This is a genomic window from Nostoc sp. ChiQUE02, assembly GCF_034531305.2.
Taxonomy (GTDB): domain Bacteria; phylum Cyanobacteriota; class Cyanobacteriia; order Cyanobacteriales; family Nostocaceae; genus Nostoc.
The window spans coordinates 115,344-173,014 of record NZ_JAVRBN020000005.1; the positions used below are offsets into that span (position 1 = coordinate 115,344).

General features: G+C 42.6%; 42 protein-coding genes and 1 tRNA gene (1 of these 43 only partly in view). 22 read left to right on the top strand and 21 right to left on the bottom strand.

What is annotated here, in order from left to right; genetic code table 11:
- Positions 1 to 2,810 carry the 5' portion of a response regulator gene (locus RM347_RS07145; RefSeq protein ID WP_322721134.1) on the bottom strand. 733 nt of this gene lie to the left of the window's left edge, so only the first 2,810 of its 3,543 coding nucleotides appear in the window; the start codon lies at positions 2,808 to 2,810; its stop codon lies off the left edge, out of view.
- Between the two features lie 1,032 nt (positions 2,811 to 3,842).
- On the opposite strand from RM347_RS07145, the gene RM347_RS07150 reads away from it, so the two are divergent.
- Both RM347_RS07150 and RM347_RS07155 read left to right on the top strand, forming a co-directional pair.
- Positions 3,843 to 4,475, top strand: coding sequence for a GNAT family N-acetyltransferase (locus tag RM347_RS07150; protein ID WP_322721132.1), 633 nt, complete (start codon positions 3,843 to 3,845; stop codon positions 4,473 to 4,475).
- Positions 4,476 to 5,096: 621 nt separating this feature from the next.
- A complete protein-coding gene (locus tag RM347_RS07155) occupies positions 5,097 to 5,651 on the top strand; it encodes a hypothetical protein (RefSeq protein WP_322721131.1) in 555 nt (184 codons plus the stop codon).
- Between the two features lie 8 nt (positions 5,652 to 5,659).
- On the opposite strand, the gene RM347_RS07160 is transcribed toward RM347_RS07155, so the two are convergent.
- From RM347_RS07160 to RM347_RS07175, 4 genes are all read right to left on the bottom strand, one after another.
- The gene (locus tag RM347_RS07160; protein WP_322721224.1) at positions 5,660 to 6,805 is read right to left on the bottom strand and encodes a histidinol-phosphate transaminase; all 1,146 of its coding nucleotides are present in this window, start codon (positions 6,803 to 6,805) and stop codon (positions 5,660 to 5,662) included.
- A gap of 98 nt (positions 6,806 to 6,903) precedes the next feature.
- Complete coding sequence (locus RM347_RS07165) at positions 6,904 to 7,539, bottom strand: YqiA/YcfP family alpha/beta fold hydrolase (protein ID WP_322721130.1); 636 nt, start codon at positions 7,537 to 7,539, stop codon at positions 6,904 to 6,906.
- 108 nt (positions 7,540 to 7,647) lie between these two features.
- Complete coding sequence (gor, locus tag RM347_RS07170) at positions 7,648 to 9,024, bottom strand: glutathione-disulfide reductase (protein ID WP_322721129.1); 1,377 nt, start codon at positions 9,022 to 9,024, stop codon at positions 7,648 to 7,650.
- 337 nt (positions 9,025 to 9,361) lie between these two features.
- Positions 9,362 to 10,420 (bottom strand): FecR domain-containing protein, encoded by a 1,059-nt coding sequence (locus tag RM347_RS07175; protein WP_428850523.1) that lies wholly within the window; start codon positions 10,418 to 10,420, stop codon positions 9,362 to 9,364.
- A 683-nt stretch (positions 10,421 to 11,103) separates the two neighbouring features.
- On the opposite strand from RM347_RS07175, the gene RM347_RS07180 reads away from it, so the two are divergent.
- Positions 11,104 to 12,405 (top strand): hypothetical protein, encoded by a 1,302-nt coding sequence (locus tag RM347_RS07180; RefSeq protein WP_322721127.1) that lies wholly within the window; start codon positions 11,104 to 11,106, stop codon positions 12,403 to 12,405.
- A 34-nt stretch (positions 12,406 to 12,439) separates the two neighbouring features.
- Here the strand turns inward: RM347_RS07180 and RM347_RS07185 are convergent, their stop codons facing one another.
- Positions 12,440 to 13,261 carry a sulfurtransferase gene (locus RM347_RS07185; protein ID WP_322721126.1) on the bottom strand — a complete coding sequence of 274 codons (822 nt, stop codon included), beginning with the start codon at positions 13,259 to 13,261 and terminating at the stop codon, positions 12,440 to 12,442.
- Positions 13,262 to 13,288: 27 nt separating this feature from the next.
- On the opposite strand from RM347_RS07185, the gene RM347_RS07190 reads away from it, so the two are divergent.
- The 4 genes from RM347_RS07190 to RM347_RS07205 all read left to right on the top strand — a co-directional run bounded on the left by RM347_RS07190 (position 13,289) and on the right by RM347_RS07205 (position 18,224).
- Entirely contained in the window at positions 13,289 to 14,341 is a 1,053-nt protein-coding gene (locus RM347_RS07190) for a tRNA (5-methylaminomethyl-2-thiouridine)(34)-methyltransferase MnmD (RefSeq protein WP_322721125.1), read from the top strand.
- Between the two features lie 571 nt (positions 14,342 to 14,912).
- Positions 14,913 to 16,133, top strand: coding sequence for a two-component system response regulator (locus RM347_RS07195; RefSeq protein ID WP_322721124.1), 1,221 nt, complete (start codon positions 14,913 to 14,915; stop codon positions 16,131 to 16,133).
- A 177-nt stretch (positions 16,134 to 16,310) separates the two neighbouring features.
- The gene (gene glmU / locus RM347_RS07200; RefSeq protein WP_322721123.1) at positions 16,311 to 17,690 is read left to right on the top strand and encodes a bifunctional UDP-N-acetylglucosamine diphosphorylase/glucosamine-1-phosphate N-acetyltransferase GlmU; all 1,380 of its coding nucleotides are present in this window, start codon (positions 16,311 to 16,313) and stop codon (positions 17,688 to 17,690) included.
- Between the two features lie 111 nt (positions 17,691 to 17,801).
- Positions 17,802 to 18,224: a DUF29 family protein gene (locus RM347_RS07205; protein ID WP_322721122.1), complete on the top strand. Its 423-nt coding sequence runs from the start codon at positions 17,802 to 17,804 to the stop codon at positions 18,222 to 18,224.
- Here the strand turns inward: RM347_RS07205 and RM347_RS07210 are convergent.
- Positions 18,215 to 19,168 carry an isoaspartyl peptidase/L-asparaginase gene (locus tag RM347_RS07210; protein WP_322721121.1) on the bottom strand — a complete coding sequence of 318 codons (954 nt, stop codon included), beginning with the start codon at positions 19,166 to 19,168 and terminating at the stop codon, positions 18,215 to 18,217. The two genes, RM347_RS07205 and RM347_RS07210, sit on opposite strands and share 10 nt — an antisense overlap.
- The gene (locus RM347_RS07215; RefSeq protein WP_322721120.1) at positions 19,168 to 19,362 is read right to left on the bottom strand and encodes a DUF2256 domain-containing protein; all 195 of its coding nucleotides are present in this window, start codon (positions 19,360 to 19,362) and stop codon (positions 19,168 to 19,170) included. The genes RM347_RS07210 and RM347_RS07215 overlap by 1 nt, the downstream gene beginning before the upstream one ends.
- 588 nt (positions 19,363 to 19,950) lie before the next feature.
- On the opposite strand from RM347_RS07215, the gene RM347_RS07220 reads away from it, so the two are divergent.
- The gene (locus RM347_RS07220) at positions 19,951 to 20,457 is read left to right on the top strand and encodes a GNAT family N-acetyltransferase (protein WP_322721119.1); all 507 of its coding nucleotides are present in this window, start codon (positions 19,951 to 19,953) and stop codon (positions 20,455 to 20,457) included.
- 63 nt (positions 20,458 to 20,520) lie between these two features.
- On the opposite strand, the gene RM347_RS07225 is transcribed toward RM347_RS07220, so the two are convergent.
- Positions 20,521 to 21,828, bottom strand: a complete 1,308-nt coding sequence (locus RM347_RS07225; protein ID WP_322721118.1) for a glutamate-5-semialdehyde dehydrogenase — start codon at positions 21,826 to 21,828, stop codon at positions 20,521 to 20,523.
- Between the two features lie 411 nt (positions 21,829 to 22,239).
- Here RM347_RS07225 and RM347_RS07230 point away from each other — a divergent pair, with 411 nt between their 5' ends.
- On the top strand, positions 22,240 to 24,234 hold the full coding sequence (locus RM347_RS07230) for a zinc metalloprotease HtpX (protein WP_322721117.1): 1,995 nt from the start codon (positions 22,240 to 22,242) through the stop codon (positions 24,232 to 24,234).
- Between the two features lie 47 nt (positions 24,235 to 24,281).
- Here the strand turns inward: RM347_RS07230 and RM347_RS07235 are convergent, their stop codons facing one another.
- Both RM347_RS07235 and RM347_RS07240 read right to left on the bottom strand, forming a co-directional pair.
- Positions 24,282 to 24,674, bottom strand: coding sequence for a hypothetical protein (locus tag RM347_RS07235; protein WP_322721116.1), 393 nt, complete (start codon positions 24,672 to 24,674; stop codon positions 24,282 to 24,284).
- 171 nt (positions 24,675 to 24,845) lie between these two features.
- Entirely contained in the window at positions 24,846 to 27,131 is a 2,286-nt protein-coding gene (locus tag RM347_RS07240) for a PAS domain-containing hybrid sensor histidine kinase/response regulator (RefSeq protein WP_322721115.1), read from the bottom strand.
- 289 nt (positions 27,132 to 27,420) lie between these two features.
- Between RM347_RS07240 and RM347_RS07245 the strand changes: the two genes are divergently transcribed.
- Together RM347_RS07245 and RM347_RS07250 are read left to right on the top strand one after the other, a co-directional pair.
- Entirely contained in the window at positions 27,421 to 28,890 is a 1,470-nt protein-coding gene (locus RM347_RS07245; protein WP_322721114.1) for an aldehyde dehydrogenase family protein, read from the top strand.
- A 170-nt stretch (positions 28,891 to 29,060) separates the two neighbouring features.
- The gene (locus tag RM347_RS07250) at positions 29,061 to 30,269 is read left to right on the top strand and encodes a transporter substrate-binding domain-containing protein (protein WP_322721113.1); all 1,209 of its coding nucleotides are present in this window, start codon (positions 29,061 to 29,063) and stop codon (positions 30,267 to 30,269) included.
- Positions 30,270 to 30,365: 96 nt separating this feature from the next.
- Here RM347_RS07250 and mazG read toward each other — a convergent pair whose 3' ends face one another.
- The gene (mazG, locus tag RM347_RS07255) at positions 30,366 to 31,193 is read right to left on the bottom strand and encodes a nucleoside triphosphate pyrophosphohydrolase (protein WP_322721112.1); all 828 of its coding nucleotides are present in this window, start codon (positions 31,191 to 31,193) and stop codon (positions 30,366 to 30,368) included.
- A gap of 3 nt (positions 31,194 to 31,196) precedes the next feature.
- Positions 31,197 to 31,817, bottom strand: coding sequence for a metal-binding protein (locus tag RM347_RS07260; RefSeq protein ID WP_322721111.1), 621 nt, complete (start codon positions 31,815 to 31,817; stop codon positions 31,197 to 31,199).
- Between the two features lie 112 nt (positions 31,818 to 31,929).
- Between RM347_RS07260 and RM347_RS07265 the strand changes: the two genes are divergently transcribed.
- Together RM347_RS07265 and RM347_RS07270 are read left to right on the top strand one after the other, a co-directional pair.
- Positions 31,930 to 32,002 (top strand) — tRNA-Val (locus RM347_RS07265).
- Positions 32,003 to 32,438: 436 nt separating this feature from the next.
- Positions 32,439 to 33,122, top strand: coding sequence for an SGNH/GDSL hydrolase family protein (locus tag RM347_RS07270; protein WP_322721110.1), 684 nt, complete (start codon positions 32,439 to 32,441; stop codon positions 33,120 to 33,122).
- Positions 33,123 to 33,366: 244 nt separating this feature from the next.
- Here the strand turns inward: RM347_RS07270 and RM347_RS07275 are convergent, their stop codons facing one another.
- The 6 genes from RM347_RS07275 to RM347_RS07300 all read right to left on the bottom strand — a co-directional run bounded on the left by RM347_RS07275 (position 33,367) and on the right by RM347_RS07300 (position 42,190).
- Complete coding sequence (locus RM347_RS07275; protein WP_322721109.1) at positions 33,367 to 34,110, bottom strand: alpha/beta fold hydrolase; 744 nt, start codon at positions 34,108 to 34,110, stop codon at positions 33,367 to 33,369.
- Positions 34,111 to 34,214: 104 nt separating this feature from the next.
- Positions 34,215 to 34,829, bottom strand: a complete 615-nt coding sequence (locus tag RM347_RS07280; RefSeq protein ID WP_322721108.1) for a hypothetical protein — start codon at positions 34,827 to 34,829, stop codon at positions 34,215 to 34,217.
- 36 nt (positions 34,830 to 34,865) lie between these two features.
- Positions 34,866 to 40,274 carry a beta-propeller domain-containing protein gene (locus RM347_RS07285; RefSeq protein ID WP_322721107.1) on the bottom strand — a complete coding sequence of 1,803 codons (5,409 nt, stop codon included), beginning with the start codon at positions 40,272 to 40,274 and terminating at the stop codon, positions 34,866 to 34,868.
- Between the two features lie 150 nt (positions 40,275 to 40,424).
- Positions 40,425 to 40,613 carry a hypothetical protein gene (locus RM347_RS07290; protein ID WP_251958101.1) on the bottom strand — a complete coding sequence of 63 codons (189 nt, stop codon included), beginning with the start codon at positions 40,611 to 40,613 and terminating at the stop codon, positions 40,425 to 40,427.
- Complete coding sequence (locus tag RM347_RS07295) at positions 40,610 to 40,810, bottom strand: hypothetical protein (RefSeq protein ID WP_094348693.1); 201 nt, start codon at positions 40,808 to 40,810, stop codon at positions 40,610 to 40,612. Before RM347_RS07295 ends, RM347_RS07290 begins: the two co-directional genes overlap by 4 nt.
- Before the next feature lie 30 nt (positions 40,811 to 40,840).
- The gene (locus RM347_RS07300) at positions 40,841 to 42,190 is read right to left on the bottom strand and encodes an AAA family ATPase (RefSeq protein ID WP_322721106.1); all 1,350 of its coding nucleotides are present in this window, start codon (positions 42,188 to 42,190) and stop codon (positions 40,841 to 40,843) included.
- Positions 42,191 to 42,487: 297 nt separating this feature from the next.
- On the opposite strand from RM347_RS07300, the gene leuC reads away from it, so the two are divergent.
- From leuC to RM347_RS07330, 6 genes are all read left to right on the top strand, one after another.
- Entirely contained in the window at positions 42,488 to 43,891 is a 1,404-nt protein-coding gene (leuC, locus tag RM347_RS07305) for a 3-isopropylmalate dehydratase large subunit (protein WP_322721105.1), read from the top strand.
- A 73-nt stretch (positions 43,892 to 43,964) separates the two neighbouring features.
- Positions 43,965 to 44,573, top strand: a complete 609-nt coding sequence (leuD, locus tag RM347_RS07310) for a 3-isopropylmalate dehydratase small subunit (RefSeq protein ID WP_322721104.1) — start codon at positions 43,965 to 43,967, stop codon at positions 44,571 to 44,573.
- A gap of 134 nt (positions 44,574 to 44,707) precedes the next feature.
- Positions 44,708 to 46,654, top strand: coding sequence for a DUF4209 domain-containing protein (locus RM347_RS07315; protein ID WP_428850524.1), 1,947 nt, complete (start codon positions 44,708 to 44,710; stop codon positions 46,652 to 46,654).
- Entirely contained in the window at positions 46,651 to 47,085 is a 435-nt protein-coding gene (locus tag RM347_RS07320) for a type II toxin-antitoxin system VapC family toxin (protein ID WP_322721102.1), read from the top strand. Before RM347_RS07315 ends, RM347_RS07320 begins: the two co-directional genes overlap by 4 nt.
- Positions 47,086 to 47,642: 557 nt before the next feature.
- Positions 47,643 to 48,707, top strand: a complete 1,065-nt coding sequence (locus RM347_RS07325; RefSeq protein WP_428850525.1) for a calcium-binding protein — start codon at positions 47,643 to 47,645, stop codon at positions 48,705 to 48,707.
- 673 nt (positions 48,708 to 49,380) lie between these two features.
- Positions 49,381 to 49,875: a DUF6174 domain-containing protein gene (locus tag RM347_RS07330; protein WP_322719140.1), complete on the top strand. Its 495-nt coding sequence runs from the start codon at positions 49,381 to 49,383 to the stop codon at positions 49,873 to 49,875.
- A gap of 135 nt (positions 49,876 to 50,010) precedes the next feature.
- Here the strand turns inward: RM347_RS07330 and RM347_RS07335 are convergent, their stop codons facing one another.
- On the bottom strand, positions 50,011 to 51,201 hold the full coding sequence (locus RM347_RS07335) for an FAD-dependent oxidoreductase (protein WP_322719141.1): 1,191 nt from the start codon (positions 51,199 to 51,201) through the stop codon (positions 50,011 to 50,013).
- 232 nt (positions 51,202 to 51,433) lie between these two features.
- Here RM347_RS07335 and RM347_RS07340 point away from each other — a divergent pair, with 232 nt between their 5' ends.
- Genes RM347_RS07340 through RM347_RS07350 form a run of 3 tightly spaced genes read left to right on the top strand, consistent with a single transcriptional unit; the run spans position 51,434 to position 55,132 of the window.
- Positions 51,434 to 51,982 carry a (2Fe-2S)-binding protein gene (locus RM347_RS07340; protein ID WP_322719142.1) on the top strand — a complete coding sequence of 183 codons (549 nt, stop codon included), beginning with the start codon at positions 51,434 to 51,436 and terminating at the stop codon, positions 51,980 to 51,982.
- Positions 51,969 to 52,946 carry an FAD binding domain-containing protein gene (locus RM347_RS07345; RefSeq protein WP_322719143.1) on the top strand — a complete coding sequence of 326 codons (978 nt, stop codon included), beginning with the start codon at positions 51,969 to 51,971 and terminating at the stop codon, positions 52,944 to 52,946. Before RM347_RS07340 ends, RM347_RS07345 begins: the two co-directional genes overlap by 14 nt.
- Positions 52,943 to 55,132 (top strand): xanthine dehydrogenase family protein molybdopterin-binding subunit, encoded by a 2,190-nt coding sequence (locus tag RM347_RS07350; RefSeq protein ID WP_322719144.1) that lies wholly within the window; start codon positions 52,943 to 52,945, stop codon positions 55,130 to 55,132. Before RM347_RS07345 ends, RM347_RS07350 begins: the two co-directional genes overlap by 4 nt.
- 329 nt (positions 55,133 to 55,461) lie before the next feature.
- On the opposite strand, the gene RM347_RS07355 is transcribed toward RM347_RS07350, so the two are convergent.
- The gene (locus RM347_RS07355; RefSeq protein ID WP_322719145.1) at positions 55,462 to 57,591 is read right to left on the bottom strand and encodes a CHAT domain-containing protein; all 2,130 of its coding nucleotides are present in this window, start codon (positions 57,589 to 57,591) and stop codon (positions 55,462 to 55,464) included.
- Positions 57,592 to 57,671: the final 80 nt, after the last annotated feature.

Here is a 57,671-nt window from a genome sequence, read left to right on the forward strand (position 1 = left end):
TTCCGAACTTCCGCCAAAAGTTCCCGATCATTGAATGGTTTTGCTAAATAAGCATCTGCGCCATGTTCTGTACCTTCGATACGGGTTTCTTCGTCAACTTTCGCTGTCAGCAGAATAATTGGTGTTCCTTTCAACTTCTCCTCATTGCGAATCATCTGAATCATCTCAAGTCCGCTCACCAAGGGCATCATTAAGTCAGTCACAATCAAGCTGGGTATAATTTCCTTAGCTATACTGTGCCCTTCATAACCGTTACGAGCTGTCTGTACATGATAGCCGTTGCGGCGGAAAATCTCAGATACATAGGTTCGCAAATCCGGGTTATCATCTACAACTAAAATTGAGTGCTGAGTCTTAAGTGCTGAGTCTTGAGTATCAATAATGGGGGGGAAATTTCTTGTAATATCTTCAATATTGTCTGTTGTTGGCTCTACAAGTTCTAAATCAGCCAATTCAACGCTAGCGCGGCTAGTGTTCAGTTCGGTAGGCGTTTCTAGTACTTGCTGTACAGGTAAATGAGCATTTCCAGTAACAAGCCATAAACTAAAGGTAGTGCCTTGTCCGTAAACAGATTCCACAGTTACTTGACCACCATGTAATTCTACCAATTCTTTAACTAAAGCTAAACCCAAACCACTGCCCTCATAGGAGCGGTTTGCTGAACCTTCAGCTTGGCGGAAGCGCTCAAATAAATGGGGAATTTGTTCTTTAACAATGCCAATTCCAGTATCTTGTACTTGCAATATGCAACGATCGCGCTCAGATTTTAGTCTGACACTGATCGTGCCACCTTCAGGAGTAAACTTCATGGCATTTGACAGAAGGTTGTAAACCACCTTGTCAAATTTCTCTATATCCAAGTACACCGTAGAACATTCATCTAACTGAGTGGCGAGATTTAATCTCTTTTTCTCGCAGTAGGGACGAAAAGATTCAACAATTTGGCTGACAAATTCGACTAAATCGCAGGGATGGAAACTAGGCTGCATTCTCCCCGCATCCAGGCGTTGTAAATCCAGGAGTTGATTTACCAGTCGTAGCAGGCGACGGGAGTTACGCAGGGCGATCGCACTTTGGGAGTAAGATAATCCCTCACCAGCAGCCACCGCCGACTCTAAAGGCCCTTGAATCAAGGTGATGGGAGTGCGAAACTCATGGGAGATATTTTGGAAAAATTCGGTTTTTTGTTTATCTAACTCCAGTAAGCGTTCAGCTTGTTGACGAGTTTTTTGATATAAGTGTGACTGCTGTACAGCGATCGCTGCTTGAGCTGCTACTGCTTTTGCCAAATCTATATCAGATGACAGCCATTGGCGTACTTTTTTACCCTCATGCAATGTAATACTACCGATACATTTACCATCAGCTAATAATGGTACAAACATTAGCGATCGCGCTGGCATTTTTAAAGGCAAATCAAAACCCTGCACATCTGAGGGAGAATGGCTCACATTACCAATTACCACAGGTTCATGTGTCTGTAGCATTTGTTGGAGGATTGGATTTTCCTGTATAGATGCTTGAGAATAGGGTAATCTCTGGGTTGATAGGTGATTCTTGCTTGAATTATTGTCTGGGGCTGGCAATCGCAAATTTTCTGGATGTTGAAAACTGTCATACAAGCCCACACACTCGACAAACTCATCTTCCTCTGTCCACAAAGACAGGACACAGCCATCGACTTGTAAAGCTTGTCCTAGTTGCTGGGTGATCGCCGCAAAGATATCTTGGGGATCTAGGCTAGAGCGAATCGCGCTAGTAATCGTATTAATCAAGCTCTCTCGTTTGGCAAGGGCACGTACTTGTTCGTAAGCATAAGCTTGAGACAAAGCTAAGGCTGCCTGATCTGCTACCATCAACACTAACTGCACCTCTTCATCCCCCCAGAAGCGAGGCAGCGAACACTGGTGCAGTGCTAGCACTGCCATTAGTTCTTGTTGGCAGATTAATGGCACAACCAAACTAGAACAAATATTAGCAGCAGCAAAAGCTGCCCCACGTTCGCGCAGTTCGGGAGTATCACCGTGAATGCGCTCATCATCGATCGCGTCGTGAATCACTTGGACTTCGCGGGTTTCCCAAATCGTCTGAGCCAAAAGAGACAAAGCTCCGGAAATGGTGGAACTCAGATCCCCTTTTGGGGAGATAGGGGAAAGACCTATTGCAACCTCTCCTCTGCTCCCTTGCTCCCCTGCTTCTTCAGAAAGAGCCTTCTGATAAATAAATCCTTTATCCGCCAACTGCTCATCTTGGAAGGGACGCAACAGACAGACATCCACCTCCAACATATGACCCACTGTATCTACAATTGCCTGCAAAATTTGTCTGTAGTCTAAAGCACTACGGATTGTATTTGTAACGCTATTCAGCAGCGATTCTTGACGAAGTGTGCGGGTAAGTTCGCGGGTTCTGGCTCTGAGAACATTGTGGGTATCCAAAGCTTGGCGTACCACTGCTTTGAGCTCCTCAGCTTCCCAGGGTTTGGTGACATATTTGAATACCTTACCAGCGTTAATTGCTTCCACCAAGTCTTCGACATCGGTGTAGCCAGTTAAAATAATCCGGATAATATCTGGATATTGAGTTGCTGTCAGGCTCAAAAATTCTGTACCGCTCATCATCGGCATCCGCTGATCGGAGATGATCACTGCGACCTCTCCCTCTTGAGCCAGCAGATCGAGGGCCGCAGGACCAGAGGTTGCCCTTAGCACCTTATAGTCGCGATAGAAAGTGCGGTAAAGCAAGTCAAGGTTGTCTGGTTCATCATCGACAACCAAAATTTTAGGCTTACTGTTTGCTTGGGATTTCATGCACCGCTTTCCTGCTGCAACGGCAGTCGGATAAAGAATAATCTGATTGGGTAAGGATTTTTCTGAGCCAAGTGAGAGCAGAGCATTTTGACCAATAAGGCTGTTTGGCTACATGACTGCTGAGTGTAGGAGCGTTTACTCACAGTAATTCGTCTCAATGGCTTGTGCCGATTACCGTTTGCTTTGGTGCAGTGTAATTGCTTTCATAGTCTGTTTTAGTGTTACAGAGCCGATGCTTGCTTGCCAAATCTTCCTTCACCTCCTGTGAGCAATGTCTGATACTACATACAGCGCTCATAGTTAGCTGGAAAATCCAGATGAAGCTGCATATTAAGTTTTCCCTCCGCAGCAGTTGTACTAACATTTGCAGGTAAATTTTATTTATGGTAGTCATGGTACAGTCAGCAAAATTAAAACAATAAGATTTAAAGCCAAAGTATACTATTAGACAAATACCTCTTTCTAATTTAGCAATCAGAACTATCATTAAGACAAGTGGTAGTGGTTGAAGAGTTAAAGATTAGGGATTAGGGAACCTTGCAGATTCTTGCCCCAGTACCTGTACAGCCTATTCCTATGACCTAGTAGCAAAGTAGTATCAGTGTAGCGGCAACTGCAAAAACAAATTCAGTACTGCAACCAAGGGTGTTTTGAAATCAGAGTTTGCCGATGGTGTACTTACTTAACAATTTTGTAGGTGCTGTCTACGGACAAGTTATGCTATTTCTCTGCCCACTCACTTAAAGCTGTACCACTTTACAGATGTTTTTATGGTAATCAGTCTAATATCCTGCCTACCTAAAACAAGGGATGCACCTGAAGCTACTGAATTTAAGGTTATAGATTTATGAAGCTGTAACTCCTAAGACTCTTTCAAAAATGCAGGTTATAAAACCCCAGACTAAAGTGTAAAACTTGGTTTGATCCACAAGCCAAAGCGAATTAGCAATATCGAGTCGGTTTAATCTCCTGGGCAGCTATTAAGTTTTCATTTAGTTGAAATGGTGTTTTAGAATATTTGAGAAATTTTCTTTGAATAAAATCAATACTAAACTAGCCTTGAAATATCGGTTTTTTCACCCATACAACCAACAGCCAATCGATCCAGCTTCTTGCCAATTCCAAATTCGTACGGCTACACCTGCTGATTTGATTGGTGTTGCCCAAATTATTACTGAAAGCTTTCACTCCCACAAGGGTATATGGGGATGGGCTTTCCCATTGCTACGTCTGGGTATTTACGAAGACTTAAGGCATCGGATGGCATCACCTGCGCCCCGTCATGTTTGTTTAGTAGCCTTTGAAGCTACTACTGGCGAGGCTAATAACTTAGTGGGAAGTGTGGAACTAGGTGTACGTTACAGTGATTCATGGAGCCAAGTTGGTGTAGGTTTTCCTTATTTATCTAATTTAGCGGTTCACCCAAAATACCGTAGACATGGTGTGGCCTCAGGATTACTTACTAGCTGTGAAAAAGTTTCTAGCGAGTGGGGATTTCAAGACTTATATCTCCATGTTTTAGAAAATAACCATCAAGCAAGACAGCTTTATTTCAAGCTGGGATATCGGGTACATAAAGTCGAGTCGAATTGGAATACATTTTTCCTAAGACGCTCAAGCCAGATGTTATTGCACAAGCACCTGAGTGCTGACTCCATTATCTGAATTCTGTATTGTAAAATTTTATGTTGGAATTAATTGGGATAAAATCTGTTAATCATAGCGATAATCAAACACAAACTAACTTAATTAAAAAAACTAGCCAATCTTAGTTAAACATCTAGATAAAACCGAGTAAATAACTTTTGGTTAATTATTTTGATAAATATTTTATTTATACTTACCATGAAAAATTTCATTCACTATTTTAAAAAAGTACCTTTTTAGTAAATATTTTTAATATTTTATAATATTAAATTTTGCCTTTTTGGATTTTTAAAAAATATTTTAAAGTATTCGATATAGATAAAGAAATGGATTATAATGGCAATATATGCAGAAATTCTGCTTACAAAAATCATCATTCCCTCATAATAACTTTGTAATTAAGATATTCATCTTTATAAAAACTTTAAGAAAACATTCCTATAGTTTACAGACAAATCTAGTTATATCCCATAAAATATAATCACTCAATTACTGAAACAACGCGTGTCTATTGCGATTTTAGTTAAATTGACCAGAAAAGTCTTGATAATAAAAAAATTGAAAAACCTGATTTGATATAACAACTAGTTCCATTTTGAAGTGCATACTACTACCACATTCATTGAAACTTTAAAAAACATGGATAGCGAACAGCATCAACGCTATCAGACCTCTATGGTATCAACTTATTACCCTGAAACTAGTTTCCTTGACTCTCTTGTCATGTCAGACGGAACTGAGCAATCGCAAGGCTCTGATATCCTTACACGTTTGCACAGTGGAGAAGTTTTCATCGTCAATAGTCGTAGACGAAATGGATTAATACTTTTTAAACGCTACCATGCAGAGTTTGCTGGGCCTGGGGCTGCTGTGGGTGGGGATTACGATTGTGATTGCCAAAGGGCACTGCCCATAGGTAATCTGTCTTTATTAACTCCAGAATCTAATGAAGAGCGCCAGAAGGCTTACTTGATTAGGCGACAGTGGATTCGATTGATCAAACAAATTACAGAAAACCCACTACCTGGGCAGCGAGTCCAGAAGATTCTCGATCAATTTGAACAATACTTTCCACCAGAAATAGTGGCTCTTCTGCCAGATGTTGCCTTTGCTCTTTTAGTGGGTGTGCTGCCACAAACAGTGGGAATAGTACGCCGTTTGGGCAGTGAGGTAAACAGCAGATTTAATTACTGAGTGAATTGCTAAGATTCCAAATTTGCTAAAGCAGCTTGTACTCGATTTACGGTGCGGGTGTTTTCCTCTATTGTCCCGACAGTAATTCGTAATCCTCCGCTAATGTGTCGCACAAGAGTGCCGAGTGTCCGAAGTTTCTGGTGGAAAGTTTTTAAAGCAGCATCTTGTGAATTAAAGCCATTTGGTTTAAGACGCAGGTAAATAAAATTAGCAGCACTTGGGGTAATTTGCAGTTCTGGTTGCTGAGATAAAATTTCGATGAGTTTGGCTCGTTCACTCAGGGTTTGGGGAATTGACTCCAGCAAGAGTGTGCAGTTTTGTAAAGCAACTAATGCTGCTGCTATGGAAAAGCTGGGGAGATTGTAGGGTAAGCGAACTTTTTCTAAGATGGCGATCGCTTCAGGATGAGCGACGCAATAGCCAATACGGAGAGATGCTAATCGGAAGGCTTTAGAAAAAGTACGTAATATTACCCAATTCGGATGTTGTGCTAATTCATCTACTAGGGTAGTCTGGCTGAATTCAAAGTAAGCTTCATCAATTACTACCAAAATCTGCTCGCTCAAACTTCTTAACCATGCCAACTCTGCCGCAGTTAAGCTATTGGCAGTCGGCGAATTGGGATGGACTACAAAAACTACGCGAATGGGAGGATTTTGAGTTTTTTCAATGGCAGACTGTGCGGCTTTTAAGTCAATTTCAAAATTTGTTTCATTTCTACCCACCGCCACTACAGGAATGCCCAAAGTTTGTGCCAGAATTCCGTACATAGAGAAAGTGGGATTGGCAACTAAAATTGAACCTTCTCCTCCTAGACAGGTGGCGATTAATAAGGAGCGGATCAACTCATCTGAACCATTGCCCACAGAAATATTGGCAGCAGTAATAGATAAAGAGAGACCAGCTGACTCATTGACGTACTCGGCGATCGCATCCTTAAGTGTTTCATGTCCGCCATCTGGATAACGATTTGTTTCAATTACTTGCTGATACGTCCAGGACAGTTTTTCTTTTAACTCCGATGGTAAATCATAGGGGCTTTCATTTGTATCCAGCCGATCAAACTGTGTGGGGACAGAATCGGCTGTATTGCTGCTGGGGTGAGGTTTGTATGCGGTAAATTGGGCTAAATCTGACCGGATGAAGGGAAGCATAATTTTAGTCATTAGTCATTGGTCATTAGTCATTAGTAACTAAACAAAAGACTAATGACTAAGGAATTAGTTATGTGAGAGTCTAATATTTTACAGCTTCAAGGTAATTGGCAAAAGAGGCGAATTGCCTGCCAAATTTCTTCCATAACATTACCCAAGGCGTGGTCACTGTCGAGTTCGACTAACTCCACCCAAGGACGCCAACGCGCAAAGTCACGACTGGCTTCAATAGGAATGACTTCATCCTTTTTTCCATGCAAAATTAGGGTGGGGATAGGACGTTGCAAAAGCTTTTCTGGGTATTGGGCAGCATTTGTAATGAAATCGTAACTTAAAGGAATTAATCGCTCCTCCCCATAGTGGTAGACCATGATATATTTTTCTTGCTGCCAACGCTGTACTTCCTCATCGCCTAGCTTGGGCAACCAATGGGATAAAAACCCAAAAGCTGGTGCTAACAGCACAAGACGTTGTACTTGTAAATATTGCTGACTCAAGTGGGCAGCGGTTAAACCGCCCAAACTTGAGCCAATCAGCGTTACTGGCGTAGAATCATTGCTGAATTCTCCAGCAACTTGAGTAATCTGACGAGTGATTGTCAACTTGGAAAAATCGCCAGCATTGAGATCGGGAATTTTTAGCTTTGTTTGAATTTGGGTAAAGCGATCGCCTATATCCCGCGTTTTAGCAGATTTAGGACTCGAAGCAAAGCCGTGAAGATATATGTATTGCAAGGCTGTAGATAGTTAGGAGTTAGAGAGACGCGATTAATCGCGTCTGTACAGTAGTTAGAAGTTAGGAATTTTAAGTTATGAGTTTCTTTCTTTAACTCATAACTCTTATTACCGCATTGTGACAAATTCTTCGGCTGTGGAGGGATGGATACCAACAGTGGCGTCAAAGTCTTTTTTAGTTGCGCCCATCTTCACAGCGATCGCTATACCTTGAATGATCTCAGCTGCATTTTCACCTACCATGTGAGCGCCTAGCACTTTATCAGTGTTGCTATCAACCACCAACTTCATCATTATCTTCTCTTGCTTACCAGTTAAACTATGATACATGGGGCGGAAACGAGTGCGATAAATTGTTACAGCATCACCAAGTTGTTCTTGTGCTTCGGCTTCTGTCCAGCCGACTGTAGCGGCTTCTGGGGTAGAAAATATGGCTGTGGGTACAGTTTGGTGACTGAATTCGCGACGGTTATTTCCGAATTCACTATCGGCAAAGGCGCGACCTTCGCCAATGGCTACAGGAGTTAAATTAATTCGGTCAGTGACATCACCAACAGCAAATATATTCGGTTGACTAGTTTGACTATATTTATTGACTGCGATCGCACTTGTGGTAGGGTATCCAGGCCCTTCGATAGAACTAGCGACAACATCAACCCCAGCATTTTCTAAACCTAGTCCATCTACATTCGGAGTTCGACCAGTCGCCACTAAAAATATGTCGGCAATTACTGGTTCTTGGTCGTCCCCTGATAAAGTCAGTTTCAACCCTTCTGGCACACGTTCAATTTCTTTCACCACATTATTCTTAATCAGCCGAATTCCGTGGTTCGTCATGCCTTCTTCAATTTCTGTGCGGACATCCTCATCAAACCCATTCAAAATCTTTTCACCTCTGGTAATTTGTGTTACCTCAGAACCCAAACCGCGCATAATACTAGCAAATTCCGTGCCGATATAACCAGCGCCAATAATAACGATGTGTTTTGGTTGTTCTTTTAGGTGAAACATTTCGTTGGAGGTAATGCCATATTCCATCCCTGGTAAATCTGGTTTGACGGGACGCCCACCAACAGCAATTAAAATTTTGTTTGCTGTAAATTTTCGTCCATCAACTTCTACTGTGTGGGAGTCTACCAATGTGGCGCGACCAGAAATTAGTTCCACTCCCGCTTTTTCTAAAAAGCTGATATGTAGTTGCGACAGTCGTCGAACTTCCTTATCTATAGAGGTAATGAAATATTCCCAGTCCAATTCCGCATTACCCACTTTCCAGCCATAGCCTGAAGCGTCACTGAATAGTGTGGGAAAGTGAGAGCCATAGACCATGAGTTTTTTAGGAACGCAACCGCGAATTACGCAAGTGCCACCAACTAAATCATATTCAGCGATCGCCACTTTTGCTCCATAGCTAGCCGCCCGTTTAGAAGCCGCCAAACCTCCTGAACCCGCACCAATTACAAACAGGTCGTAATCAAAAGTCATAAATTTATGTTCTCTTTAGCAACAAGTTAGTTCCTGGGAACTTACACACAGAATCTGATTGAACTATATAAGAAGAATATCTGGTAAACCCTGTGTAAGTCCTGTCCTTGATTTAATCTAGCGTTAGCAGATGCTCTCTGGTCGTAGGGAATATCACTTTTTGCTGTAGTTGTAGAGGCAGTAACTATAATTATTTGTCATGGTTCTGCCTTTGGTGTCGGGCATAAGTCTGTGCTAATGCATTGGAACAGCTAAGTTCCACAGGACTTACGCAAAATTATGACAAAACGAACCGCGTTCGGCATTTGCAGAGCATCTTGTACCGCCATTAGCAGTTTTATGTGCTTGGAGAGCCAGTTGGGGTTACGGGTGTTGTCTCAGTTGGGGTTACGGGTGTTGTCTCAGTTGGGGTTACGGGTGTTGTCTCAGTTGAGGTTACGGGTGTTGTCTCAGTTGGGGTTACGGGTGTTGTCTCAGTTGAGGTTACGGGTGTTGTCTTAGTTGAGGTTACGGGTGTTGTCTCAGTTGGGGTTACGGGTTTTGTCTCAGTTGGGGTTACGGGTGTTGTCTTAGTTGAGGTTACGGGTGTTGTCTTAGTTGAGGTTACGGGTTTTGTCTCAGTTGGGGTGTCGGGTGTAGGACTTAGCCGCACAAAAGAGGGGTTTTCAATTACTCCCTCGCCTTTTATCGGTGGCTGTGCTTGCAAGGCCGCAGCAGTTTCGGCTTGAACACTGGTGATTGCTGGATCAGCTGTAGGCACAGGACTTTGCCTGTTCAAATCAAGTTCCCGAACCAGTTGGCTTGTTTCATAAAAATTTCTCAGATCAAAATCATATAACCTCTGAAATTTCCCTTTAACTATAATCGCCATTTGCCCTGCTTCCAGCACCTGAGTTTCAGAAGCTTCCTTGTTAGAAACTTCAATGCCGCTATTTGTCAGCGCACCCACAATCGTGGTATCTGTTTGTTGGTTGTAGCGTACAAATAATGCTGAACCACGAATTGCTGCTGCTGCATTTGGTGTTTGTATACGTGTTTGCCCCTTTCCTGGTGGGATGAGCAGCAACACAGTCCCATTTGACAGTTTAAAGTCACGAGTCTTCGGCAAAAATTGAAATAACGCCTGTTCTCCAACTCGTGCCAAAGAGCCATCATTGAATCGCAAATCCGCTAGGGAAGCTCGACCAGTTGACAGCCCGTCCCCAGGAGACATTGCATCTAATTTGCGTGCAGGACGTTTCTTCAATTTATCTTTGGGTATCAGTTGTACGACGTTGCGGAGGTTCTGAATCTCTGCTCGCGTTAGAGGAGTTATGGCACTTACCCGATTTGGCAAAGGCAGTACTATAACTCCCCATAAACCAATCACCAATAGTGGAAACGATTTATAAAACATAGTTTGATAATTTTTAAGCTTCAACTAATATCAAAAAAAATTAAATTTTTAAGTTAATGGTAATTGTTAGAGGAATTTTTTTAGATAAATTAGTTTAAATTTTACTTTAGATTTAATACATAAAATTAATAACCAAGAAAATATATAACTCATATTTGATTTTTTAAGGAACTTAGTACAGATATATTTCCTTCTTTTTTGTTCCCTATTCCTTCTCTACGCAAGTAAATTCAGGAATCAAATCGGATTACTATATGACTATATGTATTTAGTTTATTTAAGTTTTCCTTCTGAAAGTGACATTGTGTGCAATAAAGTCTGTAGCAGATTTAAAAGTTAGTATTTAACATAAACAATTAAATGAGGAGTACCTTACAAATAATCCTTTCTAATCAGTTCAGCCACAGGGTCATCATTTATGCATAACAAGAAGTTGCTAGGGATTTGTTGTGAAATTACTTACTGGCTGTATTTCACTAAATTTCAGCAAAAATTTTATCGGGGCATCTCAGTTTTACAATACAATCTGGGAAAAAATCCGAAAAGTAACAATTTTAGTTTGTAGTTTCAGTATATACCTACAACGCTAAAATAGATGCAATCAATTGTATATTCTGAATCGGAACTTCCGATATAGCTTGTGGGTCTACATTTGCCAAACGAGATCAACGCGATCTAACCAGATGCGACTCAAAAACTGGAAAAATTTGTTTTTTTGTATTTTGTTAGCATCCAGTGGTGGAAGCTGGTGTTGCATTAGAGTAGATGCGGCAGAATCTGCAAATACAGATATTTGGCGTCCTGAAAATTTAGCAAGTATACAGGTGACTTATCGGCAGCTATGTCAGAATTTGGAGCAAGAGACAATTAACTCTTTGTGCAAGCAGTCCAGTGAGTTGCATCCTTTAGACTCTCAGATGCCGTTGAATCTGACACAGCAAACACCAGAAACTACTCAAACCCCAGTCCAAACTGAAGAACCTGAAGATAGTCAAAAGCAAAATGACTCGCCACAGCTAGAATCGCAGCCAAGTAATTTGCCTACATCTCCTTCAGACTCAAAAGAGGAACTATTAAATGCACCTGAGATAAATTACTCCCAAAGGCTAGAGAGGCTAATACAGCTGCTGCGATCGCCAAAACAGCCACCTGAGTCTGATAGCGATCGCGAATTGGGATTGCGGGTGCGGTTACGACCCCTAGAACAGCAGCTACCACCCATAGAACAACCCATAGTACCTAAGTTTCAACCCATAGGCTATCTACAGGGCCGTATAGGCTACTTCCAGACGAATAATATTTTTTCCTCAAATGATAGTCCCATAGAAGATGGTTTAATTATTTCTGGACTGACACTAGCCTCTGCATATTTCCCTTTGACATCTAAGACTTATTTAAACGCCTCAATTGATGGCAATCTCATTCGTTATATCAATCAGTCACAATATCATTACAACCAGGTGAGATTTAATCTCAGTCTTTATCAGCAGCTATCTCAGCGAATGTTCGGAGAAATCAGTTGGAGCAATCAACAGTTATTTTATGCCAACAACAGCGATCGCCCCAATAGCTTCAAAGCAGGCGATCGCTTTTTAAATGAGAACTCCCTACAACTGGCTTTGGGACGGCGAGATCCCTTAACTTCAAGATTAACGCTAGATAGCTTGTACGAATTTAGTGTAGATTTTGCTGATCCCCTAAGTCGTAATCGGATAATCAATTCCTTTTGGGTGTCTCTGAACTACTACTTGCAAAAGCCTCTTCAGGTTGGTATTGACTATCAGGGTAACTTCTCGGACTTTACACAACGCGATCGAGAAGACGAATTTCATCGGCTATTCGGACACTTAAATTACCAAATATCCGATACCACTAATCTAAATGTACAGGCTGGAGTAAGTTTAGGTAGTTCAACCGTCGAAAACATTGATTTTGATGGCTGGTTCTTCAGTGTTAATTACAGTTTGCAATTAGGTCGGTTTTGAAATTTGTCCTTTGTGAAAAACCAATGATTAATGACTACATATAACTAATCCAATCACTCCAGCTACCAGCATAAAGTTTACCCTTGCTAATGCCAGCTAATTCTAAAGACAGTAAATTCACACAAGCAGTAACACCAGAACCGCAATATACCAAGATTTCTTCGGCTGTTTCTAGGTTTTCCCACCGACGGCGTTGTTCCCCTTGAGGAATTAGGTAGCCAGAAGAGTCTGTAACTTCTTGCCAGGGATAGTTGACTGCACCGGGAATATGTCCGGCAATTTTATCAATTGGCTCTCGTTCACCTCGGTAGCGATAGCTTTCTCTTGAATCTACCAATACTACCTTGTGGCTCTCTTTCCGGCTTTTCACCTCCGTCATATCTACCACCTTTTCTGTTTGTACTTGAGCTACAAACATACCCATCCGGGGGGGAGAAATAATATCTGTAACAGGATACCCAGCTTTTTGCCATCCAGCAAAACCTCCATCCAGTACTGCTACTTGCTCATGTCCTAGATAGCGCAACAGCCACCATAGACGAGCCGCAAAGGCAAAACGCGAATCATCATAAGCTACAACTAAACTTTTTTGGTAATTTACCCCAATCGCTGCAAATTCCTTAGCTATATCATTGGGGTTAGGTAAAGGATGTCTCCCGCCATGTTGACCCACTGGACTGGAAAGATCCTGATTCAAATCTAAGTAACATGACCCTTCTATATGACTTGTTTGATACTGTTTTTGTCCTAGTTGTGGATCGGCTAAAGAAAAGCGACAATCCACAATAACGACTTGCGGATCTTCTAGATGTTCAAACAGCCAAGCTGACGAAACAACAAATTGGGAATTGGGCATTGGTCATTATTTAGTTTTTTTTGTAAGATGTCAGACTTAGAGAATTTTACACCTAAGCTAACAGCAGATGGTTCTTTCACCTTTGTCTCTCAAGAGTTTGGTGAATCCTTTCACAGTCATTATGGAGCGCAGCAGGAGAGTTTTTTCAAGTTTGTGGAACCTACTCAACTGGCTACAGCCGCGCAAAAACCAGTCTTGCGACTATTGGATGTTTGTTATGGTCTAGGATATAACACAGCTGCTGCCTTGCAGACAATTTGGGCAGTGAATCCCAGTTGTTGTGTTGAAGTAATCGGTTTAGAAGTGAATCCAGCGGTACCGCAAGCTGCGATCGCTCATCACTTTTACGATAATTGGAACTGTAACTATATTGAAATTTTGAAAGAGCTAGCTTTTGAGCATCAAGTGCAAACACCTTGCCTGAAAGCGAAGCTCCTAATTGGCGATGCCAGAACTACGATAAAGCTAGTACTTCAGTCGGGTTTCTGGGCAGATGCAATTTTCCTTGATCCCTTTTCACCACCACAGTGTCCTCAATTATGGACTGTTGAATTTATTAAACAGCTGTCATTGTGTTTACATCCAGATGGTTTATTAGCCACTTATTCTTGTGCTGCTGCTGTACGCACAGCACTTTTGTCTGCTGGCTTGGTGATATATTCTACCCCACCCGTGGGAAGGCGATCGCCTGGTACTGTGGCAGCACACGCAAGAGGTGGGGGAGTAGGGGAGCATACTTCGACTCCTTTCGACTTCGCTACCTCGGCTCCAGTTCCATCGAGCGAAGTCGAGATGCTCGGCACAAGTCAAGGCAAGTCGCTCAGTAACCGGGAGAGTAGGGGAGAAGAGGTGAGTCTAGGTAAAGAGTCTCCTCTGCCCCTTTCACAAGTTGAAAAAGAACACTTGCTAACTCGTGCTGCTATTCCCTATCGCGATCCTCAATTGAGCGATCCAACCGAAGTCATAGTGAAGCGGCGACAACAAGAGCAACAAACCTCTTGCCTGGAACCTACCTCCCATTGGCGAAAAAGATGGCTGTTGGGAACACAAGGTAGGGATTTTATCGGAACTAGTTTGTAGTTCAGTTGCGATGTCTACTACGGGCGTAGCTGCGGCAACTACAAGCCTGATCCTCAGTCCTTTATTCCGAAAAATTAGACATTTTTTGCCAAAAATTCTGATTTCTTTTCCAAAAACTCAGGCAACGAGTTTTTACGAGCCAAAGAGCTTACTTCTGATGTTAGTATTTATTATCACATACCAATTAGCAATACTTGTGTATTGCTATAACTGAGTAAGTAAAAAAATATATATATTTAATGATTACCATAAAGATTTGAAACTCAAAACCCGATATTCGATATAAAGTGGTCAATTATAACGGTTTCTGACGCCCTTAGGTTAAAGAATCTCCGTAAAAAACCTGATTTAACATTTGTGAAAATTCATCATACTGGAATTAGAAGCAAAAAATTTGACAACAAGATACACCTTGTTCGTAACATAAAAGATACAGGCTGCGAAAAATTCAGATAGGCAGCTTGACATCATGCATAATCCCTATGAAAACTCCGGCTCAGATACAGTTGAATATTAAATTTGTTTTTGAAATCTGACACTGTTAACTTGTGCAAAAACTTGGAGTGCCTTTGTGATTCAATGGAAATCCAACCATACAGGCTTTACAGAAGAAGTTGTTAGTGGGTCAAAGCCCATTAGCACAGTGAAGAGTATAGGTTCAAATCATGCCGTAGGATCGCAAAATGCGGAGAGTTATTCTTTAGGCTTATCTCAAGGAGACCTTATGCTTGAAGATAGCCAAGCAGTGTCTTCTTGGATAAAAGCTGATGTTAATTGTGGTGAAGATTCATTGGTCTCTAGAACACTACAAGCCAAAGGTTCTAAAGTGAATGGGTTTGATTTAGATCCGCCGAAGGTTTTAGTAGTTGACGATCATGCCGCCAGTCGGATGACTGCTGTTGCCCTCTTGGGCATGGAAGGATACGAAGTGATTGAGGCGGACAGTGGTTCTATTGTTGTCGGATTGGTAACTCAAAAACAACCAGATTTGATTTTGCTGGATGTGATGATGCCAGGAATGGATGGATTTGAAGTGTGCCAATTGCTCAAACAGGACGAGCAGACTAGGCTAATCCCAGTAATTTTTATTACAGCGTTAAATGACAGGCGATCGCGCATTCGGGGAATTGAAGTTGGGGCAGATGATTTTCTCACCAAACCCTTTGATCGTGTAGAACTGGCGGCGCGTGTAAAGTCCTTGGTGCGGCAGAAGCGTTTGAACGAAGATTTAGACCATGCCGAACAAGTACTGTTTTCCATTGCCATGTCTATTGAAAGTCGCGATCCCAATACAGGCAACCATTGTGAACGCCTGGTAAAACTGGGACAAGTTTTTGGTGAATACCTTAACCTCTCACGCTACCAAATTCGAGATTTGAGGTGGGGTAGTTATCTCCACGATATCGGTAAGGTGGGTATTCCCGATGCAGTGCTGCTCAAAAAAGGCAAACTCACCCCCGAAGATTGGCAGATCATGCAGCAACACGTTTTGATTGGAGAAAAAATCTGCCAGCCACTACGCAGTATGCGGGGTGTGATTCCCATTATTCGCCATCACCACGAACGCTGGGATGGCTCAGGCTACCCTGATGGACTCAAGGGGGATAATATTCCCTACCTAGCGCAAGTATTTCAGTTAATTGACATTTACGATGCCCTAACCAGCGAACGACCTTACAAAAGAGCTTTTCCTTCAGCAGAAGCACTTTCAGTGATGCAAGAAGAAGCTGATTTCGGTTGGCGTAATCCCAAACTAATGCAGCAGTTTGCAGAGTTTATTCGCTCCTGTTAGTCAAAACGTTAGGGAGTGGAAGTAGGGGATTTTGTCGCTACCATAATTAGCACGAATTTCTATTATCCTGACTCATTGTATATTTCAGTCTTCTATGATTAGCTAGTATGATTTGAGCCTATATCTTAAAGTACCAACAGCATTAATCACAATTTCACTGATAGCTGATAGCTAATTATGGTAGTTGTAGCAATTTTAGCGGCAGGACGCGGCACACGGATGAAATCACGCTTACCTAAGGTTTTACATTCTTTGGGTGGGCGATCGCTAGTAGAGAGAGTTCTCGAAAGTGTAGAACCACTTTCGCCCTCACGGCGAATCGTGATTGTAGGATATCAGTCCGAGGAAGTTCAAGCCGCCATGCATTCAATTCCCAGCTTGGAGTTTGTCGAACAGACTGTGCAATTGGGAACAGGTCATGCTATCCAGCAATTACTGCCCCACTTGGAAGATTACACTGGGGATTTGCTGGTACTTAACGGTGATTTACCGTTGATACGCACCCAAACTCTCAAGCAGATGTTACAAACTCACGTTCAAAATCAAAACGCCGCCACTATTCTCACCTCGCACCTACCCGACCCCACAGGCTACGGGCGGGTTTTTTGTAACGATGAAAATATTGTGCAGCAAATGGTCGAACATAAGGATTGTACTGCTGCTCAAAGACAAAATCACCGGATTAACGCTGGGGTTTACTGTTTCCGCTGGCCAGATTTGGCAAAAGTGCTGCCTCACCTAGAGGCGAACAATGCCCAAAAAGAATACTATCTCACTGATGCCGTCACTCAAGTTGGACAAGTGATGGCAGTGGATGTGGAAGATTCCCAAGAAATTCTCGGCATCAACGATCGCCTGCAACTGGCAACAGCATCTGAAATTTTGCAAAAACGAGTCAAGGAAAAATGGATGCTGGCGGGTGTCACTCTCATCGACCCGACAAGCATCACCATTGATGAAACTGTGGAATTACAACCGGATGTAATTATTGAACCCCAAACTCATCTACGGGGAAATACTGTTATTCAATCAGGAAGTCATATTGGACCGGGGAGTTTAATTGAAAATAGTCAGTTGGCTGAAAATGTCACAGTGCAATATTCAGTGGTAGCAAATAGCACTGTACAGTCAGGAAGCCGAATTGGCCCCTACGCTCATTTGCGCGGTCAGGTACAGGTGGGTGCTGGTTGCCGTGTAGGGAATTTTGTGGAATTGAAAAATACTCAATTAGGCGATCGCACGAATGCAGCACATTTGTCATATATAGGTGATACCGTTGTCGGCAATCAGGTAAATATTGGTGCTGGTACAATTACTGCCAATTATGATGGCGTGAAGAAACACCGTACCAAAATAGGCGATCGCACAAAAACTGGTGCCAATAGCGTTTTAGTGGCTCCACTCACCTTGGGAGATGATGTCTACATTGCCGCTGGTTCTACAGTTACAGAAGATGTACCTGATGATTCTTTGGTGATTGCCCGTAGTCGTCAGGTAGTAAAACCCGCTTGGCGCAGGAAAGGTGTTGAAAATAAAACCACAGATCAACATAAATAATTCATTAGTGTTAATCGCGGTTGATCTGTGCTTTGAGAGCAGAAGCCAGGAGTTTTGCAAGATGTCTAATCTAGCTAGATTAGTAGTAAAGCCAAAATCTCAACACATAAGATGGAAGAACTGCTAGAACTTAGGCAATTTCTAGAACAAGGCAAAATCCATGAGGCACTGCTGTTGGTGGATGAGTTAGAAGAAATGAGCCTCAGTGACAAAATCAATAAAATTGATAGTTATGGTGTAATTCTGCTCATCCATTTAATTAAACAAAAGGCTGAAAAACGTTCGACTCGTTCTTGGGATGTTTCGATAGAAAATACAGTGCGTGAAATCAACAAAATAAACAAGCGCCGCAAATCCGGTGGCTTTTACTTGAATCAAGCAGAATTAATGGATATTCTGCAACAAGGATATCAAGTGGCACTGAAAAGAGCGGCGCTAGAAGCTTTTGAAGGGCGTTATGAAGCCCAAGAATTAGCTGCAATGGTTGATCAGCAAGAAACTTTAGCCGAAGCGCTGAAACTGATTCAACAATAGCCAATCAGTTCGTTACCAGTCCATTCCAAAGTGTCACCAATTTTTTCGCCGTCGTGGTAGGCGGCGAGTAAGATTTCGCTAGTTTTGCCCCAAGCGATCGCTCCATTGATATCTAAAGCGATCGCTCCCAAATCCCGTTTGTTCTGGTGCGCTTCCCCAAAGGATCGGTGCATGGCTTCCTTCAGAGACATACCATCAGTCACACGTACTACAATCCGGGGAGCTAGACACTCATCGATGATATCTTCCCCTATGCCAGTACAACTTACACCAGCATGACTAGTAGCATAATTGCCTGCTGGCATTGCAGAATCACTTACCCTTCCTATCCGCTCAAAGCCTTTACCACCTGTAGAAGTGCCAGCAGCTAGCCTACCGTAGGCATCTAGAGCTACCACGCCGATGGTACCGCGTCCGGCATTGCTGGTTTCTACCAGTTCAGGTTCTGCTACCACGCCAGCCATTGTACTTTTAAAATTATCCTGGCGTTCTTGTATCCACTCTTGTAATCGCAAATCAGTTAAAGCGTTATAGCTGGGAATTTGCATTTCCCGCGCCAACTCAGCCGATCCAAAATCTGATAGCACTCGGTCTGGTGAGTTTTGTAAAAATTGCGCTAACTCAATGGGATTTTTCACCCGCGAGATATTAATCACACCGCTAAACCGCCCTAATGCGCCATCCATCAGAGAAGCACTCATCCGGATTTGCCCATCAGATTGCAGTACTGAACCAGTACCAGCATTAAAGCGGGGATTATCTTCGAGCATTTGGCAACCCTGTACCACCGCCTCAGAGGCAGTTGCTCCGCATAATAGCAGAGAATAAACTTCTTCTATTACTGTATGGAGCGATCGGCGCACCGCTTCCAATCCGCCTTTACCGTGGAGAGAACTACCAGCCCCGCCATGAATAATTAATTTAGGTTGCACCTGTAACTCCATTAATCTCTTGCGCTATTTGCGTCTGTGTTGCGGTCAGTTTCATTTTGAGCTTCAGAACGGCGACGACGACAACGTTCTGAGCAGTATTTCACATCGTCCCAACAATCTTGCCACTTTTTACGCCATGTGAAAGGACGTTGACATACCGGACAGATTTTTGTCGGTAAGTCAGATTTAGAACGAACACGTCCCATATAAATGCTGTCTAGACGAGAATTTAATTTCTGAGAGAGATGGAAAATAATTATAACCAGTTTGCTACGAAGGAAGGATACTTTCGGTGAACAAATCTGATGTCAATCTATCTATAGATTTATTTTTTAACCATCTCCTTTTAGAGTACGGTGTATACACAAGTCATAAAATCCTTGCCTGGTAAGATACAAGCCTTAGTAGACAAGCTTTTGAGTTGAGTAAGCATCTTATTAAGAGTCTCAGCTTATTGATAAAGGTCTAAAGTCAAATCGGCAATTTAATTCAATACGCTTGGGTTAAGAAGAATAGTAGGTTGGGTTGAGTGTAAGCGTTACCCAACAAAGCCTTGATAATGTTGGGTTACCATGCGGGAAGTAAGCTACGTTCCTCAACGCAACTTACGCCGATTTAGTTTTTAGCCTTAACCCAAGCGTATTGCAATTTAATTTTTGGAGTTTACTTAAGGGCAAGCCACACAAGCCACAATTTAAAAAGTTGCCAATGCCATCTGAAAATGTGTTGCAGTTTCCAGTTGGAATTTTTCAATTCCAGAGCCACTGTTTTAGTTCCAGTATTGTAGATGCTTTATGAAAATAGAAGTGGTAAAAGCTACTCAACAACAGAAGTCAGTGCTGTGTAATTTAATGGAACTATACCAGTATGACCTGAGTAAGATAGAAGCTAAAGATGTAGATGCCTATGGCTTGTTTGGCTATCGATATCTTGATTACTATTGGACAGAACCTCAGCGACACCCATTTCTGATTAAAGTTGATGAGAAACTGGCAGGGTTTGTACTTGTTAATCAGCACACTTGCCTTCATCGAGATAACAATGCTAGGTCTATTGCTGAGTTCTTTATCCTCAGGAGATATCGAAGTCAGGGCATTGGTGAACAAGTAGCTACTCAAATTTTCGACCAGTTTCCTGGGAGTTGGGAGGTACGGCAAACTGCTTTTAACTTAGACGCACAAGTCTTTTGGAGCAAGGTAATAAATCAATACACTAATGGAGCTTTTGACGAGGTTTTCTTAAATGATGATCGATGGCATGGCCCAATTAAAACTTTTAACAACTCAGAAAAACTAACATAAAAAATACACCGATTTATCCGATGTATTTCTAGCGTTACTAAAGCATATAATTTGGAGAATATTTTACACTAAATCCTGGTGAGTAAAGGATTTAGCATCCGCCCCAGTGTAGGTAGCTACAATATGACCATCGCCAGTCATTTGATATTTGTATGTGACTAATCCTTCTAAACCAACAGGGCCACGAGGAGGCATTTGTTGCGTACTAATCCCTACTTCTGCACCGAAACCATAGCGGAAACCATCAGCAAATCGGGTAGAACAATTGTGGAATATATTAGCGGAATTGACAAGTCCAAAGAAAGTTTCAACAGATGCTGAATCTTCAGTAATAATGGCATCGGTATGACGAGAACCATATTTGTTAATATGGGCGATCGCATCTTCTATAGAATCTACAATCTTAATCGACAAAATAAAATCGCTGTATTCTGTTTCCCAATCTATTTCTGTTGCAGTTTTGATGTTAGGCAAAATTCTTAAGGTGTTTTTATCACCTCTTAATTCCACATGACGTTCTGCCAAAGCCTCAGCCACTTTTGGTAAAAATTCTGTAGCAATAGAGGAGTGAACGAGCAAAGTTTCAATTGCATTACAAACAGCGGGATATTGCGCTTTGGCATCGACGGTAATCGGAACTGCTTTAGAAATATCAGCGGCTTTATCTATATAAAGATGACAAATCCCGTCGGCGTGACCTAGTACTGGAATACGCGTATTTTCCTGCACAAACCGCACAAAGGAATTAGAACCTCTAGGGATAATTAAATCCACATATTTATCTAATTTCAAAAGTTCTAGAGTTTCTTCTCTAGTTGTCAGCAACTGTACCGCATCAGGGTTAACAGCAGTTTGAGATAATCCTTGCTTAATTGCCTTAACTATCGCTTCGCAAGAACGCACCGCTTCTTTTCCACCTTTGAGGATTACACCATTTCCGGATTTGATTGCTAAGGAAACAATTTGAATCGCCGCCTCTGGACGGGCTTCAAAAATAATCCCCAAAACGCCTAAAGGACAAGTAATCCGCTTGAGAATTAAACCAGTGTCTAGTTCGCGGTGAATCTGCACTTTTCCAACTGGATCGGCTAGCTTACCAACATCTCGTACCCCTGCGATCGCATCTCTTAATTCATGTTCATCCAACTGCAAGCGCTTATAGAGCGGTTTGGGAATTCCTTCGGCACTAGCAGCTTCACAATCAGCAACATTTGCTTGTAAAATTTCATCTTTAGCTGATTCTAAAGCTTGAGCGATCGCATCAAGTGCTTGATTTTTTGCCTCAGTGGAGAGAATCGCTAGCTTACTTGCAGCTTGGCGGGTTTGCCCGGCGATCGCAATTAGGGGAGAAGCAATGTTAAGAATAGTCATAGTACAAATCATTACTTTTTCTTCATCTTATCAATCTGAGTCCACCGTTGCTTATCGTCTTCCCCCAATCGGGTGAACCATCTGGGTAATCAATAATTACTCTGATCGGGTGAAGCAAGATTAGGTTCAAAACATTTATTCTGTGATTATGGAACACCAAGAAATTATAAATAATAAATTTACAGCCTCAATAATATTCTAAGTATTATTGCAGAGCTTATTTGAAAGTCTTAAATATGATTTATGCGTACCGGAGACTAGAGAGACATCGTAATTTATGTTTCTCTAGTCTTTTACTTAAGTAAATAATTTATACTGTCATTATTTAAATTTTTACGAAATTGCAGTGACGCTCGCTGGATCTATTGAGTATTGATGGATTAAATACCACTCCTTTGCTAGGGAGATCCTATGTCATTGCAATCTGGATTAGATGCCTTAAAACAAAAACGTTATCAAGAAGCGGTTGAATTACTCGAACAATTCTGCCGCGATTGTGTTGAGCATGATTCCTCAGATTATCTTTCAGCACAGATGTGGCTGATGAAAGCCTATCAAGCCACAGGCGAAATCGAAAAAGCCAAGAGCCTGTGTCAAAAGTTAATGATGAGTGAAAACCCACAGGCTCGTAGTTGGGCAGAACAAGCTAGTCAATCCTTCCGCCAAACCCCAGCAACTCAGTCTAAAGCCAGCCAAAAAGCTGGTCGCGCCGCCACTACTGGGATGAAATTAACGATGGGGGGTGTAGGTGGTAGTTTAGCGTTAGCTTCTGGTGTCACCATGACCTTGCTGTTTGGCATGGTGTTGGCTTTAGGTTTGAGCTTAGTATTTATTGTGGGTAGCGACGATCCACTCCAAGGGCTAGCGATCGCTATTGGTATTACATTAATTTTTAATCTCGCCGCCTTTTTCTTGTCTCCATTCATCATGGATTTAACTCAAGGCTGGCTTTACCAAACTCGCTGGGTAGAGTTAGCAGAAGTTGAAACCCTCAGTCCAGAGACAGCTAAAGTTATTCGCCAAATCTGTCAGCAGAAAAAGCTGAAAACGCCACGACTGGGAATCATTAACGACCAAAATCCCACGGCTTTTACTTATGGATCGTTGCCGAACAGCGCCCGTTTAGTCGTCAGTCAGGGACTTTTTACATACCTGGATGACGATGAAATTGCTACTGTCTACGCCCACGAATTGGGGCACATTGTCCACTGGGACTTTGCAGTGATGACTGTAGCTTCTACCTTGGTGCAAATTTGTTACCTAATTTACAGCACAGCTAGAAGATTGGGGCGTGGCGGTGGCGATAGCAAAATCAAAGATGCCATGCAAAGTGCTGCCCTAGTTGCATACGTGTTTTATGTCGTCGGTACTTATCTCGTGCTGTACCTCTCCCGCACACGGGAATACTTTGCCGATCACTTTGCAGCCGAAAGTACAGGTAATCCCAATGGATTATCCCGCGCTTTGGTGAAGATTGCCTATGGGATATTAGAAGAAGGTTCGCGATCGCCAGAACCTAGCCGTTTAGTTGAAGGGACTCGCGCCTTGGGTATTTATGACCATAAAGCCGCCGCTTCCACAGGAACCGCTTACCGCATTGCATCCGATCCCCAAAAAATTGGTCGCGTCTTTCTGTGGGATATGTTTAACCCTTGGGGCCGGTGGATGGAGTTAAATTCAACTCATCCCTTGACAGGTAAACGAGTTCGTGCATTAAGCAACTATGCTGAACAATTGGGTTTACCGACTGAGTTTGATATGGGGCGAGTTATTGGAGAAGGCAAAACTCTTAATAAGAGTAGGCTTTACGGCAACTTCTTTTTAGACGTTGTCCTGTATGGCGCTGAAACAATTGGTTTCTTAGTTGGCTTGGTAATGAGTGTGATTCTGTGGTCAAATTCCCAAAACACAGGTTTAGTATTTGGTGTCCCACTAATTGGTTTAGGGATAGGGATTATTGTTAAAGCCTTGGTGATGTTCCCCGACTACAAGCAAGCACCAGAAACTGATATTCTCACCCTCATGTCAGACCCCTACGCCAGTCCGTTGCGTGGACAACCTGCAAAACTGGAAGGTCAACTAATTGGTCGTGGCGATGCTGGTTATAAGTTTGGTTCCGATTTAAAAATTCAGGATCGCAGCGGAATGCTTTATCTGCATTACGCCTCACGCTTTGGCCCCATCGGCAATTTCCTGTTTGGGATGAAGCGAGTGAAAAGCTTGATTGGTGAACAAGTTGGGGCTGTGGGTTGGTTCCGTCGGGGTGTTGCACCTTGGATGGATCTGATTCAACTCCAAAGTGAAAATGGCACTATTGTCAACAGTTATCATCGCTTCTGGTCATTTATCCTTGGCAGTGGATCGATTATCCTGGGAGTGGTCTTGATTATGTTCTTGAGCAGCTAGCTGAGTTTCTAGCCTGCTGTCAAAGCATTTCTCAGTCCATCCAAGCTTTAATTTGTCAGGAGGTAGTTAGTAACTGCCTCCTTTTTTTCGTTTGTAATATACCACAATACAGTTGGGTTATATGATGTCCGCATAATTAATATAGTTATGATTCCCACAGTCATTGCACCCCACCCCTTAATCCCTCCCCGCAAGCGGGGAGGGGAGACAAAGCGTAGCTTTGGCGGGGTGGGGTTCTTCGGGTTTAATAAGTAATCAATCAGCGATCGCATTTGCTTGTTCGGCGATCGCATTTGCTTGTTTGGCGATCGCATTTGCTTGTTTGGCGATCGTATTTGCTTGTTTGGCGATCGCATTTGCTTGTTGGGCGATCGCATTTGCTTGTTGGGCGATCGTATTTGCTTGTTGAGCGATCGCATTTGCTTGTTGGGCGATCGCATTTGCTTGTTGAGCGATGCCTACGGCTGGCTACGCCTATACAAATTTTACCGGGAGCTTATACCAATTTAATTAATGATTGCAACACATCCTTGGGCAAAGACGCGATGAATCGCGTCTCTACAAATGGTCTATTTGTCGTATTCTTTTTTCAAATTGATATTACTTGTGCATTAACCTTGTTTGCTACCTTTGACCAGGTTCGCCACCACTGTCACCAACTTATCTGGCTCGATTGGCTTGGATAGATGAATGTGGAATCCAGCCTCCAGAGCCAGCTTGCATTCTTCATCTCTAGCAAAGGCCGTCAGTGCTACAGCTGGAATTTTTTTTCCTCGAGCTGCTTCGCTGATTCGCACTTTGCGAATCAGCGAATAACCATCTTCATCTGGCATTCCAATATCACTGACTAAAACATTTGGTTCTAATCGTGCCAGCGCTTCTAAAGCTTCACCTACTGAGCTAACTGATGTCACCTGTGCTCCAGACTGTTGAAGAATAAAGGTAATTAACTCACGCGTATCGGCATTGTCATCTACAACAAGTACTTGCAAGCCGTTGAGCACTGAGAGGTTATCAACTTTTACTTCACTCTCTTTAATTAACTGCTCTTGTTGCAATTCTATAATCGGCAACAGCACTGTAAATGTTGCTCCTCGTCCTTCACCTTCACTAACTGCGTAGACTGTGCCTGAGTGCATTTCTACTAAATAGCGCACAATTGCCAGTCCCAGCCCCAAACCACCCTCTGTTCTAGTAGTTGTGCTATCAGCTTGACGGAAGCGCTCAAAGATATAAGGTAAAAAGTCAGCACTAATTCCCTTACCTGTGTCAGAGACAGTTATCTGAGCATTTGAGTTTACCTGCTTTAGATGCACTTCAACTCGCCCTCCGCTGGGTGTGAACTTGATGGCGTTAGAGAGCAAATTCCAGACAACTTGTTGGAGGCGTTCTGCATCACCCATAACCTCACCTACTGAGGAATCAAGGTTAGACTCAACTTGAATATTCTTAATCTCAGATGTGGGATGTACAGCTTCAATCGCTGCGTTAATTACAAATACAAGGTCAACTTTACGGAGATTTAGGCGGATTTTACCTTGGACAATGCGTGAAATATCCAGGATATCTTCAATCAGTTTCCTCTGAAGTTGAGCATTCCGCTCGATTGTCGCCAGTGCCTTAAAGGTAATTGCCTCGTCTAATTTTCGATTACGGATAATTTGAACCCAACCCAGCATAGAGTTGAGAGGTGTACGAAGTTCATGGGAAACGATCGCTAAAAATTCGTCCTTAATTCGGTTAGCTTCTTGAGCTTCCTGATAAAGCTGTGCATTCTCAAGGGCAAAAGCTGCGCGTTGGGCAAGTTCTTCAGCCATTGCTAAGTCTACAATAGTGTAATGCCGCCCTGGTTGTGCAGACGCCAAGACAATTGTCCCCAGCTTGCGTTCACGCACCAGCAGTGGAACGACCATATAAGACTTAACTTGCAGCAAATTGAGGTGTTCCTCGTTCCATAGGTTTCTTTGTAGTGAGGACTCAAGAATATTAGTAACCAGTTCCGGCTTACCAGTCCGTAAAACCTTTGGTAGTCCATAATCAGCATCAACAGCAATTGGATTGCATTGTCGGAGTTCTCGTACCAGTGCTTCCTTCTTGGGTTCAGATGCAGCTATCACTGGGTTACTGAAGACTAAGGAATTATTTTCAACGACATCTACAATACACCAATCAGCCAAGGTAGGCACCGCCAATTGCGCGACGCTCCTTAATGTGGTGCGGTAGTCTAAGGAAGATGCCAGTACACGACTTGCTTCAGCTAAAAAATTAGAGCGCCTCTGTGCAGCTTGGGCTGAAATCCGGGCGGCTTGCTCATTGGCAAATAACTGCTTGCGCTCTGACTCTAAACGCCTACGCTGGCTAATGTCGCGCATTAGCCAGCGCAGAGCAACTGGCTTATTTTTCTCGTTCCAGACGGTAACTACTGTCAAAGCAACATCAAAACAGATTTTTTCCCGTGGTTGTAAACACACTTCCCATTCCCCACCCCGGTCGAGCTGCTGCAACTGAGTCAGATAGTTAAAAAAAGCTTGATGGTCTGACTGGGCGATGAAAGTAACCAGCGGTTTGCCAATCAAAAATCGCTGTAAAACATTGAGCTGTATGGTAGCAGCACGATTAGCTTCAAGGATAATACCGAATGTATCAGTTACTAAGTAACCATCAGGCGCAAAATCAAATAATTCTTGGTAACGCTGACGCTCCTTCTCTACTACCATTCGTGTTGCTTGTAGTTCTTCGGAGGCGATTTTCATTTCTTCCAAGGCGATTTGAAGTTCCTCAAAAGCTTCAGTTGTTAACTCTTGTTGCAAGCACGGCTCACTTGCACTACTTTGCGATAATCCCGTCACCCGTGAGCGCAACGTCTCTATTTGTTGACTAAAATCGTCTACATTCATGTTGCTGACTTTGCTAAGACTAAGAAGCGCACCTGAGAGGAAAAATCGAGCAAATATAAGCCCAACTGTACGCTAAAAGCTGCTCTCAAAACTATTGCTCAAAAGATAGAGGTTTGTTTTTCCAATACAAGTTCTACAATGTGAATTAGACACAAGATAATAGCTATTTCAACCTCTAACTTTTATCTTAAGATAAAGAGTTCATAAAGAAATCCACCTAGAGTGCTGTACAGCAACAAACATAATAAGTAGATTTAAGCAAATTTTTTTATAGCTTAAGGAGGGCCTGATGGTTACAGCAACAGTACCAGGGCAACAGGTCAAAATTGGCCCAACCAAATTGCTGATTAACAATGAGTGGGTAAATAGTGTCAGCAATCGCCGATTTGAAACAATCAACCCGACTACAGGTGAGGTAATCTGCGAAGTCTCAGAAGCAGACGCCCCGGATGTAGATAAAGCAGTACAAGCAGCCCGTGCTGCCTTTACTAGTGGGGAATGGAGAAAGATATCTGCTACTCGTCGCGGCGAGTTGCTTTACAAGCTAGCTGACTTAATTGAGCAGAACATTGATGAGTTGGCGCGCTTAGAAACTCTCGACAACGGTAAGCCATTACAAGATTCATTCGGTGACTTGGGGTTAGTCATCGCCTGCTATCGTTACTATGCCGGTTGGGCTGATAAAGTACAAGGTAAAACTATTCCGATTAGCGGTCCATACTTCTGCTACACCCGCCATGAGCCTGTGGGTGTAGTTGGTCAAATTATCCCGTGGAATTTTCCTCTGTTGATGCAGGCGTGGAAATTAGCACCAGCCTTGGCAACTGGTAATACAGTAGTTATGAAAACAGCGGAACAAACACCATTATCCGCGCTGCGGGTAGGTGAGTTGATTATTGAAGCTGGTTTTCCCCCTGGTGTGGTGAACATCTTATCAGGATATGGGCCAACCGCCGGGGCTGCGATCGCTAGTCACATGGATATTGACAAAGTGGCATTTACTGGTTCCACTGAAGTTGGTCATCTAATTATGGAAGCAGCCGCCAAAAGTAACCTGAAGCGCGTCACCTTGGAACTTGGTGGTAAAAGTCCTAACATCGTCTTTGCTGATGCGGATATGGACAGGGCGATCACAGGTTCGCACGATGCCATATTCTTTAACCAAGGGCAATGCTGCTGTGCTGGTTCGCGGTTGTTTGTCGAAGAAAAATGCTATGACGAGTTCGTTGCTAGAACTGTAGAAAGAGCAAAAGTGCGGGTTGTCGGTAATCCTTTTGATGCCAACACAGAACAAGGGCCGCAAGTAGACAAAGACCAATTCGATCGGGTGATGAGCTATATCGAATCTGGAATGCGCGAAGGTGCACAGATGCTATGTGGTGGTAATCGAGTTGGTGACAAGGGTTATTTTATCGCCCCCACAGTCTTTGCCGATGTCCGCGATCACATGAAGATTGCCCAAGAGGAAATCTTTGGTCCAGTGATGAGCATCATCAAATTTAAAGATATCGATGAAGTTATTCAACGGGCAAATGCCACAATGTACGGACTCGCCGCCGCTGTGTGGACTCAGGATATCACCAAAGCTCACGCGATCGCCAACAATCTCCGGGCTGGTACTGTGTGGGTAAACTGCTACGACGTATTTGATGCTGCTGCACCCTTCGGTGGATTTAAGCAATCTGGTATTGGTCGAGAACTCGGCGAATATGGTTTGCAGCAATATACCGAAGTTAAGACAGTTACCATCAAATTGTAGTTCGACTTGAGTAAGAGGCAAGGGGGCAGGGGGCTTCGTTGAGTTTAGGTTTAGCCATATTCATCCCTTGAAATCTGAAAAAAATCGGTTTTAGGGGGATGTTTAACGTAATATTTGATATGGGGTGGGCATGATAAATATACTTTGCATACAACCCCAAGAAAATTCTGATGATAAATGCGATCGCTAGTAAATTTCGCCAACTTATAGCTGGGAGAAAAAGCCCGATTGGCAGAGATGACCGGAGAAACAAAACCAGGCGTTCCTTAGCACTGTATACCTGCATAGGATTAGTAGGTGGGATTCTGGCATTATTGTTAATGACATCCCCAGGACTGGCCCAAAAACCGGAACCCCAACCATCCCCAAAACTCCAACAACCGTTATTAGTAGCTACACGAGTTATACCGCCTTTTGTGGTACCAAATAAAGGTGAGTTATCGGGATTCAGTATCGACCTCTGGCGCAGCATCGCTAATCAAATAGGTGTAGAGTCTAAATTTATTGAATATTCCTCTGTGCCGGAACTGCTTTCTGCTATTAAAGACAACAAAGCTAATTTGGGGATTGCAGCTATTTCCATTACAGCCGAACGCCAGGAGAATTTTGATTTCTCATTACCTATTTTGGCTGGGGGGCTGCAAATTATGGTACGAAACTCAGAAACCAACGACAGTGCCTTCCCAAATATTTTGCAATTATTTTTCTCTACTAGCCTCTTGCAAGTAATAGGCGTTGCCTTAGTGCTAATTATCGTCGCAGCCCACATTATTTGGTTATCTGAACGCAATCATAAAGATGGGATGATTCCCCAATCATACTTTCCTGGCATTTTCAAAGCCTGTTGGTGGTCAGCTGCCACATTAGCAACCCAAGCTGATGAAATGCCCAAGGGAGTATTGGGACGCCTAGTAGGTATTGTTTGGATGTTCATCGGAGTACTTTTTGCCGCCTACTTTACAGCCAGCGCTACTACCTCATTGACAGTACAACAGCTTCAAGGGGATATCAGGAGTATAGACGATTTACCCGGCAAGGTAGTGGCCACAACTGCGGGTAGCACAGCCGCCACATATCTGCGAGAACATAAGATTTCAGTTTTAGAAGTTACCAAAATTGAGCAAGCTTACAATGCTTTGCAAACCAAAAAAGCTGATGCTGTGGTGTTTGATGCGCCTGTACTTCTCTTCTATGCTGCCAATGAAGGTAAAGGGAAGGTACAGATTGTTGGCAGTATCTTGCGTGAAGAAAGTTACGGCATCATTCTGCCTAACGACAGTCCTTACCGCAAACCAATTAATCAGGCCCTGCTGAGTCTTAAAGAAAATGGCACTTATCAATCGCTATATGATAAGTGGTTCAATGCTGAAAAATCTTGAAGAAGGGAATGGGGAATGGAGAATGGGCAGGGGAGCAGGGGGAAAATTCCTCTTCCCTGCCTCTCTGCCTCTTTCCAATTCCCCATTCCCAACTCTCTACTCCCCATTCCCTTCTTTCGCAAGTTGAGCTTTTGCCTGTTGCCAAAGAGTTTCTAACTCATCCAAACTGTAATCAGAAAGGGGACGGTCAACAACCGTCTCCATTTTTTCTAATCGCTGGACAAATCGCTGATTTGTGCCTTGTAAAGCTGTGCTGGGGTCAAGATTATGCCAACGGGCTAACTGAATAACTGCAAATAGTAAATCGCCTAATTCTGCTTGTTGTCGTTCGGGTGTTTCCTCAGCTAAAGCTTGTTGAAACTCTCCCAACTCCTCATGAAACTTATCCCAGACGCCCTGAATATTTTCCCATTCAAACCCGATCGCCGCAGCCTTTTGAGAAATCTTCATCGCCGCCGTCAGTGGGGGAAGGGTGCGCCCATAACGACCGAGTTTCGCACTCAGTTTTTGCGCGTCTGGAGATGCTTCGCCCTTTTCCGCAGCTTTGATTTGTTCCCAATTTTGCCGCACCTCATCCACACTGGCCACCGACACATCACCAAACACATGAGGATGACGGCGAATCAACTTTTGGGAAATCCCCTGAGTGATTTCTTTGAGAGAAAATTGCCCCGATTCACTAGCGATTTGGGCTTGTAATACCACCTGTAATAATAAATCGCCTAACTCCTCTGCGATCGCACTCTTATCCCCACTCTTAATCGCGTCCACCACCTCATAAGCTTCCTCAATCACATAAGGCATCAGCGTTTCGGGAGTTTGAGCCAAATCCCAAGGACAACCACCATCAGGCGATCGCAACTTCGCCACCACTTCAATTAATTCCTGCAACGCCGCCAAAGTATTAACATTGTCATTTGTCATTTGTCATTTGTCCTTTGTCGTTCTTCCGTTGCTCTTTCTGCTAACTGTAGCTCGACGACTACCGCGACTTGTAACTTTCCGCTTCTTAATTTTGCCACTAGGAAGCAACCCACGAACGCCCTGTTTTTGAAAGCGCTTGTATGCCGAACCGCCCCAATCGCTGAGAGAATGACTCATCGCACCCAGTTCTAAACCCAAAAAGAGGGCGATATATTCAGTATCGTATTGCACGAGCGATCGCCCCACAGTTTGTCCCAAATCCTGCCAACTAAAACTCAGACTCCATAACCTTTGGGCGATCGCCAAAACGAAAATTGCCAAAATAGCTAGCAAACACCCCAGATAAAGTATCCGCAGAATCGTGCCAATAATCGGCCCGTGGGATAAGAAAGAACGATGCCGCAGACTTTTTTGATAAGGTAGCCAAATCCAGCGCAAGAAACCCCAGCGTTGAAATTGCACAGAGTAAATATCCAAATCGGGGCCAAACATCAGTCCGCCAAAGAGAAACCCGCCTGCAACCAACAAAGTTGTATTGCTACTGCGAGTCTGCCAGAAAGTAACGCCCGCCACGAACGGCAGAGCATACATAGTAATGCGATCGTGCGTCCGACCAGAGGGCATCCTAAATCCTGAATGACTGAATACTGAGTCAGTATAAGAGAAAAAAAGATTTTCTTAAAACTACTAGCGCAACGCGAAATGTTTTGCTATGTTAGTTAAGGATTGATGAAAAGGGCGGTTAGCTCAGTTGGTAGAGCGCCTGCCTTACAAGCAGGATGTCATCAGTTCGAGTCTGGTACTGCCCATCGTTGAAAAGCCGCCACATGGTGGCTTTTTGATTGGAACCATAATTTTTCCATCACGATTTACGGTAATATTAATATCCTAAATCACCTGAAATTACCTGCAATCACAGAGTAATTTTAGCTCAGGTTTAGCGCATGAAACTGACGATTGAAATCATAAACCAACGGCTCATATCGTATCCGGTTAAAGACTTATCATTAAGGCTGCAAGGGGGCAGGGAGCAGGGAGCAGGGGGAGAAAGAATTTTCAGGTTTTTGCACAGATGCACCGAATCATAACTAATCAGCCGGACATGATATCAAAGCAGCAAGGATTGGGGTAAGAGTTGAGGCTAGGGGCGATCGCTTATCATTCCTAACCATGCTACCACCTGCATAAGGTATAGTCTTTTAAAGTCAAAGAATGGAAAGTGATGCTTGATGCTTGGTTTTCCAGATGCTCAAAATCTTGATTAATAGTCTGACTCTAAGCGTAATCGCACTACTTTTAACTGGTTCGCCAAATCAACAAACCACTTGCCGCAAGGCAGTATTTTTTGGCGATTCGATTACCGTAGGGGCAGGTGCATCACATCCTACTTTACGCTGGAGTACGCTGCTATCCAAAAACAAAGGGCTATGCGAAGACAACCAAGGTATCGGCGCAACTGTTCTCCAGAATAGCTATCCCAGACTTGCTAACAATGGACGTGATCGCTATATCCACGATGTAGTTAAGCATCACCCTAAAGATGTCTACATCCTATATGGACTAAATGATTTGCGATATAGCAGCAAAGCTTTTTCTGTGGAGAAATATAAGAGCGATTTAAGCGAAATCGTACAAGGACTTCTGGTGGCAGGGATTAGCCGAGCCAACATCACAATCGGCTCTCCTCCATATGTAAGACCATCTGCCTATCAGCTTTATCCAGAATTTAACAGTGGTACAACTAATAAGCATCACATTTACAGAGATGCTGCCAAAAGTGTAGCTAAAGAATTTAAGGTCAGATGGGCAGATGTTTACCAAGATATGATTTCATCTGGTGGCGATGCATTGATTTCTTCAGATAACGTTCATCCAAACGATCAAGGGCATCAGGTTATCTTTAAATCAATGGCTAATGCGCTTCCTTGAGTAAATGACAACCCATTTAGATACGGAAAAGCTAGCAAGCCTAGTCCGCAAGAAGCGCGTTAGTAAAGGATTGCGCGAAGCGGCGTCGAAGATTGGCAATATTAGTCCATCTACTCTTTCAAGGGTAGGAGCGGCAAAATGCCAGACATGGAAACTTTTTTAACACTTTGTAACTAGCTACAAGTACCACCTGCTGAGTTGTTTAGAACTACAGAAGAGGATCAACTGGATACTACTCAAAAAATTAATTACTAGTTAATACTGAGGCAAGAAGGTCAGGATGAGACAGATGTGGGCAATGTCCAGAAGCTAGTTCAATGGCATCGACTCCTAAGCGCTTGCGTGCGGCGTAGCGTGACCATATAGGAGACAATATTCGGTCATCGGTACAAACAATATATTTACGCTCAACCTTTGGCAAAGCTTTTAGAGGATTCGTTTCAAAAATATATGCCATTGATTGTTGCGAACGACTATTCGAGATTGCCCACTGTGCTACATCCGGTTGACAATCATGAAAGAAAAAATCCCTTAATACTGCTGCGTCTGAATAATCTTTCCCTACGGAAGCTGGTTCAAACATATCAGGCTCATCGTGGAACTGTTCGAGTTTACTTGGCTCTTTTGGCTGGTAATTGAATGATTTGAGCATAGCAGAATCAAGATGATGAGAAAATTGGTCGAGTGTACTGATTCCAGGATATGGAAGTAGCGCAGCCACAAACACTAGTTGACGCACTTTTACCGCTTCTGCAACCAAGGGAATTATAGTACCAGCCATTGAGTGACCGACTAGCACAATATCATCATCAGTTTTTGGTAGCGCTTGAATTACTGTATCCGCAAGTTGGGACAAAGTAGCAGATGCATTTTCAATTGGCAAATCCATTGCTACAGTTTTGTGACCCTGTGCTTCTAAGTAGGGAATTAGCAAATCCCAACACCAGGTGGCTTGGAAGGCACCGTGAACTAGACAATATAGACTCATATCAATTGAATAGTAGTAATGGTGGACGAGTTTTTTAACTTCTCTTATTTTTTAGCAAATTTTTAATCTTGACTAAGTAAGTTACATCAGTACTTACTATATATTCAAACAGCAGTTAAAACAGGCTGAAAAGGTTGCAATAAAATACCTAAAATTTTATCAACTTCTTTAATATAGTACTCAGTCGAATCTATATAAACAGTTGTCTCTTCTAAAAATAAAAACTTCCAGTTAGTTCCACTAGTAACCGAGCCGTAAATTCGCCCAACTTCATTGCCTTGATTTTGATTGAACAGTTGTGCTGCAATCATTGCTGCTACACATTGACCCAAACCGCCGATAATATCTTCTTTTTTCGCTTCAAAAATAAACATTACCGGAGCAGAAAGAAATAATTGTTCCTGGGAATTGCTGATAATGTAATCGCAAAAGCCTTGTAAGCCTTGAGTCGCATCAACATTAAATTCATTCCCAGAAAATAGGGAGATTTTATTATTTAATAATCGTCTGACCTCTGCGAGAATTGGTGCAATTAAAAACTCTGACCTTGCTTTTTCGGTTGCGATCGCAGTTGCCAAAGGGATGTAATCTATTAAAATCGTTCTGAGAGTTTCTGATGGTGTAACAGGTTTTGTATCAACAAATAAATTACGAGTTTCATCGAGTGTTAAGTCAAAACTCTTTTTCACCTTGGCGAGACTAAAATCGCTGTATACCATCGTTGCACCTTGTGATTATCTATTTAGTCTATTCCATTAGGGTAATGTCCCCTTGTCACCCTTAGCTTGATTCGCCAACTCTTTCGCTCTCGCCTGGGAATCAAACTTTAATTTATTATCCCACTGCTGTGCTTTGTTGAACTTTTCAACAGCGCCATTAATATCATCATTTCGTGCTAACTTTTCACCTTGGATGACTAATGCTGTCGCCCCTTGCGCCAACCGCGATGGAGTTTGGCATGATTGCAACTCTTCTAACACTTCTGGATGGCCAATGAGGTAATTATTCAGCAAATTGCAACCACTGTTTAATAAATTATCGAAATCCAAATCCCATAAAATTATTGTGTTGTCAGCACTAGCAGAAACTAACTGTTGTCCATTGGGGCTATAGACGACGCTAATGACCGAATTGCTATGGCCAGAAAGTGATTTGAGAAATTTGTCACTGCTGACATCCCAGATTTTGATGGTCTTGTCATAACTAGCAGAAACTAACTGTTGTCCATTGGGGCTGTAGACAATACTTCTTACCCCACTGCTATGACCAATTAGGGATTTGAGGAGTTTATCACTGCTGACATCCCATATTTTGATAGTGTTGTCATCGCTAGCAGAAGCTAACTGTTGTCCATCGGGACTGTAGGTGACGCTATAGACCGTACCACTATGACCAGAGAGGGATTTGGGGAATTTGTCACTGCTGATATCCCAGATTTTGATAGTATTGTCACGACTAGCGGAAGCTAGCTGTTGTCCGCTAGGGCTGTAGGCGACGCTATTGACCGCACTGCTATGACCAGTCAGGGATTTGAGGAGTTTGCCACTAGTGACATCCCAGATTTTAATGGTCTTGTCTTCACTAGCGGAAGCTAACTGTTGTCCATCGGGACTGTAAGTGACGCTATAGACGGTACTGCTATGACCAGTTAAGGATTTGAGGAGTTTGCCACTAGTGACATCCCAGATTTTGATGGTCTTGTCATCGCTAGCGGAAGCTAACTGTTGTCCATCGGGACTGTAAGTGACGCTATAGACGGTACTGCTATGACCAGTTAAGGATTTGAGGAGTTTACCACTGCTGACATCCCAGATTTTGATGGTTTTGTCACGACTAGCGGAAGCTAACTGTTGTCCATTGGGACTATAAGCGACACTAGTGACCCAATTGCTATGACCAGTCAGGGATTTGGGGAGTTTGCCACTAGTGACATCCCAAATTTTAATGGTCTTGTCATAACTAGCGGAAGCTAACTGTTGTCCATTGGGGCTATAAGCTACACTAATGACTGAATTGCTATGACCAGTCAGGGATTTGAGGAGTTTGCCACTAGTGACATCCCAGATTTTGATGGTCTTGTCACGACTAGCAGAAGCTAACTGTAGCCCACTAGGGTTATAAGCGACGCTAATGACCAAATTGCTATGACCAGAAAGGGATTTGAGGAGTTTGCCACTAGTGACATCCCAAATTTTGATGGTCTTGTCCCAACTAGCAGAAGCTAACTGTTGTCCATTAGGGCTGTAGACGACGCTATTGACCCTATCGCTATTACCAGTTAGGGATTTGAGGAGTTTGCCACTGCTGACATCCCAAATTTTGATGGTCTTGTCTTCACTAGCGGAAGCTAACTGTTCTCCATTGGGGCTATAAGCGACACTATTGACCCTATCGCTATGACCAGTTAGACATTTGAGGAGTTTGCCACTAGTGACATCCCAGATTTTGATGGTCTTGTCTTCACTAGCGGAAGCTAACTGTTGTCCATTAGGGCTATAGGCGACGCTATAGACCAAATTGCTATGACCAGAAAGTGATTTGAGGAGTTTACCATTAGTGACATCCCAAATTTTGATGGTTTTGTCCCAACTAGCAGAAGCTAACTGTTGTCCATTGGGGCTGTAGGCGATGCTATTCACCGTACTGCTATGACCTTCTAAGGTATTTACCTCTATGGCGCGATTTTCTTTTCTTTCGCTTGGCTTTAAATAAACCGCTTGCTGTAAAGTTAACACGGTTTGCATTTGGATATCGCTTCTGTGCTGTGCCCAAATTGTATGCTTGAGTTTGCTACCTGCTTTTAAGGCTGCTATTAAAGCATCTGGATATTGTCCAGAGGCAAAAAATGCTTCTGAAGAATTATTGATGGCGTTAATTAGATGAACATTTGCCTCTACTGTCCACTGGAATGTTACCACTGCCAATCCAGCAAATCCTAAACCTGCGGCTATGGAACTAAAAAGGGCGCGTTTGAGAAAGCTATTTAGTTTCGCCTCACTCCGTTTTCTTTGTTCTCGTTCTTTTTCCAGTTCCGCCATCACCTGCTTTAACTTCGGTTCCTGTTGCTGGCGGATAAAGGTGGCGATGTAGTCATGTACCAGTTGATAACGGTCAGCCGGGTTTTCTGGTAGCAAAACCACCAAGCCAGATTGGACAAAAATCTCTAACACTAAATCTAATTTACTGATTTCAGAAGCTTGTTTCGCCCTAGCTTCTAATCCCTCCGCCTGCGGCGACCCCCTTAAAAAGGGGGTAAAAGAAATTAAGCCCCCCTTTTTAAGGACTGACAAATAAAAAGATACCCAACTATTTCTTGTGGGGTGGGCATCTTGCCCGCCCAGGATAACGGGCGGGCGAGACGCCCACCCCACAAGATTGGATAATTGATTTGTTGGAAATCTCTTAAGGGGGGTTCGGGGGATCTCCGAGAAATACGGGAACAAATCGCGTTCCAACTCAGCGCGAGTCTTCAAAGGGCGAGTTCCTTTTTCATCCGTCAGCAAATAGAGTAATATGTCTGCTGCTTGCTGATTTTCTTCACCACAATCATTAACAACTTCATCCAAATAACGCTTAACCAATTCCCCTTTAGTGCCACGCTGCCGATATTCTGCCAGAGTTGTAATATTCTCCGTTTGCAGTTGCGCCCCCACAACCTGCAACTCAATGGGACGAACTTCACCCAATTCTCCGGCTAAATCTTGCACGAGTTGTTCAACTAAAACAGGTTCTAAGCGAAAACTAGTATTTTCAGTTAAACGCTGAATAATTGACTTTGTATCAGTAGGTGAGAAATTCCCCAACTTGTAAAGCACATTATTACTGAGAATGTCATTGCCAATAATCTTGAGACTGGACAAATCATTGCACTCTAGCAAGTAATGGATGTAATCTACCCGCAGCGATAAGATAACTTTCACCGATAGAACATTCAGACACTCTCCCAGAAATTCAAAGAACTGCTTCCTTTGTGCAGGTTCGGTGTAGACAAAGAAAAATTCTTCAAATTGATCAAAAATTAACACCGTGCGGAGGTTGCGCTGTTCGTTTTCGTTAAGTTTGGATATTAAATATTGCGGTGTTCCGAGTTCTGAGGCTGAACGTTGACCTTCTGAGGCTGAACGTTGACCTTCTGAGGCTCGACGTTGACCTTCTGAGGCTCGACTTTGACCTTCTGAGGCTCGACTTTGACCTTCTGAGGCTCGACGTTGACCTTCTGAGGCTCGACTTTGACCTTCTGAGGCTCGACGTTGACCTTCTGAGGCTCGACGTTGACCTTCTGAGGCTCGACGTTGACCTTCTGAGGCTCGACTTTGACCTTCTGAGGCTCGACGTTGACCTTCTGAGGCTCGACTTTGACCTTCTAACCCTCCCTCATCTCCCTCATCCTCCACCCTGCGGGAAGCTAAAGCTATATCCCCCTCATCTCTTGCCAAAAGCCTCCCCAACTCTTCCACCCAGTTGGTATAAACACGCATTACCACCGGCAAATAATCTTGAGTACCGATAGCTTTATTCTTTAAAGCAGGCACCAGTCCCGCATTCACCAGGGAACTTTTGCCTACACCCGATTGCCCATGAATTACTATCAGCTTATAATCAGGGCGACCCATGCGTTCAATCAAACGTTCTATATCCAAGAGGCGACCAGATGCAGCAATTTCTGGGGCAATGTTTCCCTGGGGAGAATTTGAGCGCAATGTCTCTACAAATGCCTGTTTTGTAGCTTCTAACTTACCCGCACCAATAAAAGCCCGCAAGCCAAATTGCTGTTCAATGGAACGCCGCTGCTGTTTAATTTTGTATGCTTTGAGATATTTTTTCTGTTCAAAATAAAGCTGCTGCAAAAACCTGAGAATATCCAAGTAAAGCCTGACATCTTCTAAGGGATTACCCACATCCCTAGCAGTTTCTAAGCTGAGAGTTGCCTCTTTAATTTGACCTAAATGGTATTGAGAACGACCTAAAATAAATTGATATAAGCTCAAGTCTTTTGATTTTAAAACCCTTTCGGGAATATCAGATAAAATTCCTGATATATTAGCTGGTTCCAGATTTGGAATCGCAGCAAAAACTTCTAATGCTTGCTTAACTAACTGATTTGCTTTCGTCCAGTTTTTTTGAGCCAAAGCCACCTCAGCTAAAAAACCGTAATCTTTGGCTAATTCCCTTGGCTGTTTGTTATTTTGATGGATTACTAAAGCTTGTTCCGAAAGACTCTGCAATATTTCCCACTTTTTCAAGTCTCGCAAAATATCACCAAACTTAACTACTGAGTTAGCAATTAAATCTGGACTTTGGAACTGGTTAATAAAATGTATATACTCTTGAAGAGAATACCACGTTCTCTGCCAATCTTGACAATTGATATCTTGATGCTTCAAAGCTTTGAGATAATAGCAAAAGCTAATCTCACCGAGGATTTTTACTTGCTTTTCTAAATTATGACTTTGCTGCCAGAGCTTATAAGCTTTGTGATAATGCTCTAATGCCGAATCTTTTTGATTATTTATCTGTTTAATAAAACCTAATAGAGATTCTAAATTAGCTTGAATATCTAAATTATAAATATCTGGCTTTTTAATTAAATCTATTTGCGCTGCTTCTAACTCATTTTCCAGTTTCAGATATAAATTGACGCTAAATTGCAAATTACCATTAAACCATTGATTAGCCGTTTGGATGATAAAATCTAGTAATTGCTGTGTGGATATGGCAAAATTCCTCGTAGTTGCCCAACTTTCCAAATCAGGCGCAAGCTGTATTAGGTGCTTGTAGATTTCATCGTCAACCCACAACACTAAGGGAAAAGCAAAATTCTTGCGAAACTCCTCCCGCACCTGATTCGCAGAAGTTAACATCACAGGCAAATTCTGCACAGATTCCAAACCCACAACCATCACACAGGCTGGCATTTCTGCGCCGAATTCTTCCTGAATTGCAGTATAAAGAGTCCTGTTTGATTGCTGCACCGTCAAAACACGAATTTCGACTTGACAAATTTCTCGCAGTCTGGATATTAAGCGATCGCGCTCTCTTGCATAATTACACCGGGCCAATATCAACTTAAACTGTCCCACGGAGGACTCTATTGCCCAAGCTAATTGTTGCAGAGTGCGATCGCTGTTTACATGGTTATCTTCTGATGGTTGCGAGTCTGTCATAAGTTAAAAGGGCGGTTATAAACCGCGTCTACACAGGCAAAACCCACCTCTGTGGGTTATAAACACTAAATTTTTCCCTAGTCCACGGAGGTGAACTTTGTTTGTATAGCCGCGAATTCCATTCGCCGTGGCTCTAAGTTGACTACAAAATTAAACTTCCTGGCGTTTTAATTCCTGTATCAATACTTGAGTGCGTTTGCTAGCTTCTCTTGCTTGCTGTCTAAAATACTTGGCTTGCTGACGGTCAGTTAAACACACTTCAGATGCTTTTCTACTAAATTCAACAGCTTGTTTACTGAGTTCTTGAATACGAGTCTTTAACTCTTGGATTGTTTTCATATTTCCTCCTGTTCTGAAATTACAATCTCTAAATTTTCTATCTCTTCATAAAGTCTATCTGCTCTACTAGCTAGTAAGCTAGCGTCCTCGAAATCGTTGTTTTCTATGGCTTTATCTGAGGCTGAGTACAATTCTTCTGTGATTTGGTGCAATTGTGCATAAGCTTTTAACAAAACATTTTTGGTTTCTGATTTCATAATCTAATTATTCATCGGTTCCCTTATTCCTCACTGTAATTCCCTAGCCTCAGCCAAAACGGGATTAACATCAAACCAAGACTCGCCACCATCCCGATATTCAAAGACAAAGCGACTGCGAATCAGTTTTTGATATCCGTGGTCATCGCTCACCTTTTTCCTTTCTTTGACATGGCGTAACAATTGCCACTCATCCTCAGAAATCGGCAACATGATTTCATTCCGCCGAGAACGAATAACTTGCTCTAAGGTTTCACGGGTTAGGGGAAGACTCATCTCTTCCATAATCCAGGTATTTAGCAACCTCAGCACGTCCCGCACATGACCACCGCTCATTTTACACAAACGCTCTAAGCTAGCAGCACTATCAAAAATCTCGGTAACTTTATTTAAACGCTCCTCTGGTGTGATGTCAGGAAAAGCTCTAGCTAGTACCATCTGCTGCATGAGTGACATTCCCTGTGTATGAACACTGCCATCAGACCACTGCACAGGTACCATTGGTAACACCTTGGGATCTTCTGGGAAACGCTGAGTTAGCATTCCGTAATCATTGGAAAACTTCAAAGACAAAGGCATGGTGTAGATGAGATGACAATTCAGCTTCGTCAAAAACTCACCCTGATCGACAAATAAATATTCTTGCTGCGGACGACCCCAAGGTTTGGCACGATTATCTATGCGGTCAAGATTATCGACAATTACCACCAGACCATTTTTACCCTGCTGTTTGAGTTTAGCGATCGCAGGTTCCAATAATTCTTGATTAATCGCTTCCAGCAGCTTAGTTTTTTGCGGTGCTAAATACTGATTGAGTTTTTCTCGCAGCGTTGGGTCATTTTTCATCTTCGCGGTGATTTCACCAATGCCCACAGATAGAGAAAATTTTTCTTTATCTGCGGATAAACCGACATCACCAAGCACCGGAAGCTTAACTTTTCCCGCCGTCACCTCGGAGTTTAAGACCTTCCAAGCACCTTGCAGCAACTCATTAAACTTGTTGGGTTCCTCCAGGGTAATTTTATCCAGACTTTGACTCACACGCCGAGCGATCGCTAGCAGCACATCAGCAATATCAACATCGGTCATTTCCAGGTCGTCACTGGACTCAAAATAGACGACGTGGAAGCCTAACTTTTCCAGTTCTGCCTGTAACCGTAATAGTTCTGTCGATTTACCACAACCAATATGCCCAGTAAATAAAGTGCAAGTGGGTTCATTCGGCTTAAAAAAAGTAATTTTCTGCTTCAGCTTGCCCAGAATATCACCACCTCGTACCGAGGAAAAATCTATATAATACTTGCCATCAGAGCTATTGTTGACAAACAGAGTTCTGCTGGGATCGCTAGCCTGATAAAATTCCCGTAAATCTATGGACATAACCTGGTAGTGCAATTATCTCGTATTGTCTTAACATATCCTTGTTCAAAAGGATAAAGTTATTTACATCTTTGCATCTCAATATTTCGGAGAATTTTCGCTTTTGCTGCCTCAAAGGCGAGCGAATCGTTTATTAATCTCCAAATACGAAATTTAATCAACTCGTAGCAAATTCTCTGCGTGCCTTTGCGCTTACCTCTGTGCTCCTTTGCGTTTAAAAATATTTAAGTTATCTGCAAAAACCGAGACTTTTTTTGATACTATTTAAGACCGGACTCTTTAAATATTGATTGACGTATGAGCAAAGGTACCCTGTTTGATAAAGTTTGGGACTTACACACCGTTGGTACACTTCCCTCAGGGCTGACGCAACTATTTATCGGGCTTCATCTAATTCATGAAGTAACCAGTCCCCAGGCTTTTGCTATGTTACGCGAAAGAGGTCTAAAAGTACTCTTTCCACAGCGTACCGTCGCCACAGTCGATCATATTGTGCCCACAGAAAACCAAGCGCGTCCCTTTGCCGATAACTTGGCAGAGGAAATGATTCAGGCGCTGGAAAATAACTGTAAAGAAAATAACATAACTTTTTACAATATCGGTTCTGGTAGCCAGGGTATAGTTCACGTCATCGCTCCCGAACTCGGACTCACTCAGCCAGGAATGACGATCGCTTGTGGAGATAGTCACACTTCCAGTCATGGGGCATTTGGTGCGATCGCATTTGGTATCGGTACTAGTCAAGTTCGCGATGTTCTTGCTTCCCAAACCCTCGCCCTCTCGAAACTGAAAGTCCGCAAAATTGAAGTTAACGGCACTCTCAACCCTGGAGTTTATGCCAAAGATGTCATTCTGCATATCATCCGCACCCTTGGTGTGAAAGGTGGTGTGGGCTATGGCTACGAATTTGCAGGTACGACATTTGAGCAAATGAATATGGAAGAGAGGATGACTGTCTGCAATATGGCGATCGAAGGCGGTGCGCGTTGCGGCTATGTCAATCCCGATCGAGTCACCTACGATTACCTCAAAGGCAGAGATTTTGCTCCCAAAGATGCAGATTGGGATAAAGCAGTGGCTTGGTGGGATTCCATCAAGAGCGATGCTGATGCCCAATATGATGATGTGGTAGTATTCAACGCTGCCGAAATTCCTCCTACTGTCACCTGGGGGATTACTCCCGGTCAAGGTATCGGCGTCAACCAGTCAGTACCTCAACCAGAAGAACTGCTGGAAGAAGACCGATTTATTGCCGAAGAAGCTTACCGTTACATGGATTTATATCCCGGTCAACCGATCAAGGGCACTAAAATAGATGTCTGCTTTATTGGTAGTTGCACCAATGGCAGAATTAGTGATTTGCGGGAAGCTGCGAAAATCGCCAAAGGTCGCCACGTTGCAGAGGGAATCAAAGCCTTCGTTGTCCCTGGTTCGGAACGGGTGAAGGAAGAGGCAGAAGCTGAAGGACTAGATAAAATCTTTCAGGAAGCGGGATTTGAATGGCGCGAACCCGGATGTTCCATGTGCCTGGCCATGAACCCCGATAAGCTACAAGGAAGACAAATCAGTGCTTCTTCCTCCAACCGCAACTTTAAAGGAAGACAAGGTTCCTCCTCCGGTCGGACATTGTTAATGAGTCCGGCGATGGTCGCCACGGCTGCGATTAAAGGCGAAGTCTCTGATGTGCGCGAGTTGCTGTAATTTTTTGTCATTTGTCATTTGTCATTTGTAGAAATTAACAGGCTGTCATTAAAATGATAGGTAAATAAAGTTTATGGTGAGTGAAGTTAAAACAGTTTCAGGGCGCGGTATACCCTTAGTGGGCAATGATATAGATACCGATCGCATTATTCCCGCGCGATATTTGAAAGCCGTTACCTTTGACGGGTTAGGCGAAGGTGCATTTATCGATGACCGGACAGCACTTAAAGGTGAACATCCCTTTGACCAACCGCAATACCAAGGGGCGAATATTTTAATAGTCAATAGAAATTTTGGCTGTGGTTCATCACGGGAACATGCACCCCAAGCGATCGCAAAATGGGGAATCCAAGCTTTAATCGGTGAAAGCTTCGCCGAAATCTTTTTTGGTAACTGTGTGGCAATGGGCATACCTTGCGTGACAGCCGATGCTGTTACTGTTAAACAACTGCAAGATTTAGTTGCTGCCAATCCTCAAGCCGCCGTGACAGTAAATTTGGAAACCTTGCAAGTGCAAATTGGTGATTACACAGCCCCAGTTGCGATCGGTGAAGGTACCAGAAGCACATTTATTTCTGGGACTTGGGACGCTTGCGGTCAGTTGGTGGCTAACGCTGACCAAGTTCGGGTAACGGCTGCAAAGTTACTCTACGTCGGTTGGGGCAATTTAGCCGCGAGTTAGGATTCTCTTATTCCCTAGCTCTGCTGGGGAATGTTAATTTATAGCTTTTGTTTGCATTATTCAGCTAGAGCTAACAATAACCCGATCTATTTCAGATTTGGCATAGTAGATGTATAGCTAAATAATTCTAGACTATGCCATTAATAAACCCTCCTCTCACTAAAGAAGATTTCATTAACTCTCGCTGGCTAGAAGTGGTTAATAGCAGCGAGAGAAAAGAGTGTAGCGCTTACAACAGAGTCTTCTCGAACAAGGCACAGGAAGCAAAAGAGGCAGGAAATATTAGAGAACAGTCTGTCTTTGAGATTCTGGCGTTACTGACTGGTACTGGAATCAAGCCAGAATTAACAGAGGAATTGTTGGCTAAATTTGTTGATAGTCTGACAGATGAAGAGCTAGATTTTTTGGCTGAAATTGTGGGTGAAGTCTCAGACCCAGAGCTTCAAGCACGAATTGCAGATATTCTCTGGACTAGTAAACGACGTGACTATTATAAAATGGCGCAGTTAGCAGTCACAGATTACTTAAAATCTGCCGCAGAATTAGAAGACCCTGAAAACTGGACTTTTTGTTTCGCTAGAATTGAACGGGCGCTCTGGCTAGCACGCAAAATTAATCATAAATTTGAAGATGTTGTTGCACATATAGAGAAAGTTATTGAACGCTGCAATGGAGAAGATCCAAAGTTTTTATCAGCAAAGCTTATGGAGCTTTTGCAAGAACACAAATGCGGTAATTTTAATAAATACGCTGTTCTAGCTGAGAAAGCCGCAACCCTATCAGAATCAGCGAATGATTGGCGTAGGGCAAGAAACTATTGGGAAATTAAAGCACAATGGCATCGTCTGGAAAAAGATGCAGAACAGGAACGTGTAGCGCAAATGCAGGCTGCTGAAACCTATGTCAAAGAAGCTGAAGATAGCCTTAAGGGTACAGATGTAAGCTACCTGCGAGCGTCACATTTTATGGAGAAAGCTTTTGAAGCTTTCATGAATGTCCGAGGTACTAAGGAAGAAACTATAGCTGCAAAACAAAGAACCGAGGAAATTCGCAGGCTTCTTAACCAGTATCAAGAGCAATCCTTAAATGAGTTAGTTTCGATTTCTCATGAGACAGATATTAGTGTTCAGGTGGAAATAGCCAGATCACACGTCAAAGATAAAGAATTTTATGATGCACTCTTTTCTCTAGCATTTTTGGGATCACCACCTAAAGCCTCTTTCCTTCAACAAGAAGTGTTGGAAATAGCTGTTGAAAATCCCATATATCATTTCTTCCCATCTGTAATGATTAATCAGATGGGTAAACCTATAGCTCGTCAACCCAAGTTGGGCTTATCCAATAATCCAGAGGAGGTAGAAAGATCAATTCGTTTTGAGATGTATAAAAATGCAATTTTATATCAAAAACTCCACGCCCAAGCTTATATTGAGCCAGCTAGAGATCAAATAAATCTGGAACATAATGTACAAGTAAAAGACTTATTTGCAATAGTTTCAAACAACCCGTTTGTACCACTGGGGAGAGAAGATCAGTTTGCGAAAGGGCTTTACGCTGGGCTAACAGGAGATTTTATTACATCCACCCATATTCTTATTCCTCAAATTGAGAATTCTATCCGTTATTTACTCCGAAAATACGGTGCGCTACCCTCAAAAATTGATATCAATAAGGGAATTGAAGATGAACGTGATTTGAATACTACTCTTTTCCCCCGTAACTATCCACAAATAAACTCAATTTTTGATGAAGACATACTTTTTGATCTCCAAGGCCTACTAATTGAGCGTTCCGGTTCAAATTTAAGAAATCGTATGGCTCATGGTTTAATCAATGATGGTGAGTTCAACAGCCCTATCATGTCTTACTTATGGTGGGTTACATTACGGCTTTGTTGTTTGCCAATCTTAAAACAGCAGCAACAGGTTGAAGAGTCCAATCCTTGGGTTAAATTTGATGGTATTTTCAAAGATGACCCACTTTTTGATGATTTTGTAGAAGATATGGCAGCAAATCGACGTGAATTAGATGCAGAAGTCGCTGCTTATGAAGCTTCCTTAGAGGAGAATCAGTCAGCTTGAGCCAATATATCCTCGATACCGATCATGTTACTCTTTCTCAACATGGTAATTCTAAAATTCTACAACGCGCTCAAGCTGCCGGAAGTTCCAACATATTTATTACAACAGTCACACTCGAAGAGCAATTAAAAGGCAGACTAGCTTCTATCAGCAAATGTGCTACTAAACCCGAACTGCTAGTAGTTGCTTATCGAAATCTGCGAATAACCCAGATTTACTTTTGTAGTATGAACTTGCTGGATTTCGATAATGCAGCCTATAGTTGCTATCAAAGTTTACGCCAGCAAAAAATCCAGGTAGGTACGCAAGACTTAAGAATTGCTGCGATCGCTCTGGCTAAGGATGCAATTGTCGTTACGCGTAATCAGAAAGATTTTAGCAAAGTTCCTAATTTATGTCTTCAAGATTGGACTATGGATGGGTATTCTTAAAAAAATATGACACTATGTCATGTGTTGAATGTAATGTCTATTATATCAGGAAATATACTGCTTTTAAGCTTTGCTCTAATGCTTTAAATTCTTTTTGGGCATTGCTTTTAACGAAATTTGGCTCTCTTCATAGAAGTGATTTGCGATTGTGTAATTAGTATATTTCAAGCAGCGCATATACTTTAATGCTAAGTAACAAATTTAACAGCTAGGCATTTAATCCTGGCACATCAGAAGCACTATTTTGAACTTTAGCAAAAATGATCCAATCAGTTGAAAGCTAGTTTGTGAAAGGTATTCACGAGCTATTGTTTCTTTTTCAGATGACGTGAAAAGTCAGGATGTAGTAAGGTCTGCCTGCAAAGTTCATAGTGAAGAAGTTTTACAAAAACCAATATTCTGCATAAAAGAAGAACGTATCTCTGAGTAATACTTAGCAGCTAAAAACTATAAGTTTTGTAGTTTAAAGACAAAAACTAATACTTTCATATTCTCTTAGAAATGAAGTATTAGTACCTGATTATTCACTTAAAAATTAAGAATTAGGAGTATTGATCATGGCAATAAATTGGATTCCAGGTCCAGGCCCGACTAATGGAGCAGATACAGGTACTAGTGATGCCGCTTCTGATAACTTCAGTGGTTTGGGTGGAAATGACACCCTCAATGGTGGAACTGGTAATGACACCCTTAATGGTGGAACTGGTAATGACCTCTTGCGAGGTGGCGACGGTATCGACTGGCTATCGGGTGGAGACGGCAACGATACTGTAGTCGGAAATCGCGGCAACGACATCTTCAGTGGCGGAAACGGCGACGACCGACTCATCTGGAACAACGGTGACGGTAGCGACAAAATCAGCGGTAACGCTGGCTATGACGTGGTTGAGGTCAACGGCGCAGCTGCTGCTGGAGATACCTTCCGTCTGCAAAAGGATGCCCAAGGCAGAGCAATCTTTGATCGGCTCAACCTGGTTCCCTTTACCCTGACTGTAGACAGCGCAGAGAGGTTTGAAATCAATGGTGGTGGTGGCGATGACATTTTGGATGTCAACAACCTGGCAGGAACTGGCGTAAATGCAGTAAGGTTCACAGGCGGGGTTGGAAATGACTTGCTTGATGGTACTGGCACAGCTACACCGTTAAGCGGCTTTGGTGGTGAGGGTAATGACAGCCTCTATGGTGGCACTGGTAATGACAGCCTCTATGGTGACGCTGGAAATGACATCCTTCTAGGTGGTAAAGGTAATGATATCCTGACAGGTGGTGGTGGTAGCGATCGCTTCGTGTTCAACTCAGGCGCTTGGTTCAATAGTGCTGATCTAGGTGTAGATAAAATTACTGACTTCAGCAGCACTAGCGACAAAATTGTTCTGGATAAGACAACTTTCGTCGGACTCAACAATCTGTCCCAAATTAAGATAGTAGCTAATGATGCAGCAGCAGCAACTAGCTCTGGACTCATTACTTACAGTCTTGGAACTGGTAACTTGTTCTTTAACCAAAACTCGACATCGCCAGGCTTTGGGACAGGTGCTCTGTTTGCCAATATTGATAACGATAACAATCCATTCACAGCATCACCAGTGTTGGCAGCTACGAACTTTGAGATAGTTGCGTAGTCACAAAGAATCTAAAGCATGTCTGCAAGCTTGCAGCTACATCCTAATAGCCGCAATCATCAGCATTGCTAATTAGGGCTATTGAATCCTCCTCGGACTTCAAGTACTGGGAGGATTATACTTTGATATTATTTTGGATTTTGAGGATTTTAAACCCAGCTACTACACAACTATAGAAATTTCTTATCTCATAAAAATTAACATTTTGATTAAGTTGTGTTGATTTTACGCGAATAATTCTCAACTATTCCACGAATTTGCTATGTTTGAGGACTTGACTAAAAACAGTCATTTTTGATATTCTCAAATTACTCGATAAGATTAGCACTTATTATGAGTTTTTTAATTGCCCAGATTGTTACTACTTTGAAAAAAAGTAGCTTTAGCGATCGCAATCCAATTTGCAACACTAAAATGTAACTTATTACAGATGCAGATGCCTTGCTGCGATCGCTCTTGCTAAGAGGGCAATTATAATTACACGTAATCAGAAAGATTTTAACAAAGTTCTTTATTTATGTCTTCAAGATTGGACTCTAGATGGGTATTTTTAAAAGATGAAAATTCAGTTAGCTAATAAGTAATTTTAATCAAAAAATAAAGTTAATTTAAGCAGGTAAAGTAATTAATATATTAAAATATATTTAGGGCTTTTAGAACTAAATGGATTGATATGCGTTTACCTATCATCATCAGTGCAACACTATTGCTATCTCTGGGGCTGAACTTACCAGCAATTTCCGAAACTACTGTAGAGAAAGCACAATGTCCAACGAATAATAACTTGAATTTAAGACGATTAAAATTTAATCGCAGTTTGTGGGATAAAGCAAATATTTCTAACTATCGCATTACGGTTAGCAACAGTTGCTTTTGTATAGTAGATGCTAGAGGCCCAGTAGTCATTGAAGTACGTAATGGAAAAACAACTTCAATCACTTCTGTAGCTACGGGACAACCAGTTAATCCGCAATTCTTTGAAAAATACGGAACAATTCCTAAGCTTTTTAATGTGATTCAAGATGCTATCAACCGTAAGGCATACAGACTGGATGTAGACTACGATCCTAAACTCGGCTATCCAACCCGAATTAATATCGATTACGACAGTCAAATAGCTGATGAAGAAATCTTCTTGACAATTGAGAATTTCCAGCAAATTAAATAGATATTAAGCGAAATATTTCCCCTCGGTATCGACCAAAAATTAGGGGAAATTAGCAATTCAAAAAGTTTTTAAGAATTGACCAAATTTTTGTTGCTACTTTTCTTAAAAGTAGCTTTGCTGATCGCACACGAAAATTTAACTTGTCACAGATGGCTTGTAGCTATACAGCCATTTATGAAAATCTTCGTTGAGCGTCATTTGCCGTTGTGGTGTCTGTCCAGGGGATGCGAATGTGTCCTCGTAGTAGCGCATTTCACCCCAGGCACTACGAGCTTGGATAATTTTTGTCCGCTCAATGCGACGCTGTTCGTAGCTAGTTAAAGCTTCTTGGAGATTAGCTGAATCAGAAAAACACTTTTGCAGATTGTATGCATCTTCAAACGTGGTATTGGCTCCCTGTCCCATAGCAGGTGCCATTGGATGGGCGGCATCACCTAAGAGAGTGACTCTCCCTTGGCTCCATTGAGTTAATGGTGGGCGATCGCAAATCGGCCCCTCCCAAATTTGCTCTGCTGGTGTCGCTTCGACTACCGCCCGAAAGGATTCGTCCCAATCAGCTAATTCATGGAGAATACGAGACTTCACCTCATCGGCGTTGTGGGAAAGGGAGTACTCAGGCGAGAATTTCCGACTAATCCAACTGGTATAGCCGCCGCCCACATTGAGAATATACATAAACTGTTTATTGCCTTTGACAAAAACTAGTTCATAGTCATTAAATAGCTCGTGGTAATACTTGATAACGGCACGCCAACACATACTACCGATATAATTAGGCTTCCCCTCACCAAATAAAGTTTCTCTAATTACAGAGTTGACGCCATCAGCCCCAATCAGCAAATCTGCATATACTGATTTTTCGCCATCAAAATGAATTTCCACACCGTTTTCATCTTGCTCAAAGCCGATGCAGCGATGATTGAGATGAATAATATCAGATGGCAATCTCGACGCTAAGACTTGCTGTAGACGATACCACCAAATAGTCAGCAATGGCTGTCCATATTGCTCCAAGTATTTAGTTGCGTTAGTTCGGATTGTTTCTCCCTGAATATTCTTTAAAACCGTGTGGTGAACCTCGCATCCTGAATTTTTAAGGGTTTCGATAATTCCCGGTGCGATCGCATCTAAAAAATTCAAGCCATTAGGAGCCAGTCCTAACCCAGTCCCAGCCGGACGAAACTCTTGTGCTTTTTCATACAGTTGAACATTTATCCCTTGGCTTCTAAGTGCTATAGCAGTAGCCAAACCGCCTGGGCCAGCACCCACAATGGCAACTTTTTCTACTAACGGTTTGGATAATTTATCAGTTAAATTTGTGTTCATCTATGAGGTTTATTTGATGAGCTAAAAAAATAGTACAGGTCACTATATTAAATTCTGGAAATGCATTCCCCAACATAATTTTTATAAAATTATAGAACTGCCATTAAAATATTTCCTCTAACTAGAGTAATAAGATTTACGACTTCTTCGAGAAACCAGGAATCTGAAATTGCGTGAAAATATAGATACAGAAAAGGGATAATAGATGTAAATATTAGTATCAGCTTTAACCATGGAAGACAATTCCTTAGCTCCAATAACTTCAAACTCACTTACCCAGGAATTGAAAATATTGGGTTCAGAGGAAGTAGACTTATCACTGAATGTCAATAATGTTTCCTACACCCTGAAGCTAGAACCTCGCGTCACTTTACTGGATGCGCTTCGGGAAAAGTTAGGTCTGATGGGTACTAAAAAAGCTTGCGATCGCGGTGAATGTGGTGCATGTACTATTTTAGTTAATAATCGGCGAATTAACTCCTGTATGACTCTAGCTGTAATGCACATCGGTGCTGAAATTACCACAATTGAGGGATTAGCCCAAGATGACAAACTCCACCCGATGCAAACAGCTTTTATTACCCATGATGCTTTTCAATGTGGTTACTGCACATCAGGTCAAATTGTCTCAGCCGTAGGGATGATATTAGAAGAATCACCAAAATCTGAGGCAGAAATTCGAGAAAAGATGAGTGGAAACCTTTGCCGTTGTGGAGCATATCCTAATATTATTGCGGCAATTCGGGATGTGCTAGAGGAAATGGAAAATGCAACCATTTAGTTATGCGAAAGTTACTTCCCAAGAAATAGCGATCGCAACAGTTAATCAAGACAAAACTGCTGCATTTATTGCTGGTGGTACAGATTTACTGGGATTGATGAAGGATGGAGTTCAAACAGCGAATATATTAATTGATATTAATAGTTTGCCTTTAGCAGATATTGAATCTCAAGCTAATGGAATCCGCATTGGTGCAGTCTCTCGAATGAGCGATGTAGCTTTCCATCCCAAAATTCAGGAATGTTATCCAGTAATTAGCCAAGCTTTGTTACAAAGTTCTTCACCGCAACTGCGAAATATGGCAACCGTCGGCGGTAATTTACTGCAACGAGTCCGCTGTGGCTACTTTCGCGATCCGGTTTTTCCTTGTAATAAACGCACTCCCGGTATAGGTTGTTCGGCAATTACAGGCTACAATCGAATGCACGCTATTTTCGGAGCTAGCGAACATTGTATTGCTGTGCATCCTTCCGATTTAGCTGTAGCCCTGACGGCATTAGATGCGGTGATTTGCATCCAAAGTGCAGAAAAAGCCCGGCGAATTTCAATTCATGATTTTTATCTCTTACCAGGTGAGACGCCAGAAAAAGAAACTCTATTACAGCCTGGAGAATTAATTGTCGCTATTGAAGTTCCAGATTCTGCATATAAGTCTCATTATTTAAAAGTCAGAGATCGAGCTGCTTATGAATTTGCTCTCGTTTCTGTTGCTGTTGCTTTAGACATAGAACAAGACATCATCAAATCAGCACGAATCGCTTTTGGGGGAGTAGCACCCAAACCTTGGCGTGCTTGGGAAGCTGAGGAATTTCTCCAAGGAAAACCAATCAATGAAGCTACGTTTAGAGATGCAGCCGCAGTAGCCGTCAAAGAAGCGAAACCGCAAACACACAATGAATTCAAAATTGAATTAGTTAAACGCGCTTTGATACGCGCACTCTCAGTTGTGGGAGGAAAATCATGAATAAAATTATCGGTAAACCACTCGATCGCATTGATGGCAGACTGAAAGTAACGGGAGAAGCACCTTACACAGCCGATGTGCCAATAGAAAATTTAACTTATGGAGTGATTTTTCAAAGCGCGATCGCCAGCGGTAAAATTATCCAAATAGACACATCCGCCGCCGCAATCGCCCCTGGTGTGATAGATGTCGTTACTTACCAACAAACCCCATCTCTGGTAAAAATACCCTTCTTTGGCCCTCCACAACCTCAGCCAACCGAAAAAGACCATAATATCTACTACGATGGTCAACATTTGGGGATTGTAATTGCCCAAACTTTAGAACAAGCCGAAACTGCCGCCTCTAAGATAAAAATTATCTACGAGGAAGCGCTGCCTACAGTCACAATGGCATCCGCAGAGATATTTGAACCCGAATCAATATTTTTTGGCATTATGCCAGGTAAAATCACCAGAGGGGATGTTGAATCGGGGAAAGCCCAGGCAGATGTGCTGATAGAGCAAGTTTATACCACGCCAATGGAACATCATAATCCCCTTGAACCTTCTGCAACGATCGCAATGTGGGAAGGGGATAACTTGACACTGTATGAAACTACTCAAGGGATTTCTGCAACCCAAAGAGGAATTGCATCTGTTCTGAATATTCCTCAAGAAAATGTCCGCGTGATTTCCAAATATTTAGGGGGAGGATTTGGTTGTAAAGCCCTGCTAAGGTCTCATACTATTCTCGCTGCGATCGCATCTCGTCAAGTAAAGCGCCCTGTGAAAGTTGTGCTAACGCGATCGCAAATGTACACTGCTTGCGGCCATAGATCCCAAACTGAACAACATTTAACGCTAGGTGCAACCAAGGAAGGCAAACTAACCGTTATCAATCACGTTGGCACATCCTTAACTTCCCTTTTCGATGACTTTGTAGAACCTGTGGGCGCAGCAACAACAATGATGTACGCCTGTCCCAATCTCGAAGTTAAATACCGTTTGGCACGCATCAATACTGCCACACCAACCTTTATGCGTGGACCAGGAGAAGCGACGGGAATGTTTGCCCTAGAGTCAGCAATGGATGAACTGGCTTATGCTTTAAATATTGACCCGATTGAACTACGACTTAGAAATCATGCAGATATCGATCCTCACAAAGAGTTACCTTGGTCAAGTAAATCCCTGAAAGAATGTTACCAAAAAGGGGCAGAAATTTTTGGTTGGTCACAACGCAATCCAGTTCCCCGTTCCATGCAGGATAATCATTGCTTGATTGGTTGGGGAATGGCAAGTGCGACATTTCCCACCAACGTTCAAACTGCATCAGTCAAAGTAGAAATTTTTGCCACTGGAGAAGTGAAAGTACAAAGTGGTACTCAAGACATCGGTACTGGCACTTATACAGTGATGGCAGAGGTAGCCGCTGAGGTATTAGGATTACCAGTGCAATTTGAACTAGGTGACAGCAATCTCCCCAAAGCCCCCATCGCAGGTAATTCAATTACAGTTGCTAGTGTTTCCCCTGCGGTGCATAAAGCAGCGATCGCGGCACGAGATAGAATAATCCAAATGGCGATCGTAGATCCAAATTCTCTGCTTTGTGGATCTCAAGCAGAAGATATTACTGTCGAGTCAGGGCAAATATTTTTAAAACAAGACCCATCGAAGCGAGACAGCTACACCGATATTCTACGTCGTCATGGGTTAGAAAGTTTAGAAGTTACAGAAGAATCTTCACTCAGCCAAGAGAGTAAACAGTACGCCAAACATTCATTTGGTGCGATATTTGTCGAAGTTGCAGTTGATGAATTGTTGGGAGAAATCAAAGTTAGACGTTGCGTAGGCGTTTATGGCGCAGGGCGAATTCTCAACTTCAAGACAGCGCGGAGTCAAGTTATAGGAGGGATTATATGGGGAATCGGTATGGCGCTGATGGAAAAAACTGTAATGGATACTAATCAGGGCAGAATAGTTGGTGCCAACCTTTCTGATTACCTCATTCCCGTTCATGCAGATATCCCAAATATGGAAGTGCAATTTATTGAAGAACACGATCCTTATGTGAATGCACTAGGAACCAAAAGCCTGGGGGAACTTCCCATTGTTGGGGTAGCAGCCGCCATATCTAATGCAGTTTATCATGCCACAGGTAAGCGGATTCGTGATTTGCCAATTACGCCAGATAAGTTGCTGTGAGTGAATTGGTTTGTAATTAAAAAGGCGGTTAGAAACCGCGTCTATACAAGCAAAACCCACCTCCGTGGGTTTCAAAACCTCAATTTTTTCCTTATGTGTAGTCGCGAATGACCTTCGCCGTGGCTTAACGTGAGCTTCCACGAACCTCTCCCTGCCTTGAACTTTCGTTCAAGTCTGTCCCTCTCCGAGTCGGAGCTACGGTGTACACACAAGTCCTTCTGACCCCCTCTAACTCCCCCTTGGCAAGGGGGAGAACCGGATATTTCCCCCCTTTACAAGGGGGGATTATGGGGGGTAAATCCAGGATTTGGGCTTAATTACGAATTACTTTAACGTGCATCACCAATTAATACAAATGGTGACCAATAAAAAGGATGGCGATGGTCTGCAATTAACTTCAACTTCGCTTTTTGCAAAGCTTCCCCTTTCGTCTTACCCTGCTTGAGATTCTGATAAAAATAAACCATCAATTCCTGAGTTGCTTCATCCTCAACCGCCCATAAACTTGCCATCACAGCTTTAGCACCAGCCCGCTCAAATATATAAGCAACTCCTGCAATTCCTATACCATCCAAATTAGTGTCTACAGCAGTTTGACAGGCACTAAGAGTAATCAGTTGTGTGCCTTGTAACCCTAAAAGAGCAGCATTAGCAATATCTAAGGATTTATCAGCAAATAGTAACGTATTATTTTTTAAATTGACTGTTTTGCAGTCTTCAGTTTGGAAACAGCCGTGAGTTGCTAAATGCAAAAACGAAAAGCGCAATGCTTGGGATCTAAACTTTTCCAGGGTGGCATTACTGCCGAGATAGGCTTCACTATCTGGTAGTATTTCCTTAATATTTTTGACTTCTACCTCTGCACCTGGTAGATTTTGTGGGTCACGGGGTACAGGATTACCAAATGCTAAAACAGCTTGTGGTTTTCCGCGTACGGCATTTTGCACACCTGGAGATTTTAGAGAATTATTAGAAATGCGAGTGAGATAATTGACAGGATATTTCTGGATCAGAAATTGCTTGGTTTTACTGTCGTAAAGAGTCTCAAAAGGTAAAGAGCGCAGTTGACCAGTAGCAATAATACTAAGTTCTTTGGGGGATAAAGCCTTAATTTTGTCTTCTATAGGACGAATAAGAATATCATAAACTTTGCCGCCAGTTTCAACGTAGCTAAAATCACCGTCGTTTTGTACTTCTTTTAAGTATTGAGTGATAAGTTTATTAAATTCAGTGGGGTCAATAGATTTTTTAATAACGCTCAACTCGCCTTTAGTGAAGATAAAAAAGGCAATATTGTCGGGCATATCTCCTACATTAGTCAGCAAGACAGGTTGAACTACAACTGTTCCTGTGGGAATGGAGAATGTAAGGTTTTTAATATCTGTGGGTGTCGTTTCAAATAGCTCTGCTACTTCAGGAAAACGGCGAGAGATATTTTCGGCTTGTGAGTAAACTTGTGCTTCTAATTGCCGAATCTGTTCGGGTAGGCTTTCGGATTGATCGCTTTGCAGTTGTTGCCGCAAGGATTCCAATTGTTGATTTTTTTTACTCCAGTCATCAAGAGCTTTCTGTGCTTCGGGGTTGGCAACTTTGGCATTAATGAGGCGAGTATAATCAGCAAGGTCGGCTGTAGTGAATAGGTTAACCCATTCAAAGGCTTGAGCGTATTTTTTTTGGTTAATGAAGACATCGACTAAAGCAGTTGCGTTTCCACCGTTTTCTTGTAAAAACTTTTGGCGATTTTCTCGTTGCAAACCCCGACGCATTTCTAAGCTGATTTTGAGAGATTGCTCTAAATTAGTAATGGCTTCAGTTGGCCGATTTGTACTTTGGAAGAGTACACCAATATTACCCAAGGTGACAGCTTCACCAGAGCGATCGCCCACAGCCCGCCAAAGGGGCAAAGCTTGGTTGTAAAAATCGAGTGCTTTTTGCTTTTCTCCTAAATTGGAGTAGACTCGACCGATATTATTGAGTATAGTGGCTTCACCAGAGCGATCGCCCACAGCCCGTGTTAGGGGCAGAGCTTGGTTGTAAAAATCGAGGACTTTTTGCTTTTCTCCTAAAGCGTCGTAGACTGCACCGATGTTACTGAGTGTGACAGCTTCACCAGAGCGATCGCCCACAGCCTGCCAAAGGGGCAAAGCTTGGTTGTAAAAATCGAGTGCTTTTTGCTTTTCTCCTAAAGCGTCGTAGTTAAATCCAAGCCCAAGCAGTGCGGTTACTTCAATTTTTTGGTCTTTGAGTTGTTGTGCAATGGTTAAAGCTTGCTGTAATATTTGTATTGCCTGTTGGTGTTTTTGTTGTTGTGTAAGTTGTGCCCCTTGTTCTAACAGTCTTTCTGCTTCTTGCGATTGTGAGTTTTGAGTTTGTCCCCAGGTGGGTTGAGCTATTAGCATTACCGTTAAAGGCGTTAGACAAACACCCACAGCCAAAAAACTGGTGAGAATTTTTTTCATAGAATAGCGCAGAGGTAGCTGTTTTTAATTAGGTCTTAACAGAAGCTGTCTTCACCAACATCCTGATGTTGCAATATTTC

Coding starts and splice junctions, on each gene's coding strand:
- RM347_RS07155 (WP_322721131.1), top strand. CDS start 5,097: ATGGATAGCGAACAGCATCAACGCTATCAGACCTCTATGGTATCAACT.
- RM347_RS07160 (WP_322721224.1), bottom strand. CDS start 6,805: ATGCTTCCCTTCATCCGGTCAGATTTAGCCCAATTTACCGCATACAAA.
- gor (WP_322721129.1), bottom strand. CDS start 9,024: ATGACTTTTGATTACGACCTGTTTGTAATTGGTGCGGGTTCAGGAGGT.
- RM347_RS07175 (WP_428850523.1), bottom strand. CDS start 10,420: ATGTTTTATAAATCGTTTCCACTATTGGTGATTGGTTTATGGGGAGTT.
- RM347_RS07180 (WP_322721127.1), top strand. CDS start 11,104: ATGCGACTCAAAAACTGGAAAAATTTGTTTTTTTGTATTTTGTTAGCA.
- RM347_RS07185 (WP_322721126.1), bottom strand. CDS start 13,261: ATGCCCAATTCCCAATTTGTTGTTTCGTCAGCTTGGCTGTTTGAACAT.
- RM347_RS07190 (WP_322721125.1), top strand. CDS start 13,289: ATGTCAGACTTAGAGAATTTTACACCTAAGCTAACAGCAGATGGTTCT.
- glmU (WP_322721123.1), top strand. CDS start 16,311: ATGGTAGTTGTAGCAATTTTAGCGGCAGGACGCGGCACACGGATGAAA.
- RM347_RS07205 (WP_322721122.1), top strand. CDS start 17,802: ATGGAAGAACTGCTAGAACTTAGGCAATTTCTAGAACAAGGCAAAATC.
- RM347_RS07210 (WP_322721121.1), bottom strand. CDS start 19,168: ATGGAGTTACAGGTGCAACCTAAATTAATTATTCATGGCGGGGCTGGT.
- RM347_RS07215 (WP_322721120.1), bottom strand. CDS start 19,362: ATGGGACGTGTTCGTTCTAAATCTGACTTACCGACAAAAATCTGTCCG.
- RM347_RS07220 (WP_322721119.1), top strand. CDS start 19,951: ATGAAAATAGAAGTGGTAAAAGCTACTCAACAACAGAAGTCAGTGCTG.
- RM347_RS07225 (WP_322721118.1), bottom strand. CDS start 21,828: ATGACTATTCTTAACATTGCTTCTCCCCTAATTGCGATCGCCGGGCAA.
- RM347_RS07230 (WP_322721117.1), top strand. CDS start 22,240: ATGTCATTGCAATCTGGATTAGATGCCTTAAAACAAAAACGTTATCAA.
- RM347_RS07235 (WP_322721116.1), bottom strand. CDS start 24,674: ATGCGATCGCCCAACAAGCAAATGCGATCGCTCAACAAGCAAATACGA.
- RM347_RS07240 (WP_322721115.1), bottom strand. CDS start 27,131: ATGAATGTAGACGATTTTAGTCAACAAATAGAGACGTTGCGCTCACGG.
- RM347_RS07245 (WP_322721114.1), top strand. CDS start 27,421: ATGGTTACAGCAACAGTACCAGGGCAACAGGTCAAAATTGGCCCAACC.
- RM347_RS07250 (WP_322721113.1), top strand. CDS start 29,061: ATGATAAATGCGATCGCTAGTAAATTTCGCCAACTTATAGCTGGGAGA.
- mazG (WP_322721112.1), bottom strand. CDS start 31,193: ATGACAAATGACAATGTTAATACTTTGGCGGCGTTGCAGGAATTAATT.
- RM347_RS07260 (WP_322721111.1), bottom strand. CDS start 31,817: ATGCCCTCTGGTCGGACGCACGATCGCATTACTATGTATGCTCTGCCG.
- RM347_RS07270 (WP_322721110.1), top strand. CDS start 32,439: ATGCTCAAAATCTTGATTAATAGTCTGACTCTAAGCGTAATCGCACTA.
- RM347_RS07275 (WP_322721109.1), bottom strand. CDS start 34,110: ATGAGTCTATATTGTCTAGTTCACGGTGCCTTCCAAGCCACCTGGTGT.
- RM347_RS07280 (WP_322721108.1), bottom strand. CDS start 34,829: ATGGTATACAGCGATTTTAGTCTCGCCAAGGTGAAAAAGAGTTTTGAC.
- RM347_RS07285 (WP_322721107.1), bottom strand. CDS start 40,274: ATGACAGACTCGCAACCATCAGAAGATAACCATGTAAACAGCGATCGC.
- RM347_RS07290 (WP_251958101.1), bottom strand. CDS start 40,613: ATGAAAACAATCCAAGAGTTAAAGACTCGTATTCAAGAACTCAGTAAA.
- RM347_RS07295 (WP_094348693.1), bottom strand. CDS start 40,810: ATGAAATCAGAAACCAAAAATGTTTTGTTAAAAGCTTATGCACAATTG.
- RM347_RS07300 (WP_322721106.1), bottom strand. CDS start 42,190: ATGTCCATAGATTTACGGGAATTTTATCAGGCTAGCGATCCCAGCAGA.
- leuC (WP_322721105.1), top strand. CDS start 42,488: ATGAGCAAAGGTACCCTGTTTGATAAAGTTTGGGACTTACACACCGTT.
- leuD (WP_322721104.1), top strand. CDS start 43,965: ATGGTGAGTGAAGTTAAAACAGTTTCAGGGCGCGGTATACCCTTAGTG.
- RM347_RS07315 (WP_428850524.1), top strand. CDS start 44,708: ATGCCATTAATAAACCCTCCTCTCACTAAAGAAGATTTCATTAACTCT.
- RM347_RS07325 (WP_428850525.1), top strand. CDS start 47,643: ATGGCAATAAATTGGATTCCAGGTCCAGGCCCGACTAATGGAGCAGAT.
- RM347_RS07330 (WP_322719140.1), top strand. CDS start 49,381: ATGCGTTTACCTATCATCATCAGTGCAACACTATTGCTATCTCTGGGG.
- RM347_RS07335 (WP_322719141.1), bottom strand. CDS start 51,201: ATGAACACAAATTTAACTGATAAATTATCCAAACCGTTAGTAGAAAAA.
- RM347_RS07340 (WP_322719142.1), top strand. CDS start 51,434: ATGGAAGACAATTCCTTAGCTCCAATAACTTCAAACTCACTTACCCAG.
- RM347_RS07345 (WP_322719143.1), top strand. CDS start 51,969: ATGCAACCATTTAGTTATGCGAAAGTTACTTCCCAAGAAATAGCGATC.
- RM347_RS07350 (WP_322719144.1), top strand. CDS start 52,943: ATGAATAAAATTATCGGTAAACCACTCGATCGCATTGATGGCAGACTG.
- RM347_RS07355 (WP_322719145.1), bottom strand. CDS start 57,591: ATGAAAAAAATTCTCACCAGTTTTTTGGCTGTGGGTGTTTGTCTAACG.